The sequence below is a fragment of the Roseobacter insulae genome, from assembly GCF_019375555.1.
In the GTDB taxonomy this organism is placed as follows: Bacteria; Pseudomonadota; Alphaproteobacteria; order Rhodobacterales; family Rhodobacteraceae; genus Roseobacter; species Roseobacter insulae.
Genome location: NZ_JAHXDN010000008.1, coordinates 1 through 57,671 on the forward strand (window position 1 = coordinate 1; position 57,671 = coordinate 57,671).

Genomic DNA, 57,671 nt, shown 5'->3' on the forward strand with positions numbered 1-57,671 from the left:
GAACCGATTGGAGTAAAAGGACACATCAGAAACTGCACTTCAGCGTGAGCTCACAATGACGCAGTCAGCTGGAGCACAATTTTCCTGCTCGCCAGCCTGATCCCGCTGGGACAAGCCGTGCAGACCACCGGCACGGCGGAGTGGATTGCACAGCAGATCCTGACGCTGCTGGATGGTTGGCCCCTCTGGGGCTTGCAGGCGGGTCTGGCGGTGCTTGCCACGGTGTTTACACTGATCATGTCGAATGTCGGGGCTACGGTCTTGCTTGTGCCCCTCGCCGTGTCGATTGCCGTGGCCGCAGGCGGAGATCCGGCGATTTTCGCGCTGACGGTGGCGATCTCAACCTCCAATTCCTTCCTGATCCCGACCCATCAGGTGAATGCCCTGATCATGGGACCGGCCGGCTACAAGGTGACCGACTTCATGAAGAGCGGCGGTATCATGACGCTCCTGTTCCTGATTGTCTCACTGCTGATCATGAATGTTGTCTTCTGAACAGCAAAAGCGGCGCAGGGAAGCGCCGCCTTTTTTGGTGTTGAATTGACCTCAGAGGTTCTGAGCCGAGAGCTCCCGCGCGAGGTGGTCAGCCTGCCGGATGGCAAGCGCCACGATCGTGAGCGTCGGGTTTTCCGCCGCACCGGTCGTGAACTGCGACCCGTCAGAGATGAACAGGTTCTTGATGTCATGGGTCTGCCCCCATTTGTTCACCACCCCGTCGCGCGCAGTCTCCGACATCCGGTTGGTACCGAGGTTATGCGTTGACGGGTAAGGCGGCGTCGGGAAGGTTCGGGTGGCCCCTACCGCGTCATAAACCGCCGCACCCTGCTTGTACGCGTGGTTGCGCATGGCGATATCATTGGGGTGATCGTCAAAGTGGACGTTCACCACCGGCATCCCGAACTGGTCTTGCACATCGTGGTTCAGGGTTACGCGGTTGGTTTCCTGTGGCATGTCCTCGCCCACGATCCACATGCCGGCCATGTTCTCGTACATGTCCAGGGCTGTGGTAAACTCGCGCCCCCAGCCGCCCGGATCGAGGAAGGCCGCCATGAACGGCAAGCCCAGAGCCAGCGTCTCAAGCTCGTAGCCGCCCACAAAGCCGCGCGACGGGTCGTGGCGCGACTCGTCCTGAATGATCCCGGCCATCGTGGTGCCACGCCACATCTTCACCGGCTTGTCGAAGACGCCGTAGACCGACCCGGTCATGTGTCGCATGTAGTTACGCCCCACCTGCCCGGAGCTGTTGGCCAGCCCGTCGGGATACATCGAGGTGGCCGAATTGAGCAGCATGCGCGGGCTTTCAAAGGAGTTGCCCGCAACACAGACCACACGCGCCATCTGCTTGTGTTCTGTCCCATCGGCATCGGCATAGACCACGCCGTTCACCAGACCATCGTCGCCGTGCTCGATGCGCAGCACATGGGCTTTTTCGCGCACCTCAAGGTTGCCGGTCGCTTCGCCCTGCGGAATATCGGTGTAGGCCGCTGACCACTTCGCGCCCCACTTGCAGCCCTGGAAACAGAACCCTGTCTGCTGGCAGGCCTGCCGGTCAGCGGTATCCGCGCTGTTGATGGCCATGCGACCGGTGTGGACCTCTTCATACCCCAGCGCCTTGGCCCCGGCCTCGAAAACCTTGTAGTTGTTGTTGCCAGGCAGCCCCGCATTGCCGTTGGTGCGCGTCACGTTGAGTTTTTTCTCGGCCAGATCGTACCATGGCGCCATCTCCGCCCCGTCGATGGGCCAGTCCAGAAGGTTCGCGCCCTGCACGGCACCATAGGTGGTCCTTGCCTTCCACTCGTGGTCCTGAAACCGCAAGGACGCGCCCGCCCAGTGGGTGGTCGTGCCGCCAACGGCTTTCACGATCCATGCCGGCAGGCCCGAGAAGTCCTTAGCCACCCGCCAGTCGCCGGATGTGGTGCGCGGGTCCAGCCAGGCCAGCTGGCCGAAGCTTTCCCATTCGTCGTTCACGTAGTCCTCGGGCAGGTATCGCCCGCCCGCCTCCAGCGCCACGACGCTCACGCCCTTCTGGGCCAGTTCATTTGCCAGCACACCGCCGCCTGCGCCGGTGCCGATGACCACGACGACCGATGCGTCGTTCAGATCAAAAGGTGCAGCCATAGTTTATTCCTCCCTGCTATGGCTCAAAGCCAGTTGATGTCGTCAAAGCCGCGCTCAAGGTAGCCGCCATGTGAAAAGGACTCGCCCTCGTAGCCAAAGATCGGCCAGACGTCTTTCTGGTTGTAGAGTCCGGTGACAAGGCCGCCGCGGATCTGTTGAAAGAATGCGCTGTCTTCGATGGCGCGCAGCAGGTCGACGCGGTCGCGCTCCCATCCGATGGACAGGTAATCCGCATGGCCTTTGCCTTGTGCCGCGGCATCCAGTGCCGCAATGCCCGCCTCGATACCCGCTGCGGCCTCATCGGTATCATAGCCTTTGACGGCGACGGCATAGTGCATATCCGGCACCTGGTCATGCGGGTAGATATCGCGCGCCATCTGGATCAGCGTCGCCATTGTGTGTGGTTGCAGCGCCTGAAGTTCCATCGCCCAGGCCGCGTCCGAGCCCGCAACGAAACTGGCTCCCAACACGAATGTACTGCCTGCCGCAACGCTGCTTGTCAGCAACTCGCGACGGGTCATTCCCTTCGCTCTTGGTTGGTTGGTCATTGAGTCTCCTCCCTCAACTATGGTGATTGGTGATCGCACGCCGGTGCGCTACAAAAAGCGCCCGCTGCGTTCGAGAACTTCGATCTGGTATCCGTCGGGATCGGCCACGAAAAAGAATTTGCCCACCAGTTTACCGTCAGGCGCAAATTCCACGATCTTGCGCGGAGCCAGCCCGGCGGCTTCAAACCGCGCATGCTCTGCTTCGAGATTGTCGACCGACACGGCCAGATGACCGTAGCCATTGCCCAGATCATACGGCGCCGACTGGCCCTTGTTGATTGTCAGCTCAAGTTCAAAAGCCGTCTCATGGTTGGATAGGTAAACAAGCGTGAAATCGGTGAAATCGAGCCTGTCGGCGATCTCAAGTCCGAATGCCTCGCGGTAGAATGCGACCGACTTCTCCTCGTCGATCACGCGGATCATACTGTGAATTGCCTTGGCCAAACGCATCGCTCCTCCATGTGGTTCTGTGCTTGGTTACAGCAGATCACGCGGAGAGTGGCCGGGGTAGTAGCGGGTTACTACGGCGATTGATTTTGAGGTGACGCGTTACTCTGCCGCGAACTTCACCTCTGCCTCGTCTTTCTTCTTGTCGAGGAACACGAGGCATGCGCAGCGCAGGAGCGACGAGAAATTCGATGGCTCGCCGTGCAGTTCCAACACTTCGCTATGCAGTGTGGAGATGAAGGCGGGCGTCGATAGGTCGCTTGCCTCGGCGATTTCGTCGAGGATGTCCCAAAAGCTGTTCTCGAGCCGAATGCTGGTGCTCTGCCCATTCAGCCGCAATCGCCGCGTTTCCTGCTGATACCGATGCGGATCCTGTCCGGCAAATACCTTGCACATGAATATATCCTCCCCTGTTGCAAACGCGTCTGATCGCAATGAGGCGCAGTTCAGCGCTGGACGCTTGCGCCCCTATTGAACCAAAATATCGCGCATGCGTCCATTTGTTTGGCCAACATGCCCGTTATGTGGCGGCAATGCCCAGGGGGGTTACCGCGTCCGGCACCGCGAGAGACTGGCGATGAGGGTCACCCGACTACCGATGCCGCAAGAAGTGACTGTGAATAGGCATGCTTTGCAGTGTTGTTGCGCAGATCGTCAGACTGCATGATCTCCACGATCTCCCCGTCCTTCATCACCGCCAGCCGGTCGCACATATGGCCGATCACGGGCAGATCGTGAGAAACCATCAGATAGGTCAGCTTGTGTTCTTCGCGCAGATCGGTCAGCAGGTTGAGGATTTCCGCCTGCACGGAGACATCGAGCGCCGACGTGGGCTCGTCCAGCAACAGGATGTCGGGTTCGCCCGCCAGAGCGCGGGCAATCGCCACGCGTTGCCTCTGCCCGCCTGATAGCTGATGCGGGTATCGAAAGCGAAACCGCTTGCCCAGCCCCACATCATGCAGCAGTCGTTCCACACGCGCATCGATGTCCGCCATGCCGTGCAGGTGCAATGTCTCGCTGAGCACCTGATCGACCGTATGGCGGGGGTGCAGCGATGCATAGGGATCCTGAAACACCATCTGCACCGTTTTATAGAACTCCCGGTCCCGCTTTGCGCCCTGCAGCGCTTTGCCTTCCACGGTGATCCCGCCGGACCATGTTGGCGCCAGCCCGGTGATCGCCCGCAGGATGGTGGATTTGCCGGACCCGCTTTCGCCGACAAGGCCAAAGCTTTCACCAATCGCCACGTCGAAACGCGCGGCCTTGACCGCGTCCACCCGATCGCGATCCGTACCGAACCAGACATTCAGGTTGTCGATGCCGAGCGCGGTCATTGTCCGCCCCGCACGCTGGCTGCATCAGCCCAGGTGTCATCGCGTTTCAGGACCTCCAGATGTTTGCGCGGCTGATCAAGCCGGGGCAGCGAATTCAGCAGCCCCCGCGTGTAGGGGTGCTGCGCCTGGTGCAGCTTGTCGGCGTCGCAGACTTCCACGATGCGGCCGGCGTACATGATCAGCACCCGGTCGCAGAATTCGGAGACGAGGTTGAGATCGTGACTGATGAAGATCAGCCCCATGCCGCGCTCCTTGACCAGCCCGTCCATGATGTCGAGCACCTGCCGCTGCACGGAGACATCCAGCGCGCTCGTCGGCTCATCCGCAATCAGGATCTGCGGGTCGGGGATCAGCATCATCGCGATCATGATACGCTGACCCATACCGCCGGACACTTCATGCGGATAGGCGCGCATCACGCGTTCCGGGTCGCGGATCGATACCGCCTCCAGCATCGCGATGGATTTGGCCCGTGCCTGCGCTTTCGAGGTGTTGTTGTGCAGCAGGTAGGCCTCCATGATCTGATCCCCCACGGTCATCACCGGGTTCAGCGAAAACTTCGGATCCTGCATCACCATGGAAATCCGCTGACCGCGTACCTCGCGCATCTGCGGTTCGGTCAGTTCAAGCAGGTTCTGCCCTTCCAGCTTGATGTAATCCGCCTCGACGATACCCGGTTTGCGGATCAGCCGCAGAATGGCGCGGCCGGTCATGGATTTGCCCGACCCGCTTTCGCCGACGATGCCCAGCCGTTCACGGTCAAGTGTGAAGGACACACCACGCACCGCATCGAACACCCCTTGCCGGGTCGGGAATCTGACCCAGAGGTTTTCAACTTCCAGCAAGCTCATTGGCCGCCATCCTTCGGATCGAGCACGTCGCGCAGACCGTCGCCCAGCAGGTTGAATGCCAGCGAGACGGTAAAGATCGCCAGCCCCGGCACCGTGGCGACCCACCAGTGATCGAGGATGAAGCGGCGGCCTTCGGAGATCATCGCGCCCCATTCCGGGCTCGGTGGTTGCGCCCCAAGCCCCAGAAACCCAAGACCGGCGGCTGCCAGGATGATGCCCGCCATGTCGAGGGTCACCCGCACGATCAGCGAGGAAATGCACAAGGGCCAGATATGTTTGGTGATAATGCGCAGCGCCCCCGCCCCTTGCAGCCGAATGGCGGAGATATAGTCGGAGGATCGGATGGTCAGCGTCTCCGCCCGTGCAATCCGCGCATAAGGCGGCCAGGCGGTCAGCGAAATCGCCAGCACCGCGTTTTCGATCCCCGCCCCGAGGGCGGCAACGAAAGCTAGCGCCAGCACAAGGCGCGGAAAGGCAAGGAAGATATCCGTGATCCGCATCAGGATCGTGTCTGTCCACCCGCCGGCATAGCCTGCCACGGTCCCGACGAGCAGTCCGGCAACCGGTGCGATCAGCGCTACCAGGGCGACGATGTAAAGCGTGATGCGCGAGCCGTAGATCAGGCGGCTGAGGATATCGCGGCCCAGACTGTCGGTGCCCAGCAAGTGCCCCTCGGCCCCCATCGGTTGCAGCCTGTTGCCAAGGCTTTGCACGAAAGGGTCGTAGGGAGCAATGAACGGTGCAAAGAGCGCCACAAGCAGCAGGAATATCAGGATGCCGAGGCCAAACATCGCCATGGTGTTGGACCGCAGCGACAGCCAGCCCTGATAGAAGCTTGCCAGCTGTGCATGGCGGCGCGACGTCGGCGCATCCGTCAGCAGCCATGCGCGCCACGTAAGGTCGGGGGCAGTCATGTCACTCATTTCGACCTCGGATCAAAGACGCGGTAAAGAAGGTCCGACAGGATGTTGAGGCAGATGAAGATCAGCCCGACAACCACCGTTCCACCCAGCACGGCATTCATATCGGCGCTCAGCAGCGCTGTCGTGATATAGCTGCCGATCCCGGGCCAGGAGAAGATGATCTCTGTCAGCACCGAACCTTCCAGCAGGTTGGCATAGCTCAGCGCAATCACGGTGATCAGCTGCACGCGGATGTTGCGGAATGCGTGACGCCAGATCACTGCGCGTTCAGACATGCCCTTGACGCGGGCGGTGGTGACGTATTCCGCGGAAAGCTGTTCCAGCATGAACGACCGGGTCATGCGGCTGATATAGGCCAGCGAGTAATACCCCAGCAATGCCGCGGGCAGTACAATGTGAGAAAACGCGTTGCGGAACACCGACCAGTCGCCGGCGATGGCACTGTCCACGAGGATCATGCCGGTGCGCGAGGGCACGATGTCCTGATAAAAGATGTCGAGGCGTCCGGGGCCGCCGACCCAGCCGAGGATGCCATAGAAAACCAGCAGCCCCATGAGGCCAAGCCAGAAGATCGGCATGGAGTATCCCACCAGCGCCACGACCCGGGCAATCTGGTCGATCCACGAGCCACGGCGGACGGCTGCGATCACCCCCAGCGGCACCCCCAGCACGATGCCGATGAACACGCCCAGCGTGGCCAGTTCGAGCGTCGCGGGGAAGACGCGGGCGATGTCTTCGGAAACCGGGCGTGCATTCAGCAGCGACATGCCAAAGTCACCGCGCACGACATCCCAGAGATAATAGAGGAATTGGACCAGCAGCGGTTTGTCGAGACCCAGTTGCTGGTAGACCGCGTCATAGGTCGATTGCGAGGCGCGCTCGCCCACAATGGCCAGTACCGGGTCGATGGGCATCACGCGCCCGATGATAAAGGTCACAAAGAGCAGACCAAGCATGGTGACGGCGACGGAGCCGAGCGTCAGCAGCGCGCCCTTGATCCATGGAACGAGGGGCGCCCGGCGGCGCCCCTCTGTCGTGTCGGTAACGGCCATTACTTGGTGATCGGCCAGTAGGATACAGCTGTGGTCGCGCCGCCAAGGTTGACGTTCGCCACATTGTCACGCTGGGCCGTCTGCTCGATCTTCTGGAACATGACCGCGAAGGGTGCTGTTTCGCGGAACGTGGCCTGAATTTCCGCATACATCTGGCTGCGCTTGTCCCGGTCGTTCTCGACCACGGCGGCGGCTGTTTTCTCGGTCAAGCCACCGGTATCCCAGCTGTTGCGCCATGCGAGCAGACCGGTCGCCTGAGCCGCATCCGAATTGTCCGGGTTATAGGCAAAGGTCCCGGCGTTTGTGTGCGGGTCAGGATAGTCCGGGCCCCAGGCGCCAAGGTAAACGTCCAGTTCCCGCGCCCGGTAACGCGCCAGGATCTGCTTGGCGGTACCCACGGTGATGTTCAGCGTGATGCCTGCCTGCGCAAAGGTGTTTTGCAGCGTCTGCGCGATCTCGATACGCTCCTGCGCTTCACGCACGCCCACTTCAAGCTCCATGCTTTCCACGCCCGCTGCCGCCAGGAGTTCCTTGGCCTTTTCGACGTTGAGCGAGAACGGATTCTCATCCACAGCGCCCAGGAAGGTGCGTGGCAGGAAGTTCTGATGGATCACATACTGACCATTCAGGAAGCTGTTTTGCATGCCCTCGTAGTCGATCAGGTACTTTAGCGCCTGACGGACTTCGGGTTTGGACAGTTCGGGATGCTTCTGGTTCATCGAGACATACATTAGCCGGCCACGCAGCTCATCCGTGATGACCACGCCGTCCGCCCCCCGGGCCCCCGCAATATCTTCGGGGTTGAGGTTGCGGGCCATGTCGATATCGCCGCGTTCCAGCAACAGGCGTTGCGATGCACTTTCCTGCACGTGACGCACGATCACACGCTCCATCGCGGGCGCACCCAGATAAAAATCAGGGTTGGATTGCAGCGTGACACTCTCGTTCGGTTTCCAGCTGACCAGCTTGTAGGCGCCAGAACCGGCCGAATTGGTCTTGAGCCACGTATTGCCCATGTCGCCATCGGCCTCGTTGGCCATGACAGTCTTCATGTCCACGATACCGCCGATGGTCGCCGTCAGGCAGTTCAGCACAAACGAGGTCGCATAGGGCTGATCCGTGGTGATCGTCACGGTATTGCCATCGGCCACGATCGTCTGTTCGACGTTGTCAGCGGTGAAGCCAAACTGCGTCAGAATGAACGACGGGGTCTTGTTCAGGATCACCGCACGGCGCAGCGAGAATTCCACATCCGCCGCCGTGACCGGGTTGCCCGAGTGGAACGTCAGCCCATCGCGGATGGTGAAGGTGATGGTCTTGCCATCGTCGGATACCGTCCAGCTTTCGGCCACTTCGGGCTGATAGCCCGCATCAAGGTCCATGGGATCAAAATTCACCAGCTTCTGATACACATTGCGGCTGACGTCCGAGCCCGCAAACTCAAAGCTCTCCGCGGGGTCCAGCGTGGTGATGTCGTCGATCCGGTTGGCGATCACCAGCATATTGGCCGGTGTTTCGGCACTGCCCATCGGGCCTGACGTAACCGCAAGCGCCAGTCCAAGGGCTGCTCCGGTCATCAATCTGTTAAAAGCGTTCATGATCTATCCTCTTTGCTGTTGATACTTTTCTTGGCAGCTTCGTCCTCATGACCCCCAGGTCGTTTCAAGGACACGCAGCCAGTTTTCGTGGCACAGTTTCTTGATGAGCGTGTCATCATATCCGTGCTCTGCCATTGCCTGTCTGAGTGTCGGAAGCTCGGCGACGGTCGTCAAGTCTTCCGGAACCACTGCTCCATCATAATCGGATCCCAGCCCAACGCGATCTTCCCCGAGAATTTCCAACAGGTGATCGAGGTGTCGCAGCATTTGGTGTATGGGCACATCCGATTGCATCTTGCCATCTGCACGCAGAAAGGCGACGGCAAAATTCAGCCCCACCATGCCATCGCTTTCGGCAATCGCGCGCAACTGGTCGTCGGTCAGATTGCGCGTGTGCGGGCAGATCGCATGAACATTGGAGTGGGTCGCCACCAGCGGCGCATCCGAGTGGCGCGCGACATCCCAGAACCCCGCCTCGTTGAGGTGCGACAGATCGACCATGATGCTCAGCGCATTGCAGCGTTTGACCAGCCGGATACCGTGATCGGTAAGCCCATCACCGGTATCGGGCGTGGCGGGATACCGAAACGGCACGCCATGCCCGAAAATCGTCGGACGGCTCCAGACCGGGCCAATGGATCGAAGACCGGCGGCATATAGCACGTCGAGCATGTGCAGATCGGCATCTATCCCCTCCGCACCCTCGATATGAAAGATCGCCGCAATTTTTTTCTGCGTCAATGCGGTGCGGATGTCGCTAGCGCTCCGGCAGACGGTCAGCGCCCCGATGCGCTCCAATTCGAACAGGATGGCCACCTGCGACGCGACAACCGGCATCGCGTCTTCCCACTCGATCTCCTCCGGCAGGGGCAGGTCGTAGACATCCTTTGTCATTTCCTGGAACTTGAACTCAAGATCCGTGGGCGACGGGACGTAGACGGCAAAAAATCCGCCGCCAAATCCGCCGCGCGTGGCCATTGGCAGATCGATTGCGCCATCCCGCCCTGAAAGGAAGGCACCGGCCTTTGACGGGCCGCCCGCGCGGAAAAGCTTGAGCAGCACATCGTTATGACCGTCAAAGACGAGCGGCGTAGCGTCCGACACCCCAAACCCCCAGAGTTCCCACTGGCAGATGTTAACCAAAAGATTTTTGCATTGGTTAGAGCAAATGCTATGCATTTTACTCATAGAGCTAGTGGCTTTCTAAGGACATGGCATGAGCAGGACAAAGAACTGGCATTCGATCCCGGAATACAACGCCCTGCGCGCCTTGATGCAGGCGGGCACAACCACCGGTGCCGCGCATCATCTTGGGCTGTCGCAATCAGCCGTGAGCCGCTCGATCGCGAATCTTGAAGACCGGCTCGGCGCCGCCCTCTTCGAGCGAGAGGCCGGGCGGTTGCGCCCGACCCAGGAAGCCGTGCGCCTGAACCGCCGCCTCGATCCGCTCTTCGAAGCGCTGGACCGGATCGACGGGCCGGCCGAGCCCGTGCAGGAGACCCTGCGCCTGATCGCCCCGCCGACCTACGCACATCGCTTTCTGGTCTCGCTGATCAACAGCTTTCTGACAATGAACCCGAATTTCTTTGTCAGTTTCGAAGTCAACACCTCCGATGAGGTCACGCGCGGACTGCTGGATGACCGCTTCGATCTCGGCGTCACAGGCGTTGAGCTCAGCCGCGCGGGGGTGAAACTGCTGCCCTACCGCATGTCGCAGGCGGTCTGCGTGATGACCCGGGATCACGCGCTCGCCGACCGTTCGGAACTGCAGCCTAAGGATCTGGACGGGCACAATATGATCGCCCTGACGCATCGCCATGCGCGACGCGGACAACTGGAACGGTTGTTGCATCAAGCCCGAAGCGCGCCGCGGATCGTTGCTGAAGTCTCTACCTCCTTTGCCGCCGCGGATCTCGCCAAGGAAGGGCTGGGGTTGACCGTGATCAATCCCTTTCCGCTCTATCACTACCGCTCGGACGATCTGGCATTCGTGCCTTTCCGCTCGCCCATCAGGTATCAAACGCACTTTGTAACCTCCGATACAAGGCCGGTGCCGCGCATTGCACGCGCCTTCATGCGCCATCTGCGATTGAACACTCCCGCCGATCCCTATTCCCGTCGGGGATAGCCACATCGGATCAATCGCCATCGGCTTTCGGGAGTGTGCATAACTACAACCATGGTTTCATAGCTGATGCGGCTGCCACCGACTGACTGGGTCACTTATGACAACACCAGATGCGCGGGCGACCTTTACCGACGTTTTTTCCAGCCGATGTCGCACTGCGGGGACCCCTGCGGCACAGCCGCATAAGAAGCCTACGGTGCCGCCAACCTGAGAAAGGCCGGTTTCCGCAGCGACATTATCGCCAGCGATGCACCACCACACCAAGGCAACGCGGGGTGCAATGCGCCTGACCCGCAAGCATGGATAGCGCGGCGCCAAATGCCCATCAGCAAGGCTCCGGTCAAGACGCTGTAACCGCGGGACCGTCAGGCGGCAGAGGGTGTAGAGGCGACAAATGACGACACGTCTTTTGCCAGCGCATCCCAATCGGTGAATTCATACTCGTCGACGCCCGGGTCGAAATCCTTGCCGCGCAGGACCACGTGTCGCAAAACCTGCCGTGCATAGTAGTCGTACTGACTGGTGCGCACCGCGCCGGCAACGTAGAGTTCCCTGTCTGGCGTCATCTCGGTACGCATGTTCATCTCCACCACATACTCCCGCGCCTCGGCAAGACCTTCGGGAAAGGCTGCGCTCAGGCTGACGGACAACAGCAGTGTTTCCTTCTCCGCCAGTTCCTTGCGATGCGCGCCGAGAAAAACCTCAAAAGGCTTGGGGTGCCGTCGTTCATGCACCGAGGCCGCCAGAATGACCTTGTCAACGTCGTCGAAAGATACCGAAACGGTCTTGTCCCCGGCATCCACAACGCGGACGTTGCAGTTCTGATCCTTGAGATGGTCCTCGACAAACCGGGCTATTTTGCGGGTCTGGCCCTCTATTGATGCATAGACAATCAGAATGGTCATACCGTGCTCCTTCCCTGAGAGAGCGAGAACAACAAGGCGTCCACCGAATACCTGCGTTAGACCGATGGCCGCGACGCGAGTTCTCGCATTGTCCTACGCTAGCGCGCGCCATCCCGCTGCGCCTTGTCTTAGATCAAGTCGATCATCCTTTGCCGCCTTGCGCAGGATCACATGTTGCGCCGGGACTGTGCGCGAGCAGGATCAGGAAACGCCCGCGTCGTGATGCCCGTGCTTTCGGATATGCCTTGTCCCGCCCGGATTTCACGCACGAACCCAACCCCAGCCACTCAACCCACACTTGCAAATTTCTTCGGTAGCGCGCATAAATCGCCAGTCTCTGGGACGGTGGGGGGTATTGGAATAGTGACTATTGTAATGAAACGGGCGGTTCTGGGGGCGGCGCTGATCGGGGTATCCGTCAGCGCATCACTTGCCGGTGAGACCCTGTTGGTGGTTGCGGACGAATGGCCGCCCTTTTCCGGCGATGACCTCCCCGGCAAGGGGTTGTCGGTGGATGTGACACGCGCGGTACTGACCCGCGCAGGCTATGACGTCGAAACCGCGATACTCCCGTGGGCGCGCGTGGTGAAGGGTGCGGAATCCGGCGCCTATGATGTTGTCACGAGCCTGTTCGAAGACCCGGACATGCAAAAACTCATGACCTATTCTGAGCCGTTTTTCGAAACCTCCGTACATTTCGTTCAGAAATCGGGGAATGACATCGTCTTTGACGGGTTAGAGTCATTGCGCCCCTACCGGATTGCCGTCGGCACTGGGTTTCTCTACGAGCGCAACTTTGACACGGCCGACTTCCTGAAGAAGGTCGAGGTGACAACCACGCTTCAGGGCGTCAAGATGGTTGCGGCAGAGCGGGTCGACCTGACCCTCGACAGCGCGCATGTGGTCAGGCATTCGATCCTGATGGACGATCCCGACCTGCTGGGCCAGATCGAGCTTCTCGACCCCGCTCTCACAACGCAGCGCATCCACATGGCCGTGTCACGATCACGCGAGGACCACGCGCGTATTGCGGCCGATTTCAATGCCGCCCTCGAAGATATGCGCGCCGACGGATCGCTGGCGCAACTCCTTGAAAAGCACAAAGTCGACTAGGCTTTGAATATGACCAAAGCTTGGAACAATCGGCTGGCTCTCAAACTTCTGTTTTGGGTGCTGGTGTGTAACGCCGTCCTGTCGGCGCTGGCGACGACGGCGCAACTCTACGTGAACTTCCAGCGCCAGGACGACGCCCTGCACGATATCACGCGGCAAGTCGAACGGGGCTTTGCGCAAAGCCTCAGCACGGCAATCTGGTCTTTTGATACCGAGCAGATCGATCAGATCCTCAATGGTGTCTTCGCCGAAACTGATATCGCCTATCTGAAACTCGCAGCGGATGGCCTGCAAGTCTGGGAACGCGGGCCGACAGACCCCAATGAACAATTGCAGACCGACACGATTAACCTCATCCATGTGGACCCAACCTTAGGTGAAAGCGTTTTGGGCACGATGGATTTGGGCCTGAGCCGTGCGCGCATCTGGTCCGATCTATACGCTCAGGTGGTTGTGGTGTTCCTGTCGAACCTGGCGAAAACAGGGCTTGCGTCGCTTGCGATCCTTGCGATTTTCCACCGGTTGGTCAGCCGCCATTTGCGCGACATCGCGACATACGTGTCTCAGCCGAACTGGTTGGTGGAAGGTGAAGCCTTACGGCTGAACAGACCGCCCACACAGGCAGCGGATGATCTGGATGCGATTTCAACGGCGCTTAACCAGACGCGGAACCGTCTGGAGGATGTCGACAAGTTTCTCAAAACCGCGTCCGAACGGCTGCGCGTCGTGCTGGACACCACGGTGAACGGTATCGTCGGGCTGGATGAAAAAGGCGTGGTGCAGGTCATCAATCCGGCGGCCAGACATATGCTGGGGGGCATGTCCGAAAAGACGCCGTTTCCGTGGCCTGCACCCATCAAGTTTCTGGACGTGATCGATATGCAGCCACTGGATGCATCAGCCGATCCGATCAACCGCGCCCTGGCCGGGCAGATCCTGACCGGCGAGACACACATGATGACCCGTGCCGGTGAGACCGAGAACCGCTACGTGCGTGTGTCAAGCGCCATCGTGGAGGAAGCCGACAGCGAATTGAGAACGGTCATCGTTTTGGATGATGTGTCCATGCTGGAAAAGAAAAGGCAGCAAATCGAACGCAAAGGCAGGCTCGATGCCCTTGGCCAGCTGACGGGCGGTATCGCCCATGATTTCAACAACCTGCTTGCCACAATTCTATATGCGATGCAGCTGACACGGGCCGATAACATCTCTGAACGGTCTGACCGCGTCCTCGCAACCGCACTTAACGCGGTGGAGCGGGGGCGAGAACTGACCGGGCGGCTGCTGGCCTTTGCCAAACGGCAACCCGGTCTTGCAAGATCGCGCCCGCTGAGCGAAACCTTTTCAGAATTTGAAGCCCTTGCCAGACCGGCCATCGAGGAAACCGTCGGGATCACACTTGTGCCGCCCAATCCGGAATTGCTGGTCTATTGCGATCATGGACAGCTCGACAATGCGCTGCTGAACCTGGTGCTGAACAGCCGCGACGCCATCATGCGCACGGGCAAGGGCAGCAAGATCACAATTAAGGCCCGTGGCATCGACGAGGTGGACGTTGACTTGCTGCTGCGCCGCGAAAACCCTCAGGCCTACATCACCCAAGGCATGCACGGAGAGCATGCGGAAGACTTCGCACGCAAGGATTTCCGGGCCTACCGCTATGTTGAAATCTCCGTGACAGATGACGGGCCGGGCATGACGGAAGAGGTCAAGGGACGCGCAATCGATCCGTTTTTCACGACGAAGGACACGAATTCCGGCACCGGGCTCGGCCTGTCCATGGTGTATGGGTTTATCCAGCACTCGGACGGCGAACTGCGCATTTATTCCGAAGTCGGGTTTGGCACCACCATTCGCCTCATTCTGCCGCGCGGCACGGTTGAGAATGAGCGTGAGGAACCCATGAAACGGTTGCCCCTCCGGAAAGGTGCCGGACAAAGCATTCTGGTGGTTGAAGACGAGCCGAACCTGCTCGCTGTGATGGAAGACCTGCTCAAGGAACTGGGGTTCAGGATTCTTTCGGCCAGCTCCGGTCAGGAAGCATTGGACGTGATTGAAAGCGGCGACAAGGTGGACCTGCTGCTGACGGACATCGTCATGCCCGGCGGCATCGGCGGATTTGAACTGGCTCAACGGGTGCGGGAACTGCGCCCCTCGATACCGATCATCTACATGTCCGGCTACACCGGCTTCACCTCGGCAGAAATGGGAAATGTGGTGGCACCACTTCTGCAAAAACCATGCCCCCCTGTCGAACTGGCAGAGGTGCTGAGTGACGCATTATCAAACAGAGAAAATTCTATCTAGGATTGCATACCCCGAAAATTGATCTTAAACCGTACCGGGCACGGGCGCAGGCTGGCTGTCCGTCACTGAAAGAAACGACGACCTGATGTCGCGAGTATTGCGGAGATACTCTTGCTCGATATTCTGCTAATGGAAGATGACACTGATCTCGCGTCGGTGTTGAGGGATGTACTTGAATCGAGAGGTTTCACCGTTACGATCAGCGCGTCGGCCACCGAAGCATTCGCGGCCATAAAGACAAAGAAATTCGATCTTCTGATCACGGACATCATTGTCCAGAAGAACAGGAAATCCATCCCGGACGGCGGGATATCCCTGATTTCAAAGCTGCGCGGTCCCTTGGGTTGGGAACTGCAGCCCTGGATGAAAACAATGCCGATCATCGCCATTTCGGGAGCAATTCACAATCAGGGCATGTCCAACCTTCTTACCATATCGCGCGACCTTGGCGCCGACCTCACGCTTGCCAAACCCATCGAGATCGACGCGCTTATCCATGCCATCAATCTGCTGACACGCAAAACCATCTGACCGGGTTTGTGGGTGCATCCTTCGCGCGCGCCCGTATCGACAGCAATGGCGGTCCGCCGGTTTCATGACACCTCGGGCCGCGCCTGGCGCTTGTCCACGCTCCAGATGTCCAGCAGCGACGTCGCGGTCTGGTCCCGACTGTCGGCATAGAGCACGATTTTGAGTTGTTCCCGGCCAAAGTGATTGGACAGTGAAATCAGGTCGCCGCTTTCTATTTCCTTGTGCGCCATGCTGTAGGGAAGCCAGCCGACACCCATGCCGTTCACCACCAGTTCCCTGATCCCACTGGAAAACGCTGTCTCGCAGACCGGGTTTTCGCTCAGCGTCAGAGTCCCGAACGGTCGCTGCGCGGTAGTCAGAACGCTGCCGAAGTAGCTGTTCTGAGGATAAACGATCGCCGGTGCGTCCACCGGCAGGGACCCGTCATCCCTGACCGCGTAGCGCAGGCCGCCGCCGACGACCGGGATGAGGTAGTCATTGCCCCAGATCGCGCGCCGGATGGTACTGCCGAAGGGCAACGGGCCCGCGTTATCGGATTCGTAGCACAGCAGGACGCTGGTATCGCCGCGCAGGAACATCGTGACACAATCCCCCAGATTGCCGGGCCGCAGCCTGAATTTGACGGAAGGGAAATGGCGTTTTGCATAAACCGCCATGTCCGGAAAAGTGGAAATGACAGATGCGTGCTGTGCGGACAGGGAGACGGTCGAACTCGCCGGATCGAAATGTGCGATCCTGCTGCGCAGATCCCGGACCCGTCCGATCAAGGCACGGATTTCGGCCTCGTTCGCGCTCAATGCCGCGCTGATGTCGACCGAGTTCGCCCCGCGTTCCAGCACCTTGGTACCCAGCCAGTCCTCAAACCCGCGGATACGCCTCGAAAAGGCCGGTTGCGTGATGTTTCGGCGCGACGCAGCGCGGGTCATGTTACCTTCTTCCAGAAGCACCAAAACATCGTCGAGCCATTGCAGGTCCATGCGATCTCCTCTCAGGCAAACAATATGTATGGGTGCACAAAGAAAAAAGCATTATTTTTCCACGCCAGCATTGGGCAGACTTTGCCTGACTCATGTGAAGGATGCCAATGCGTGACCGAAAACAATCTCATGTCCGAGCAAACGGAAGACCAGACACCTGAGATGACTGCAAGTCTTTGCAAAGATCTCTCGATTACCCTGGCGCAATTTCCAAAGGTGCGCCTTGGACATTTGCCTACTCCGCTGGAGCCGATGGACAGGCTCAGCGAAGAACTGGGCGGGCCACGCCTGTGGGTGAAGCGCGACGATTGCACCGGCCTGTCCTCCGGCGGCAACAAGACCCGTAAGCTGGAATTCCTGATGGCGGATGCACAGGCGCAGGGGGCCGACACCATCATCACGCAGGGCGCAACGCAATCGAACCATGCGCGCCAGACCGCGGCGGCGGCCGCCAAGCTCGGCATGGCCTGCCACATCCTCTTAGAGGATCGTACCGGGTTCAATGACGCAAGTTACAATCTCAACGGCAATGTGTTGATGGACCGCCTGCACGGGGCGACGGTCTCCAAACGCGGCAACGGCGTCGATATGAACGCCGAAATGGCCACCCTTGCGGAGAACCTGAGGCTGGACGGCCGCGTGCCCTACATCGTGCCGGGCGGCGGCTCCAACCCGATCGGCGCCCTTGGGTATGTGAATTGCGCGCGCGAGGTCGCAGAACAGGCGGCCAATGTCGGCTTGAAGATTGACGCCTTTGTCCACGCCACCGGCAGTTCAGGCACGCAGGCAGGGCTCGTCACCGGGCTTACCGCCATTCGCAGTGACATTCACCTTCTGGGTATCGGTGTCCGTGCGCCACGCGAAAAGCAGGAGCAGATGGTCTTTGACCTTGCCCAGCGGACGGCGGATTACCTCGGGACCGGCCTGCAGATTGATCGCACACACGTCCGGGCCAATTGCGACTATGTCGGGCCGGGCTACGGATTGCCCACCGAAGGCATGAAAGAGGCGGTCAAGCTGCTTGCCAGAACCGAAGGGCTTCTGTTCGATCCGGTCTATTCGGGCAAGGGTCTGGATGGACTCATAAATCTCATTCGGCAGGGATACTTTGGCAATATGGAAAACGTCGTATTCCTGCATACTGGCGGCAGTGCCGCGCTGTTCGGCTATCCCGACACCTTTGATCTGCACGGCTACACAGACTGATAAAAAAATCAAAAACACCAACAAGGAGAAACACTTATGTCATTCAAGAAGACCCTCATAACGGCAACGACAGCGGTTGGGCTATTCACCGCGCCGGCCTTTGCCGCGGAAGAAGTCAAAATCGGCGTGCCCTCTTGGACCGGCGCACAGGCCATTGCCCACCTGCTGGCAGCCGTGGTCGAAATGCGCATCGGCGGGACGGCGGAAATGGTGCCCGGCAACAACGCCACGATCTTTCAGGCCATGGATCAGGGAAAGGGCGATATTGACGTACATCCTGACGTCTGGCTGCCCAATCAGGAAAGCTTCACCAAGAAATACGTCGATGGCGCTGGCACAGTGACCCTGTCGTCGAACCCTTACGAAGGCAATCAGGGCTTCTGCGTCTCGCAGGATTTCGCCAAGGCCAACAGCATCACAGACATCGCCGATCTGGGCCGTCCGGACGTGGCTGCCCTGATGGACAGTGACGGCAACGGCAAGGGAGAGATGTGGATCGGGGCACCCGGTTGGGCGTCTGCAAATGTGAACGAGGTCAAGGTACGCGATTACGGTCTGCTTGATTTCGTGGAGCCGATCCGAGCCGAGGAAAGCGTCAAGACGGCGCGGGTAAAGGACTCCATCGCCAAGGGCGAAGGCTACGCGTTCTATTGCTATAAACCCCATGCGATCTGGTATCAGTTCGATGTGGAGATGCTGAGCGAGCCGACCTACGATCCGGCAAAATACGTGATGATTCAGCCCTCCGACGATGCAGACTGGTATGAAAAGTCAAAGGTCGCCTCAAAGGATGCGCTGAAGGAAGTGCAGATCGCATGGTCCAACTCGCTGGCGGACCGGTCACCGGCGATTACGGAGTTCTTCGAGCGGTTTTCCCTGACGGCGGATGACGTCAGCAATTTCGCCTTCGAGATCAGCGGCAAGGGCCGGGATCCGGCGGAAGTTGCCCGCGAGTGGGTCGAAGCGAACCCAGAACGCGTGGACGCCTGGCTCGGTCTCTGAACGGGCGCATTTCCCACGTCTTCACCGGGCCTGACAGCGCTCAGGCCCGGCCAAACCGCAGGTGACTGCGCCGATGAACTCATGGATTTGCCATTATGAGCGATGACACCGTTATCGAAATCAATAACGTCTGGAAGATTTTCGGCGCCCACCCCGAGGCAGCTCTGCGCGCCATTTACGAGGAAGGCCTCGACAAGGCGCAGGTTCTGGCACAGCACAATGCCGTTGTGGGCGTCGCGGATGTCAGCCTGTCAGTCAATCGCGGAGAAATCTTCTGTATCATGGGCTTGTCGGGCAGCGGCAAATCCACGCTGGTGCGGCACTTCAACCGCCTGCTGGAACCCACCGCCGGGCAAATCCTGATCGAGGGCACAGACGTGATGGGGCTGGCGCCGAACGACCTGCAGTCCTTTCGCAACCGCAAGATTGGAATGGTTTTCCAGAATTTCGCCCTGATGCCGCACCGGTCGGTGCTCGACAACGTCGCGATGCCGCTCGAAATCCGGCAAGTCAGCAAGAATGAACGCATGCGACAGGCGGCCGCCATCCTCGATATTGTTGAGCTTGGCGCCTGGGGATCAAAATTCGCACATGAGCTTTCGGGCGGGATGCAGCAACGTGTGGGCCTTGCGCGCGCGCTTGCTGCAAACCCCGATGTTCTGTTGATGGATGAACCCTTCAGTGCGCTGGACCCGCTGATCCGCCGACAGCTACAGGATGAATTTATCCGGCTCTCCCAGATTCTGAAAAAGACCACCATCTTCATCACGCATGACCTGGACGAAGCCGTCCGTATCGGGGACCGCATCGCGATCATGCGGGATGGCCGCCTTGTCCAGACCGGCACGGCGGAGGAGATCGTGATGAACCCGGCGGATGACTACGTCGCTGATTTTGTCGCCGGCATATCACGCCTCAAGGTGGTCAGGGCGCACGCGGTCATGCAGGATATCGACGCCTTCACCCAATCCAGGGGCCCGCTTTCCGCGGACGCGCCGCGCGTGAACGAAAGTGAGACGCTCAGCACGCTCATCAACCTTGCAATCGACCGCGACAGTCCGATCCTCGTGGAGGATCAGGGGCGCGATGTCGGCGTCATCACACGCGCCGACATTCTGCGCACTGTTGTTGAAGGAACGGAAATGTCATGATGGACACTGCCCAAAACCCGCTTGAAGCCACGGATACGGACGTCGCGCGCGCCTATGCGGCAGAGCGCCGGGATAACATCCGCGCCTTTGTGCGCACCGCGCCGGACTACTACATCGCCCAGTTCGACAAAATCGGGGCCAGCGCGAAATTCACCGCGACGTTCAATGCCATGGCCGGTCTCTTTGGTCCGATCTGGTATGGCGCACGCGGATTGTGGTCGTGGGCCCTGCCCTTCCTGATCATAGAAACGCTGGCATTCGTGCAAATCGCCCGCGGGCTGTTCGGCGATCTTGCCGCCGACGCGCGCGAGCGGATCGCCTCCATCGAGGGCACCCTGGAGTTGCGGCAGCAACAGCTGGCCGCCGCCATCGAAAGCGGTTCCGACAAGGTGGATGTCTACCAGCGCACGGTGGATTCCCTTCAGGCGGCGATCGGCGGGATACGCGCCGAAGCCGAGGTGCTGGCCGGACAAGGGATCTGGATCGCCCTCACCGGGGTCGCCCTGCTCGTTCTGGTCAAGGCGGTTCAGGCGACGGTGGCGAACTGGGCGCTTGAGGCGCGCTTTTCGGAATGGCTATCGGATCGGTCCATCCGCTCTGGTTTGCCAGTGGCGCAGATGGCCTTCAGCGCGGTGTTCATGGTGCTGATCGCCTTCGCGGCGATGATGCACTACAGTTTCCCGGGTCGTTTCACGCTGTTGAGCGAATTCCCGACCAACCCCGAGTACCGGTTGAACAGCATCGCATGGGTTGAAGCCTTCTTTGCCTTTTGTGTTGCTAACGGCGAGGCGCTCTTTGACCTGATCACCTATGCAATCAGACTGATCCTTGATGCGCTAGAGCTGATATTCGTCAGCACACCATGGATCGTGATCGCCAGCCTGATCATCCTGCTGACATGGCTGACCGCCGGCATTCGAACCGCAATCTGGTCGGCGGCATTCCTGTCCTATATGGGGCTGCTCGGGTTCTGGGAAAAAGCGATGACAACACTGGCGCTGCTGGGGACGGCGGCCTGCCTCTCGATCCTGATCGGCATCCCGCTTGGCATGTTCTGTGCCCGGCGGCCACGGTTTTACTCCTTCATTCAGCCGATCATGGACTTCATGCAGACGATGCCTGCCTTTGTCTTCATGATCCCTGTCATTGCCTTCTTTGGCACCGGCAAGCCGGCGGCTGTCGTCACCACGATGATCTTTGGCGGCACACCCGTGGTGCGTCTCACGGTGCTGGGGCTGCGGGGGGTGCCGGAAAGCGTTCGCGAAGCAGCGATCTCCTTCGGGGCCAACAAGTGGTATCTGCTCACCCGGGTGGACCTGCCACTGGCCAGCCCCTCGATCCGCGCGGGAATCAATCAGACGATCATGCTGTCACTGGCGATGGTGGTCGTGGCCTCGCTGATCGGTGCAAAAGGGTTGGGAGAGGACGTGCTTGAAGCGCTCCAATACGCCAACGTCGGCCAGGGTATTCTGGCCGGGTTCGCAATCCTGTTCTGCGCGATGATCCTCGACCGGATCGTGCAGGGACAACGCAAGTGACACCGCTGGTTCTGGTCCATGGGTTCATGGGCGGCAGCGCACAATGGGACCTGCAACGTGAATATCTGGAACAGCTCTGCCCAGTTGTTACCGTCGATCTGCCGGGGTTCGGAGAAAACAACCATCTGCCGCCCATTGCTACGATTGAGGGGTTTGCCGATTGGATCATCGCTCATCTGGTCGAAAAAGGCATCACGACGTTTCACCTGATGGGTCATTCCATGGGGGGCATGATCGTGCAGCAGATGGCACATCAGGTGCCGGATCGCATTGAAAAGCTCATCCTCTACGGCACGGGCGCCGTGGGCATGCTGCCCGGCCGGTTTGAAACCATCGCGCAAAGCAAGCAACGCGCAAAGGAAGATGGTGTCGCCAGCACAGCGCGCCGGATTGCCGCGACATGGTTTGTCGAGACGGAGGCCGCTGCTGAATATCCCGCCTGCGCACGGATCGCGGAACAAAGTGCAGCGATGGCATTCGACGCCGGTCTGGATGCGATGCAAGGCTGGTCAGGAACAGACTACCTTGCCGGCAACCCGCTGGAAACACTGGTGCTGTGGGGCGATCAGGATCGCACCTATCTCTGGCGTCAGATCGAGCGTTTGTGGCGCAGTATTCCGAGCACAAGCCTTGCGGTGATCCCGGGCTGTGCCCATGCGGTACACATGGAAAAACCCGACCTTTTCAATCGGATTGTTGCCGACTTTCTGACGTCCTGAACCGCTGTCGAAAGCCGATCTTTCCGATGTGAAAACGTCCAGCCACGCGGATGCGTGTCACTTGCCGGTGATCTGGATTTTCCCGGCGACCTTCGCCCCGCTTTCGGAGGTCATTGTCTGGGCCGAAACATCCGCCTGCACCGACGACGTAGAAGCAAGTTTCAGGTCGTCACACTGCAATTTGCCCTTGTGCTTGCCTTCGATAACAACCGTCTTTGCTGACAATGCTCCGTCGATAGCGCCACCCGTCTGCACGACGACCGATTGCGCGGTGACGTCTCCCATCACTTTGCCTTTGACTTCCACATTTCCTTCACCCGACTTGATGTTGCCTTCAATTATCAGGTCTTCTTCGATGACTGAGCTTGCCAAATTGATTTCCTTTCTGCGTCTGTGAGAAACCGTAGACCGGAACGACCGGATTGAACACCTCTGCAAGCGATCACATCGTTCGGCAAGCAATTATGGGCCTATGGCGCGCCGTCAGCGTACCGGCATGTCGCACGATACCGGTCGATACCTGACACGCGCCATGCAGCGCTTGGTGAAGCGCGGTGGGGTCTCCGCCACTGTCAGATTGCCGCGCAGGTCAGGTGAGCTGTCCGTGGTCAGCGGCGTTACCGGGTTGCCTCGGGTGGATCATCGTAAGCGCTTGTCGCCGGGTTTCCTGCTTCATCCGTCCATTCACGCGCTTTGCCGTTGCGGATAAGCCGCCGGTCGCGTCCGGGATAGGTCACCGTGTCCTGATCGCTTCTGGTGCCGATCACCATGTAACTTGCATCCTGATCGGACAGGTTTTTCAGACAATGCCCGACAGGATCGCCCGCTTTGAAACAGGCCGCATCGCCGGGTGCCAGTTGCGATGCATGGTCCCCTTCATAGAGCGTGATGTCCCCGGTCAGAACATAGATCATCTCATCTTCGTTGCTGTGCCAATGCATAAGAGAAGAGCTTGAGCCGGGCGGCAAGGTCTCGATAAAGGCACCGAACTGCGTGAGCTGACCGGTGTCGCTAATCAACTGGGCAGAGTAGCGCCCGACAAGCGGATGCTCTTTGCCTGCTTCCGTTTTCGCGGTGCCGGATTTAGTGATCGTCATTATGTTCTCCCGATATACGCCACACGCGCACCGGCAACCGGTGGCGATCCGCAGCAAGCTGTTTCCGACGGTCCCATCCATCGGCGTTGTGACCGGCAGCGGAGTTCAGCTCAATGCCCTGCGTGGTTCACGCCGGATATTCCTCCGCCTGTAAACTGACGTCTGAGGCGACCCGGCGCAAGAGGTCCGTAGGCCCGAATGCGGGATCAGCGCGCGGGCATCACCGCCGCCCTTGGCCCTGTTGGATGTCGGATCACTGCCCGACGGGTCGAAATGCAGCGGTTTTTGTCATACTCTGATCCTGAAACCGGGCCGCGCCAGACGCAGGGCGGCGTTCTCTGGCAAAGCCCTTGGTGGCAATCGGGATCGGCAATGCATCTCAAACCCAAGCTGCAGACGCGACAAACACAAAAGCTGTCAATGACCCCGTCGCTGCGTCAGGCCATCGGCCTGCTGTCGCTGAGCAATGGGGACGTGACAAGAAAGCTTTGGCGCGCCGCACGCACAAACCCCTGCATCGGCATACGCCCTCCGCATACCGACAGGGGCATCGAAAATCACGCCGCGCCGGAAAGCCTCGTTGCGCATGTCACACGTCAGATCGGCGCGAGTTTCCGGCAGGCCCGCACCCGGCGCATCGCCATGGCCCTGCTGGATGCTCTGGAACCATGGGGCTGGCTGGGGCAACCGCTGACACAGGTCGCGCAGGTGTCCGGCTCTGAGCTCGCAGAGGTCGAAGCGGTATTGACCCGGATGCAGGGGTTCGAACCAACCGGGATATTTGCCCGGTCGCTGGCAGAATGCCTGAGGCTGCAAGCGGCAGAGAACGGTCAGTTGGACCGGTTGATGATGCAGGTACTGTCCCATCTGGAGCTTGTGGCCAAGGGCGACTGGACACGCCTTGCCGAAGCCTGCGGCGGTACTGAGGCCGCGATTGTGGATCGGGTTGGGGCGCTGCGGGGGCTTGATCCCAAACCCGGCCTCCAGTTTGGCGCAGGCCCGGTCACGCCGCCCGGCGCTGCCGACCTGCTGGTGATGCTGCAAAACGGCATCTGGACAGTCGTTCTGAACCCCGCATCCCTGCCGGAAATCACCACGCTGCCGGGTATCGATGCACAGGCGCGTCGCGAGGCCGACCGCCTGAACACCGCTCTTGAACGTCGCAATGCGACCATCCTCGCCGTCGCAACCGAGCTCGTCAGCCGGCAGGCTGCCTATCTGGATGGTGCTGATGCCCCTGCCCCCCTGACGCAGGTAACGCTCGCGGCATCGGTTGGGCGACATCCCAGCACGGTTGGCCGGGTCATGGGGGTGCTGACCGCACAGACGCCGCGCGGGCATATGCCCTTGCGCGGGCTCATGGGGCGGTCGGTGCGGGGGACAGGCCTTGGCGTCGACGAATTGCAGCACAGGATCGCCCGGCTGATTGCGGAAGAAGATCCTGCAAACCCGCTGAGTGACGCACGGCTTGCCGGTCAGTTGTGTGCCGCCGGTATTACGATCGACAGGCGCACGGTTGCAAAATACCGCGCGTCGCAAGGCGCGCCACCGGCTGCCGCGCGCCGACGGGTGGGTCCAAAAACACCCACCTGAACCAACGCTCTAACCCGCTCGCTTCACGGGACAATTCGCATCGCGCCGCGGCCGACAGACACGCCCGTGGGGCGCATTCCACCCACCCCGCGCGCCGCGTTCTCAGGCAAAATCGATTATTAACAAAGCCTTAACCCTTTCCACACGTTGGCACGAAAATTGCATCTACCACAAGCAGTTGCCGATCCTTCCGCGGAGGGATGGGTGCCACGCATGTGCAAGTGTTTTCGAGGATCCTGCAACGTTATGCCGCCACCGCTGCCTCTTGATGATGCGATAAGCGAAGTCCTGAACGTGCACCTGAGCGCGTTTGTACCCGGTGCCGTGGGGGCACTGCCCAACAACAGCGTGCAGTTGGTGTCTGTTAAAGGGCGCCGGCTGGGCCTGGGCGACCGGCGCGGCGCTGAAACCCGGTTGGGTGTGCCGGTCGCCGCCCTGCGCGGGCTGCATATCGACGGTGTCGCGCGGATCGAACTATGGGATATTTCGCCCAACGCGGTCGACAGCGGCATGGAAACGGTGCAGGCCAATGTCATGGGCGCCAGCGCCAGCCTGCGCAGCGCCGGGTTCCTTCGCCTCGCGGTGTCGGACAGTGGTCCGGCAGAACATGTGCCTTCCCTGAATGCCTGGCGCAAAGCGACCGATCTGCCGTTCCTCTACGAATATCACGGGCGCGACAACGATGATGCGGAGAGCTTCATTGTGCGTATTCCCATCCGCTCCGATCTCGAAGAAACCGGATCACCCACAGGCACCGTGGACACGGTGATCGACGACATGCGCCGCTGGGACGACGATGGCGCGCCGTCACTGATCGTGAGGTCCACTGGCGGGGCGCGCAAGGTACGCGCCAAGGCAATCCTTGGCATCGGGTTTCTGCCCGGTGGCTTTACCGGCGGCGCAGTCACGCTGGAGCGTGGTGTCGCGGGGGCGCCAGGCGCACCGGTCGTGCATGGCACGCTCGATGCTTTTCTGGATGCCGTCGGCGATGGTGACGCACCGCAACTTCAGGCACAGGTCAGCTTCCCCAGCGTAGCGGCCTTTCTGACCGCGCTTGGCCCGCCCGGCGACCCGTTCGATCTGGGTGACTGGGACAGCGATGCCGTCAACGACATCTACATCCCGCATCTGAGACAGTTTCCGCGTCCGATCACGCTGCGATCCGGGCGGGATTTTCTAGCCATTCGTCATGACGCGCCGGCCTTTGCTGCGCCTGCCGTTCTTTACCTCCGCGTGGACGCGGATCACCAGAGAGCTGGCTGACCCTATCGGGACAGACGCCAGCCAGACCAGGAGAATGCCATGGAACAGATATTACCCGGCGTGTCGGTTGCCGTCCGCCCAGAAGGCCTGATCATCCCCGGTGTCGTGTCGATCAGCGCGATCGGAATGGTCGGCACCGCCAGCAAGGGACCGGTCAACGAACCTGTCATCATCGGCTCCACCGCGGAGGCGCGGGAGGTGTTTGGCGAGGCCGATGCCTTCGACCCGGACAACCCCGGCGACGAACTGACCCTGATCCGCGCCATCGATCTGGCCTATGACCACGGCGCGCGCGATGTGATCGCTGTTCGGGCCTCGGTGCCGGAAGGTCAACCCGGTGTGGCTGAACACGCGAGTTTCACCGTGCAGTCCGCCGGCGGCGATTGCTGCACCTTGCTGGCCAAAACCCCCGGAAACTGGGGCAATGATCTGGGTATCAACATCTCGCCGGCGGAGGAAAACGCCGTGATCGCGGATGAAACGCATAACGGTCCCGTACCGATTTCCCTGACCCACACGCAAATCGTGGAGAGTGCGCGCAACCGCATTGCCGTCTTGGCAAGCGGATCGACCGTGGCGGTGGACCGCACGGTTGTCGTTGGTGCGGCGCCTGCTGCAGGCGAGGTGCAGGTGGACCTCGCAACCGGAGACCTCACCTTTCCTGCCGGCGAAGAACCGGGGGGCGCCGACACCGTCATCGCCACCTATGTCGTGCGGTCGGACGACGCGGTGAAAGTAACACTGCGCCACGATCTGAACGAAGAGACCTTCACCGCCGTCAACGGGCAGCATCTCGCGGATCTGCTGGAAGATTCCGATTTTGCCGAACTGGACGGCACCGCCGGTAACCCCAACATTGGCGAGATACCCACCGCTTTTGCCACAACCACGGAATTCCAGCTTTTTGGCGGCGGATCGAACGGCGCTGCCGGTGCCAGCTACAATAACGGCTTTGAAGCGCTTGCCAACGAACCGGCCTTCATCATCGTCGCGGCCGGGCAGGACAATGGCGGCACGATTGGCGCAGACCTGACGGCGCATGTGACGTCCGCCAGTTCCGACACCAACAAGCGTGAGCGCATCGGCGTGATCGGATCACCCTTCGAGGCTGATCTTGACGACATCCTCGGCCATACGCTGAACAGCGACCGCATCGTCTTTGTCGCACCGGGTGTCACGGTGTCCGACGTTGTGACCGGTGAGCCGGTCACGCTTTCCGGTGGGTATGCCGCGGCGGCCGTCGCTGGCATGATTTCCGGGGCGCCGATCAACCGCAGCCTGACCAACAAGGTACTGTCCGTCGCCGGGCTGGAAGAAGAGTACACCCAGGCCGAATTGCGGCGGCTGGTGCAGGCCCGTGTTCTGGCGCTGGAGAAAAAGCTGGGGTTCCGAACCGTCAAGGGGATCACCACCTCGACCAACACCGCCTGGCACCAGATCACCACGCGGCGGATCGTGGATTTCGCGGTGTTCGGCGTCCGCTCTGCGGCCAACCCGTATATCGGCCTGCTCAATAACGAGCGGGTCCGTGCGGCGATGCAGTCGACCATCAACAGCTTCCTCGCCGAAATGGTCATCGACGAACAGCTGGTCAGCTACGAGCTGGAGGTCACCGCCACCCGCGATGACGAAATCCGCGGCATCGCACGGGTCACCATCGTGCTGCGCCCGACGTTCAGCATCGATTTCATCAAAGTCACGATGTTCCTCGAATAGGGAGACGAAAAAATGGCAAACACCAATGTATTCACCGGTGGCGACGCGACGCTGACGCTTGCGCCGCTCGACACGCCGCCGGGCGGCGATGCGGAATCGATCATCTCCCGCTACGAAATCGCGACAGCAGTGGGGCGCGTGACCGGCGTGCGCTTCACGGTCGACACCGATCTGCGCAGCTTTCACGAGATCGGCTTTCGCCATGTCACATCGCTGCACGAAGGAAACATCGACATCTGCGGCGAGGCGGACAGAGCCTATATCAACGGCGCGCTGCTGGGTCTTCTGATGGGGCGGAAATCCTTTCTCGACAACAATCAGCGCACCTTCCAGCCGGAATTCAACATGACCCTGCAACTGAATGACCCAGCGGTCGTCGGGCAGGCAAGGTTGACGCTGAATGGCGTGAAATTCCAAAGCTGGGCCTTTGCGCTTCCCGAAGATGACATCGTGATGGAGAAAGTGAGTTTCCGCGCCAAGAGCGTCGATATCGCCGATTTCGATGATGACAGCGGCGTGTCGGCAGGCCCGGCCTTCGTTGATCAGGAAGGATGAGGGAAACCATGACACTTTCAGGCGAAGAACTGCTGGCTGGCGCGTCGGCGCGGCACCTGCACGACATCCCGCCCGAGCATCTTGGCACAGACGACGGCGCGGCACCGGCTCAGGTCGAACTGCGCCCGCTCACTGTGCGGGACTTGCAGGTGATCGCGCGGGCCTCGAAGGAGGATGAAAACCTGTCTGCCGCGCTGATGATCCAGCAGGCTCTGGTGGCGCCGGAGTTGTCGCTGCGCGACGTCGAACGGCTGCCAGCAGGTCTGGCCCGGCACCTTGTCGATCAGATCAACGCCCTGAGCGGCATTGATCTGCCGCAAAACGCGCTGGAGGAGATGGTGCAGGCGCCGCTGGCAAAGGCCTGTTTCGTGCTGGCACGCGAATTCGGCTGGACCCCGGAGGAGGTGAGCGGAATGACGATCGGTCAAATCCTGCTCTATCTGGAAATGGGCACGCGCGAGGCACAGGCCGGATGACCGGGCCATTGGCATCCGCCGCACCCTCGCGGTTGCGCAAGGCGGCACAGGCGGGTGCCGGTCGCGGTGCGGCGGTGTTTCTGCGCCGACTGCGGGCGCAGACGGTGGTGTTGGAAAACTGGCAGCGCGCGGCCCGCCAGCATGACTGGTTGCACAAGGATACCAGGCTGCGGCTGGGGCCACCTATGGGCAGCGGGTTGCATCATTGGTGCAGCGCGCCGCTGGCGGAAACAGCACAGGAAGCCGCGCCAAGGCCCTTGGGTAAAGCGCCGATCAAACCTGCGACACCCGTGCCACCAAGGCGTCAACCGTCATTTCTGAAACCGTCGCCCAGTAAGGCCACTGCCGTCGCGCCCGGCGCCGGCGCTGACATCAAGACGCTGCCTGCCAAGGTTGGCGGCGGCAGGTTAAGGCTGTGGTCGAAAACAGAGGCGTCCTTTCTGGAAAAGCCTAGTGGGTCACAACCATCAGCAATTGCCCTTGCGCGGAGGCCACGACCGGGACGCAGCCCCTTGCCCGATGCCGGAATTGACTGGAAAGAACCCCTCAGGTCCAAGGCAATGCAAAGGTTATCCGCGCATGGCGTGCCACAGGACAGGCCCCGCGGCTTGTCAGATGTCTGGGAAAGGCCGGTGGCAGGTATTGCCGCGCCAATCGCTCTTCTGCGGCACCTTCTGTCGCCGCCACCCCGCGCCACCGGGCAAAACACCGCTTCACGCCCCGGGACCGCAGCACAGTTTTCCGCCCTCGGCACGGCGCCCATTCAGCACCCCGGCGACCCGATGGCACACCCCCGTGAAAAGGTCCGGCGCAACCCGCAGTTTGCCGACACCCCACCCAACGAAAGGGTCGGTCACCCCGCACCGCAGCCATTACAGGACAGTTCGGCACAGAGGCCAGCGATCCCCCAACTGGTGGACCCGGCACCTCCGGACACGCGCGACCCCCTGCACCGCGACACGCTGGCACCGCCGCCGCATCACACACCCGTACCCCTGCCCCCGCAGCCGGACCTCACCCCGCCGGTTGCCGCGATCATCGCGCCCGCCGACCGGGCGGCCCTGACCCGGGCGCAGGGCGCAGTGGAAGATGAGCCACCGGAGCCCGCGCCCCAGACCACCCGCACCATGCCGCATCCGCCGCGGTTCGACCGCGCCGATCTGGGCGACGCGCTTGCCAAAATTCTGCGCGACGAGGCGCGGCGCCACGGCATAGACGTATGAGGAACCGATATGCGCCCCATGCTTGACGAAATAGCCCTGCCGCAGGTCCAGACGCTCAGGCTGCGTGATGCCAGGGCGCTGGCCGAGCATCGCGCACCGCAGATGCAGGGCAGCTACTTTCAGAACATGGGGCGTCACGCCACCGCGATCCTCGTGGCAGGCGTGGCCAGCGGACCGGACGCACAGCAGGTGCTTGGCACCGTGACCGAGCTGTTTGAGGCCGGCGATCCGATCCCCTTCGTCGCGGACATCGTGGCGGATGCCGAAATTGATCAGGTCATTATAGACGATTTTCGCACCCGCGAAGTATCTGGCAAGCCGGACCGCTATGCCTACGCGCTGGTGCTTAGGGAATTTCAGGAACCGGCAGAGCCCGAGGCCATTGGCCTGCTCGATGACGACATTCTGGACGAGGCCGAAGGGCTGCTGGACGGCATCATCGACGGGCTTGATCTGATGCCCGATTTCGCCACCGGACTGGAGCGTTTCGTGGCGCCGCTCAGCGGGTTGCTGGAACGGTTGCAGCAACTTAACGGCGGCGGCCGCACGTAACCGCCACCACACAAAAGGAGAAGAAGCATGGCAGACAACCTGTTTGAAGACCTCAAGGAAGTTCTGCAGGATTTCAAGGACTTCCTCGACGAAAAAGTGAGTGTGATCCAGCCGGCGATTGCCGCGTTGCGATCCATCATCCCCGATCAGATCGACAGTCTTCTGGACACGCTGATCGACTTGATGGGCAAGCTGAAAACCGAAGTGCAGAACCTCGACGTCAGTGCCATTCCCGGCCTGGCGGAAGCGGCCGAGTTTACCGGGCAGGTGAAAGGTTTCGTGGATGCCGCCAAGGCTCTGCTGCCTGACAATGCGGACGATTTCGATGCGGTGTCCGATATTGCGGATGTCGTGGGCGGGCTTCCCTCCATTGACGAAGTGAAAGGTGAGATTATCGCATTGATTGATGCGATCGTGGGCCACCTCAACTCGCTGAAAGCGTAACGGAGAGGCTCGGAACATGGCGCCACCGATCCGCCCGATGCTCGGAGAGATCGAGCTTCAGCAGGTCCAGCTGATCCAGCTGGACGAGGATCAGGTATTGACCCGCCACGATGTTCCCGCCCTTGAGGGCGACTTCTTTCAGCGGCTGGGACAGGCGGGGGCCGCGATCGAACTGACGGGTGTGCAAAGTGGACCAGAGGCGCGCGAAGGTCTGAACGGGCTTCGGGAAGCCTACCGCGCGGCCGCGCCGCTGACCTTTGCCGCCGATATCGTCAGCGCCACCGATCTCGAAGACGTACTGATCGAGAGGTTCGAGATTGCCGAACAGGCCGGGTTGCCCGATGCCTTCGAGTACCGCCTGCGGCTGCGCGAATACACCGAAGCCCCCGAACCCGAGCCGGAAGTGCCCCCGCCGCCACCGCCACCACCACCCGTGACCGAGGACGAGGGCGTTCTTGTCGTCACCGTCATCAAGGAGGGGGATCCGGGCTTCGATCCCTCGGGCGTGAACGTCACCGTTGCAGGCACAACCCAGGACGGCGAAGAGATCAACGACCGCCCGCTGACCAATCGCGAGGACAACCGCTGGACAGAAGACCCGTTTCCGGCCGGCAGCTTCACCGTTCGGGCCGCTGCGCCCGGTGCCGCCGCCGACGGCGGAGATCTTTCCGGTGTTGCCACCGCTGCGGTCCGGGCGGGAGAGACCACCGAGGTCGAGATCGTCCTGCGCGACACCGCGGCGCTCGCACTGCGGTTCCTGGTGCATTTCCGGTTCGACAGCGCCTTTGTCGAACCCTGCCTGAAACATGTCTTGCGCCAGGTCGCCGGATTTGCCGCCGACAATCCGGATATGCGCCTTGTGACGGTCGGGCACACGGATCTGACGGGATCGAACGCTTACAATCAGTCCCTGTCAGAGCGCCGCGCGCGCAGCGTCTTTGCCATGCTGCGGTTCGGCAATGATCCGCAGGCCGCCATCGACGAATGGAACGAGATCCGCCAGATGCGGACACCGGGCACCACGCTCAGCCTGCGCGACAGTTGGGGTACCCGGGAATACCAGCAGATGCTGCAGGATCGCGGTTTCTACCAGGGTCGGATCGACGGCGATCACGGACCTTTGACAGACACCGCGGTACGCGATTTCCAAACGGCCAACGGCCTGCCGCCCACCGGTGCGATGAACGGCGCGACATGGCCTGTCCTGATCGAAGCCTACCTCTCCGCCGAAAACCTTTCCGTGCCCGATGACCGCTTCCTGCCCAACTGCCCCGGCGAAATCCTGAAGTGGCTGGGCTGCGGTGAACTGGACCCGGTGCGCAATGAAACCTTCGCCTGGCGTCCCAACCGGCGGACCGAACTGCTGTTCACCCGCGCGACGGACCTGCCAGCGGACGTGGCTGAGCCTGATACAGTCAACCTACCGTCACCCGGCAGCGTCGCGGGCGGATGGTGTCTGAACGACAGCGGTACGACAACCCGCTGCTGCTTTGTCGAACCCAACCTCAACAGCGCCCGGCACGAGACCTGCCCGGGCACGTTGCCTCGCGGTGATCCACTGACCCGTCAGGCGGCAGAGCCGAGCCCAAGCTTTGTGGTGCAGGGGTCGATCCGGTTCGAGGACGGCACACCCTACACCGGCGCATTTTTCATCACGGCGCCGGATGGCGAGTATATGGACGGCGAGCGGCCCAGCAGTTCCGGCAGCGGTCGCGCCGGAACCCCGCTGCGTCGTCACCCCGAAGCCGACGGATCCTTCCAGTATCCCGACAAACCGAAAACACCGGGCATTTTCATCCTCGAACTGGATGCCGATGTGGTGGCGCGTCCGGTTGGCGCCCCCCTGAGCGAGGCGAAGGGTCCGGTGGTGTGCATGCGTCTGGCCAGCGGTGCTGATCACTTTGACGTCGTGATCGTGGATCGGTCCGTCGCGGAGGTGGTCCCACGAATCGAGCTGCCCAGACCAGTCGGCGCGCCGCCAACCGGCGGGCCAGGCACGGACCCCGTCGAGAATGTCGTGGTGCTGAAACGGGCCCATACTTCGCCGGCGCGGCGCCCGGTGGTGTTCCTTGCGACCCCGAGTTTTGAAGGCACGGGGACGGTCACCATCGAGCAGGGCGCCGATAAGGTCCGCCTGTTTGACGCGCTTGTGGGCGGCAACGAACTGACCTTCGACGGCACCGACAATGTGTTCTCGGGCACCGATTTCGAGCTTCTGGGCATCCGGCTCTTTGCCGAAGGGGGCCCCACCCCCAGCGCGGCGCTCGACGATGTGGAAATCAAACTGCAACTGACGGTGAACGGCAGTCCCGGGTTCTCGACCACGCGCAGCTTGACCACGGTCAGGCTGACGCTCGATATCACCGAAGACCCGCTGTTCGCGGCGCTCGATCCTCCGGTGCTGCCGGAAGCGGAGAAGATAAACCCGGGCCGCCCGCTGCAGGTGCAAAACATCGGGCGCAACGCGCAACGTATTCTGCTGCTGGTGCGGCGCGCGGAACCGGCGGCCTTCGCCGGTAATCTGGAGCTGAACCGGATCAACCAGCGGGTTGCCCTCTTCGGGTCTGCCGACGAGATACCCGCAGCTGGTCAGACACCCGTGACACTGCCCCACAGCTTCGCCAATACGAGCGTGCCGGAAACGGCACCGCCCGTGCGGGAAATCGGTCTGCGTTTTTTTGCCGAGGGTGCGCAGATCAGCGCCGCCGCGCGTGACACCGGGTTCCAGCTCGGGATCGCCGGGTTGGAGCCTGATGGCGACCGCGTGATCGTCACCACCAGCAGTTTCGAGATCGTCAATCAGGCAACCGCTGCGGCGGCCGCCGTGGATTTCGTGCGTGTGGGCCTGTGGGACAACGCCTTCAACACGACCACGGGCGCCCTGTTGAACGGCGTGGCCGAGGCGGCGAATTTCGTGGGGTCGGACACCCGCCATTTCTTTGCCCGCGCGGTTGATCTGAATGGTGGCGCAGAAATCGACGCCGAATGGGGCACGCGGTTTGGCGACCAGTCCGATGACGATGTGCGCCCCGGTGTGGAAACGATCACCCTGCCGCCGTTGACAGGTGCCGCGAATACCTACGTGTCACGCGCGCTGATGCTTGTTACCGACACGCAGGACCGAAACCAGGCCACCAACAGCGGGCTGGCCGCACCGCATCTCGATGCCGGGGCCCGCACCCTGGGCCAAAGCAATCACCGGCTGCGCCGCATCACCGTCAGCGACGCGCATCCGCTCGATCATGAAACGATGCTTGAATATTCGCCGGGTGGCTTTGGCGGACGGCGCTACACCATGCGGGCCAGCAACCCGGTCTTTGACCGCGCACCCGAGGACCGCAGACGCATTCGAGTCCATCTGATCAACGTGCGTGACGTCGCGGGCGGCACCGGCGCGCTGACCAATGCCCGCCGCACCCATGTGTCCGACACCATGCGGGCGATCTACGCGGTCTGCGGCATCTTTGCCGAGGTCGATGAGACGGTGATCGATCCGCCCGCCTCCTGCACCGGCTGGCCAACCCGCTATACCGATGCGATTGCCGTCGATCCGGCAGTCGAGGGCTTCACGCTGCCGGGCGCGAACCTTGCGGCCTCACCCAGCCAGAATGATCTGATCGATGCCGTGCGCGCGCTTCCGACGTTCGATGCCAATGACATTTACATTGTCTTCGTGGCCCGCATTTACGCGCCGCCGATCCCCGCCCCCGCTACACCGCCCGCCGGGGGGCTGGTGGCAGGCTCCCGCGGACAGTCCTTCCCCGATGCCTGGGTCGCGGCAGGGGCGACAAGCGCGGGCTTTACCTTTGTCGGTGTGCGCGGCGGCGTCACCGACTTCACGGAGGTGCATGAGGTCACCCATGTCACCACCGATCTGCGCAATTCAGTGGGGGGGCATCTCGACCTGCCCGCGGCAAATGTGACCGACCGCTCGAACCTGATGCACAACGGCACGATCGATACCGCTGGCGTCGCAAGCACCAAACGGCTGTGGAACACGAATTTCAACAACCCTGGCATCGCGCCCCCCCTTATCCCGGCGCAAATCGACGCGATCAGGGCATCCCGATACGTGAGGCCATTCTGATGAGTGACATGAGCAACCTTCCTGCCGGCGTGCAGGATTATCTGATCTCCGAAGACGCGCTCCGGCGGGCGCAGTTGCTGCAGGACCATCCTCAACTGGCAGAAGAACTCAAAAGCCCGGAGGTGCGCGAGATCATCCTGGCATGGCTGGCAAGCGATCCGGCACGGCAGGCATCAAACGAAAGCCTGCTGGAAAACTGCATCGAGTTCCTGACCGCGGGGGCCGCGCCCGGGGAGGCGGCGGTTATCCGGCCGTTTTCGCTGCACGGCAACCAGCATGTACGCCTGCGCAGCTACGAGTTCCTCGTCAGCCTGTATTTCCCGGATCGCAACCGCGAGGCGCTGATGTCCGTTCTGCAGCTGATGCTGTCCGATCATAGCGAAACCGTTCGCAGGGAAGCCGCCGGATTCGTCCAGCGTGCCAACCTGTCCGGTGAAATGACGCCATTTCTGCGGGTGTGGCGCGACCGGGCGGAGGAAGACGGGCGTGGCGCCGAGGAAAGCTTTGAACTGATCAACCGACTGTTGACGCCGTGAAGGAGGCTGCAAGCATATGCTCACCCCGACATATAAAGTGACCCTTGGCGACCAGCGGGTCGACATGCGCGCGGAACCCCTGGCCAGCACACTGCTGGATATCGACGTGCGGCGCGATATGGCACCTCTGATCGACCGGTTTGACCTGACGATTGCACGGGTGGGATCGCTTGCGCCCAAGCGCGGCAATGACGCGGAGATCGCCCTGGGTTTTGCCGGTGCCGATACCGCACCCGTGACGGTGATGACGGGCGCGGTCGATCAGATCGACGCCGGGCCTGAGCGCGTGCGTGTTACCGGGTTTGGTGCCGGGCGGCAGCTGTCGCGCGACCGCGACAACCTGACGTTCCGCGACAAGACCGCCGCCGATATCGTGACCGAGCTTGCAGATGCATCCGGCCTTGCCGTTGCACGCAGCCAGACCAGCGAAGTTCTTCCCTATTTCGTCACCGACGCACGTCAAAACCGGTTCCAGCATATGACCGCCCTGGCCCGGCTGACCGGATTTGACCTTTATTGCGACACGGACAACGACCTTGTGTTCGAACCCTTCGGCAGCGGGCAGCGTGTCTTCCCTCTCGATCACGGCGAGGATGTGCTGGAGTATCAGGTCGAGCGGACGGTGTCACGCGCGGCAAACGTCGAAGCATGGGGTGAAAGCCCGGGCGCGTCGGCAGGAGCCGAAAGCTGGTCGTGGCTGGTGAAGGATTTCGAACCCCTGCGGGGCAGCGCCGGGACTGGCGCACCGCTGGCATTGCTGGAGCACAGCGCGCTGCGCACGGCCGAGGCGGCCCAGCGCGCGGCAGATGCCCTGCTGGCAAGATTGCTGAACCAGCGGCTGCGCGGTCAGGTCACGGTACTGGGCAACCCCGATATCCAGCTGGGCGACGCCATTCGCCTGCAGGGCATGCCCGACGCAGATCTCAACGCGACCTTTCAGGTGCGTGGCCTGCGTCACCGGATCAGCAAGGCAACCGGGTTCGTCACCGTGGTCCGCTTTCAATCCATCGGGGGGGCACCATGACCGACACGGTTTCAACAATTCAGGCCATCGTCCGACGCGAACTCGACGCCCTGCGGGTGACCGAAATCGGGGTTGTGACGGAAGTGCACCCCCATGCCGACGCCGGTGACAGCGACAATTACAGTTGCGATGTGCGGCTGAAGAACAGCGGGCTGGAGTTGACCCGCGTGCCCGTGGCCACCGGTCACATCGGCACCGTCGCGATCCCCAACCTGGGCGATCTGGTGTTGCTGGCTTTTGACCGGGGCAACATCAACCAGCCGATCATTACCGGACGGCTTTACAATGACGAGGACCGCCCGCCGATCAACACCAGTGACGAGGTGATTTTCCGCCTGCCTTTGGAGGCGGGCGACACCGAAACGATCAAGGCGGCGATCCGCAATCATCAGTCGGCATCGCCACCGCGCGAACTGATCATCGAGATGGCGCCCAAGATCACGCTTCGGATCACCGATGGCACGGTACGCGCGACCGCCGGTCCGTCGGAGTTGTTCATCGATCAGACAGGCGCGTCGGGGGGCACCGTCACCGTTGTCACCGGCGGCACAAAGATCACACTCGATCAGGACGGCGATGCCACCGTCGAGGCGGTGGGGGCGCTGACGATGAAGGCGCAGCGCGATGTGACCATCGAAGGGCTCAACGTTACCATAAAGGGCCAGATAAACACGACGGTCGAGGCCGGGGTGAACGCAAGCCTGAAAGGCGCCATCACTTCGGTCGAAGCCAATGGGTCCGCGACGCTGCGCGGTGCGGTCGTCGCCATTCAGGGCGTTACCAATTTCAGCCCGTAAGGAGGTGCGAACATGCCAGGATCCCCGGTTTCAATCGGTGCGGCGGTCATCGTGACCCCCGGTGCGGCCGGTCCGCCGGACAGCGGTGTGATCGTGGGGATTTTTCCGCCCTTCATCACGGCGGGCGGCATGCCGCTGGCGACCACCGGGTCCTTGTGTTCGATGATCAACTCGGTGACCGGCATACCCTATCCGCTGGTTATCGGGCCGATCGCCAGCAGCGGTGTGCGTATCGCGGGCAAGGCCCTGGTGCGCATGCTCGACCTGATCCCGTCACCTCCGGGGGTGCTGACCATTCTTGGCCCGCCGGCGGCACCCTACATCGTCGACGGGTGGCCGCCATGAAGACAGGAGGCACCCGATGAGCACCTTCGAAGACAGATTGGGCACTGACCTGATCCTGCTGAGAAACCGCCGCGCCCAGACGGATCGCGACCGCGGTCGCGATCTGGTGACTGCGGAACGGCCCGGCAGCGGCGGCATTGATCTGTCAACCGTGCACGGCGTCGAAAACATCTCCCAGGCCCTGTTGATACGGTTCCTGACCAACGAAGGCGAACTGGCCGAGCTGGGTCACCCGACCTACGGCTCACGGCTCTACCTGCTTATTGGTGAACCCAATACCGAGGCCAACCGGAACCTTGCCAAGCTCTACGCGCTGCGCACGGTGCAGAGCGAACCGAGGGTCGAGCGGGTGCTGAGCGCGGAGGTACGTCAGGGGCGCGCCGATCCCGCACGCGTCGACATCGACTTGCGACTTAAGATTCTGGGCGAGGATTCACCTCTCAACCTTGTCGTTCCGTTCTTTTTCAACACGGGGGTAGCGCCATGAATCCCGATACCGTTCACCTGATCCAGCGCAGTTTCGGCGAGGTCACGGATGACATCCTGACCAGCCTTGTCGGCGGGGTCGTCAACGAACCCGTCATCTTTGATCTGAAGTCCGATCTTTACCCCCTCGCCCAACCGGCCGCGGGTGTGCGCGGCCTGACCGGGCAGAAGGCGGACAACACCAATGCGGTCCCCGGCAATCACGCCTTCGAGCAGGGCATTGATTTCGCGTACGATCCCGACCTGGCCGCGATTCTCTGGCTCGACGGGGGTGCGCGACCCATCGACGGCAGTACCTTCTTTATCGATTACGTGCCCGCGGATGCCAGCTCTCCCATCACCGATATCAACGTGGGCGGCGTGGCCCGTACCCTCTCAGAGGCGGTCAGCCGCGAAATCGCCACGCTGTACCAGCAGCTGAACCGCGCCTACCGTTTCGGGTTCATCGACACGGCGGAAGGCACGGCGCTGGATCTGGTGGTGTCGATACTGGGGGTGCGGCGCAAGGCTGGTGATTTCGCGGTCGGGCTGGTCACCTTTTTTCGCGATCCGGCGGTCAACGGAGACGTGACCATCGCATCGGGCACAAAGCTAACGGCGAAGAATGGCGCGGTCGTGTTCGAAACCACCCAGCAACGCACGCTGCAACGTGGTCAGGCGCGTATCGACGTGCCGGTGCGCGCCGGTGTCGATTTCGCAGGTGAGGACGGTCAGGTCGAAGCCGGGGCGATCGACACTCTGGTCCGGGCACTGGCCGGCGTCGGTAAGGTCACCAACAATGAACCGACGATCCTTGGCGCCTCAGAGGAAACTGACGCGGAATTGCGGGCGCGGGCCAAGGCAGAGCTCTACAAGCTCGGCAACGCCACCCTGCCCGCGCTCGAAGCGGCCGCGGTCGACAACTTTGCCAAGGTCACCGAATTCTGGGACCCCAACGGGCCGGTGGCGCGGCGCACACCGCCGGGCGTCGTCACCCTGCTGGTCGAAAGTGAGCCGGAGCGGTTTGCCAGCGTCAAGGCCGCGGTCAATGATCAGCGGGCAGCGGGCATCGCGGCAACGCTTGTGGCGCGCTACGTGTTCGTCACCCCGCGGATCATTGCCGGGATCAAGCCGGGGCTGACCAGTGCAGGCAAGCAAAAGCTTGTTGACGAGATCATCGCGGCAGTGGCGGAATTTGTTGAACCGCTCACAAGTGGCGACCCGCTGAAGGGTGGCGACCTGATCAAGGCGGTCGAAGCGGTTGGCGATGTCCAGTCAGTCAATCTGGTCGACCTCCACACCTTCCGCACGGATGCGAGCCCGGCTGCGCCGAAAGACGTGATCGAAGCGCTGATCGGGTTTCTGGGGGCGAACCCGGCGCAGGAGGAAACCGCCCTGCGGGCCGAGCTCGATGCATTGCTGTTCGCACTGGACCCCGGTGCGCCGACCGGCAATCGCATCCCTGATCGCAGCCTGATCGTCACCGCTGACGGGACCGGCCCGGCGAGCGATGCCGACATCGAGGCCGGCAACTTCCAGGTCTTGGCAAAGCTTGACGGCGACCCGGCGTGGATCGTTGCCGACCTTACCGCGGTGGATATCGCACTGCAGGAGGCAGCGGGCTGATGGCAACCAAAACCCAGCGCATACTTGACCTGCTGCCCGGTACCTTCACCGCGCAGCCAGCCAATTCGCCTTTGGCGACACTGGCGCGGACCTATGGTCAGGAATTGCAGGGGGCGGAAAATGCGCTGGCGGCCATCATGCGCGCGCATTGGTGTGATCAGGCGGACCTCGGCGTCGCCGACTTCAGCGACCTGCCGAAATTCGCCGCGCTTTACGGCCTGGCACCGCATCCCGATGACGGGGTGGAGGAGTTCCGGCGGCGTCTGAAGCTGTGGGTACGTCTGATCCTCGATGGACCGGCGACAGTGCGCGGGCTGTTGCGCGCCACCTCCATCCTGACAGGTCTGGAAGTTGACGACAGTGACGCCGCCTTCGATGCGTGGTGGCGACGTGATGACGACAGGCTGACGACCACGCATGTCAGCCGTCGCGATGCAGGGCCCGCGATCTTCGGGGGCGACCGGTCCGTGGCCATCGGTGCCGATGCCACGCCTGCTCAGATTTCCGGCACCGTTGCGCTGCCGCAGGACGTCGATCTAAGTGAAGGTGCCATCCTGCGTGTTGCCTTCGACAAGGAACCCATGGTGGAAATCGATCTGGCCGCCGCGCCGCCTGCGGACAACCCGGACGCAATTTCCGAGCGGATCAACACGACACTGGGTGATCCGGTGGCAAGCCTTTCTGGCGGGCGGCTCATCCTGACCTCGACAACCAGCGGCAAGAAAAGCGCCCTTCATCTGGGTGAAGGACCCGGGGATGCCGCCGCCGTGCTGCTTGGGCGGCTTCCGTTGCGCTACCTCGGCACCGAGGCCCGGTCTGCACGGTTTGCCGGCGACGCTGATCTGTCGGCAGGTATTGATTTATCGCAGCATCGCTTCCTGAGGCTCCGGATAGACGGCACACATCTGGCTGAAATTGACTGCGCAGGGGCAGACCCTGCCACCACTACGCCAGATGAGATCGTGGACGCGATCAACGCCGCTCTGGGGGCGTCGGTTGCCAGTCACGACGGTCAGGTGGTGGTCGTGCAATCTCCCACCACCGGCATCGGCTCCAGCATCGCTTTCCAGCAACCCGCCGCGCAGGATGCCACGGCCCGCATCTTCGGCACCGTCCCGACAATCGTGATCGGCGCGCAGGCGGCACCGGGCACCGTGATAGGCACAACCGATCTCTCCGCCGGGGTTGACCTGAGCACCGGCAGCCGTCTTGTCGTCAGCGTCGATGACGGCCCGGCCTCGGAGGTCGACTGCGCAGGCCCAGACCCGACAAACACCCAGCTTCCCGAAATCGTGGCCGCCATTAATGAGGCTCTGCGCGCCGACATCGCGCGTCACAATGGCCGGAACCTGATACTCACCGGTCTGGACACCGGCGCAAGCGGTGCGCTGGAAATCGGACAGGCGGCACAGGGTGATGCGGCGCTGACGCTGCTCGGGCTGCCACCCCGGCGGGCGCAGGGGCGCGGGGCGCAACGTGCCCAGCTGCGCGGGACTGTGGACCTGTCGGACGGGATCAGCCTCGCGGCCCGGCCCCTGGTGCAACTGGCCATCGATCATCATCAGCCGGTCACGTTCGATCTGTCGGATGCGGCAAACACCGGACCGCTCGATGCGGCGGCCATCGCGGCGGCGATCAACGGGCTGGAGGATGCGCCGTCGGCCCGGGCCGATGATGGTTACCTGGTGTTGGAAAGCGCGCAGCCCGGTGGCACCGGGCGGATTGAGCTGCTGCCCCTTCAAAAGCCGCGCGCGCGGCGGTTTGTCAGCCGTGTGCCGATCCTCGAAGACGCCGCATACGCAGTGCTCGGGTTTCTGTCCGCCGAAGCCGAAAGCGCGGCGCCGACGAAGGCCCGGATCACCGGCGCGAAAAGCCTGACCCGCGGGGTCGATCTGGGTGCGGGCCGTTACCTGCGCGTCAGCATCGACGGGGCCGCCCCGGTCGAGGTCGATTGCGTCGGCATCCGCCCGCGCACCACCACGGCGGACGAGGTGCTCGGCGCGCTGAATGCGGCTCTGGGTGATGGGGTTGCCGCGCTGAGCAGCGATAACCGCCTCAGCCTAATGTCGCCCACCAGCGGGACCGGCAGCCGCGTTACCTTATCGCCCCCAAGGTTCACCGACGCCCTCGCGCCGCTTCTCGGGGTTGATCCTGTCACCGTGTTCGGCAGTGACGCGCGACAGGTGAGTTTCACGGGCACCGCCGATCTGTCTGCGGGCGTCGATCTGAGCGCCGCATCGCACCTGCGGCTGGCAATTGACGGCGGCGCGGCGCTCGAAATCGACTGCGCCGGACCTGATCCTGCCACAACATCGCTTGGGCAGATCGCCATCGCCATCAACATCGCCCTGGGCGTGAACGTCGCCAGCCACGACGGGGTGCACCTGTTGCTGACATCACCGACGAAAGGCACCGACAGCCAACTTGCCATCCTGACCCCGACGGAGAATGACGCAACCGCCACCCTTCTGGGCATTGAGCCGGAACGTCGCTATCAGGGTGCAGCGGCCGAGGCCGCGATGATCAGGGGGCTTGCGGATCTGGCGGGCGGCATTGATCTGACGCGGGCGCGCTTTCTGCGTCTGGGAGTGGACACGACCGGCCCCCTTGAGATCGACTGCGCCGCGACGGCCCCGGACCCTGCGAATGCCACCGCCGACGAGGTTGTCACCGCGATCAACGCGGCCGTCGATGGGCCCGTGGCCAGCGCGGTTGACGGGCATCTCGTTCTCAAGGCCCCTACGCCCGGACCGTCCAGTCGGTTGGTGCTGGAGCAAACGACGGCTGGCAATGCGGCACAGACATTATTCGGAGAGGGTCCTGTCGATGCGCAGGGCGAAGCCGCTTCCCGGGCGACCCTGACGGGCAAGGTTGATCTGCGCGCCGGGGTCGATCTCGGGGAACGCTCGGTCCTGCGGCTCTCCGTGAACGATGCGCTGCCCACTGACATCGACATTGCCGGCGAGGCACCCGAGGCGACGTCGCCGGACGAAATTGTCGAGGCGATCAACGCGCGGTTTGCCGACATGGCGGAGATCACTGCAGACGGTCAGCTACAGCTGGCAGCCCCCGATGGCGCCACCCTGTCACTGCTGCCGCCGCGCCACTTCGAGCTGGTGGAATACCCGCCCGAAGAAACGTCGCTCTTCGCGCCGGACCTCGTCCATGCCGACGCCATCTTTGTGGAGAATACCGGTGCCGTGGAAACGGTGCATGACGTGACGCTCGCAGCGGATGCGGGCGTGGAATCACCCGGGCTGGTCAATCTCGAAACCGGATGGGAGCTGCGGCTGCGGGACGCACTGCCGCCCGGCGCGCGGGGCGACATCAGCGTCCGCAGTGGAAGACTGAGGGCATCCATCACGAGGCCCGAAGACCAGCCCGCCCGCGCGGGGCGGGTTCTTGGGCTGCCTTTGCTGCCGCATCTCGATCACCCCCGGGACGAGAGCCGCATGATGGCGACCGGTGCAGATGGACGCCGCCATCTGGTCATCACCGGACATGTGGATCATGACACCATCAGACTGTCCGAACTATCGCGCCGCGACAGCGCGCCCAAGGTCCGGATGGGGCCTGCGACAACCCTGCCCGCCCCGTTGCCGTCAGACCTCGCCTTCGGAAGGCTGGTGACGGAGGGCACAGAACTGGCGCTGGCCGATCTGGACGGCATCAGAATTGCGCGTGTCGAACCCGTCACGTCGCAGCCGGTGCAGGCGCTTGTCGATCATCCCGTTGCGATTGTCGGTCAGCGTGTCGGCGCAGGGTCCGGCAGCCGCATTCTTGCCGAGGCGATCCACGCGCTTTACGATCTGCAGATCATCGCGACAGATGACCCCTCGGTCACCGAAGACTTCGGCGCTGTGGTGCTTGTCACCTCCGGGCTGCCGGAGCATCTGTCTGTTCTGCATCGGATCAATTCCGGCCCCGATCCGTCGACACTTGTGCGCGCAGAGGTTCTGGACCAGTCGGAGGCCGCGCATCTGCCGCGCGGCAACGGCAGGCGCCTTTATGTCGATTGTCTTGCGGCCCGGTTTGACGCGGCGGAGTTCGACAAGGCGCATTTCGCGGGTGGCAGGTGCCTTGAGCAGGGCATCTTCGACGTCAGCCGTTTTGCCGAAAGCCCGCGCGCGGCCTCGACCGCGGTATTTGCCCCCGCCTCCGGTGGCGGCGTGGCCGATGTCGGGTTCAACTGGCAAAGCCATGCCGCCGCATCCGCCCAGATCAACCTGCCGCTGGAGATGCCTGCACGCTACGGCGCCCGGTTCGACATGGACCGCTTCGGCCTGACCGAGGACGCCCCCGAGACCATCAGCGGCCTTGTCACCGAACCCGCCGGGGATGAGGATCACTTCACCAAGCGGCTGGACCCGGAAAAAGCGATCGAGGACCGCGACTCGCGCCTGCTTGTTGCCGCTCCAACCGATGCCGTGCCGATCGGGTTTGACGCCGCCATTCTGCCGTTTTCGCGCCCGAAATTCCTGAAGGGCGGTCGCGCCGGACAGCCCGCGCGGCTCTTTCTCAGTGACCCCGGCGTGCCCGGCTTCATTGAAGTGTCCGCCAGCGAGGCCGGTGCCCACGGCAACCGGATCTCCGTCGTGATCTGCGACAGCGGGCCGGGCCGTTTCGATTTGCTGGTCGCCTTCGACGGCGCCCGCTTCGAAAACGCCCGCCAGCGCGTGAATGGCCCGGCGCTGACAGGCATCCCGGACGATGATCTGGCCAAACCGGGACCACGCGGCGTGCAGCATCTCAAGGCCGCTGGGGTCCGCCTGTCAGTGACCCGCGACGGCACCCCGCCCGAAGATCCAAATTGTTAAGGAGAATGAATATGTTAGACGAAGAAGAACCCTTTACCACGTTCGAACCCGGGCAGCTGATCACCGCCGAGTCGATGAATGCGATGCAGTCGAAGATGCGCGCTGAAATTGCCAAGAAGATCGCCGAGGCGCTGGCTGCCCTCACTGAAATCGACAAGGCCAAGGACAGCGACGCCCTTGAGGGGTCAAGCGCCGAGGACCTTCTGGCAAAATTTCTGGAGCAAGCCATGCAACAATTCCCCACACACACCGGTTACCGCAAACTGTTCAAGGTGCTCGAATTCGACGAGCGCAACCTGATCGACCACCAGCTTAAGCTCTGCCCGCTGGTAGACCTCTACGAGCTGAAGAGCTTTGAGGTGATATGCGCGCATGATGACGACAAGCATCGCGAAGAAGTACGTTTCTTCCTCTATCACACCAGCGAAAAGAAACTGCGGCATGACGATGTGACGGTTGAAATCGAAGCGACGGGTGAAACACCGTTTCGCATTCCGCTCGCCGAGTTGCTGGATTACCTCGACGTCGAGTACACGGACGACTCCAGTCTGGGTGATCTGGAAACCGAACTCTGGACAGCGATGTTCGCGGCCCCGAACGACTCCTTCGATCCGGCCGATTACTGCCATTCTCCCTGGTACGAACGCTGTTGCCGCGAGGAACGGACGGTCGGCAGCCTGAAAGCCAAGGGCGACTGGGATGAACTGTGGCTGAAAATGCGCCCCTGCAAAACCGTGAACCCGCCAGCGGATCGCGACGAGGCCGAGTCCGTTCGCCTGCCACGCGGCATTCTGGTCGAGCATCATGATTTCGATCAGCTGAGCCTGACCCTGAAGGAACCGATATTCGGACCGAACGGCGATGAGGCGCGCCCCATGTGCGTCATGGTGCTGCTGAAGGTCTGACAGGGGCACCGGCCCGGCACGCAGAGGAGTGACAGCGATGCAAGTGGTGGACAGATTTCCGGCCAGCGGATTCCTCAACGGACCCCGCACACTTGTCCTGCGCAGCCTGCCGCCGGGCGCGCGGCTGAAATCATTCCGGCTGCTGATTACGCCGATTGCCGACGAGAGCGGCGCTGTCGGCCCGGGGCTGGAGGCCCTCACTTTCCCGGCGGGGAGTGGCCCGCAGTCTGATGTGGCGATCGATCCCGCGGAACCCGCCCGGCCCACTGGTGTGACGCGCACCAGCGGCACCGGCGCCCTGCCCTGGACAGAGGTGGCGTTCAATGGATTCCGGGCACTGCAAAACGTCGGTGGGATCGGGCTGGCGGGGGCCGCGTTGCAGGTGGATGTTGGGGGGCTCTTTGTCGCTGTTGACGCCAACGGCACCATTCCCCAGCAATCAGGAGATTTCCCCCTGCCCGGTGACACTGCGGATCTTCCCGGCCTGTCGGTACAGCGGATGCGTCTGGTCGCACCCGACGCGGTGCCGCCGCTGCCCTTGGTCACCGACATCACCCTGCGGGCGGTGGCGAGCAACCTCACGGTCGCCTTGGGTGAGCAACCGGCTGTCTGGGCGCGACCGGGCGATGTGACAACGGCTGTCGAAACCACTGAACTGGTCGAGTTTGCTCAGGCTGCGCTGGCCGTCGCTCCGGTTGAACACGGCTTTGCGGTGCTGCCGGTGACCGTCAAAACCGATACCACAGCGCGCCTGGGGATCGAAATAAGGGCGGAATACGACGAAACGAGCACGAGCCTGCCTGCAGGCTTGCCCGAGATGACGCTGGATTACTCTCACGACGGCATTGCCGACGCGGGTGACGGCCTGCTGAAAGTCAAGGTGCCCGACGGCATGGAACTTGACCCGGACAAGACACGGGTGGAGATCGCAGGCACCTTTGAAAACAGTCAGATCAGCTTCGGCGCCTTGGCCGATCGCTCCCCGCAGGGGGCGCTTGACGTACCCGCGGGGCACGCGGTGGCCACCCCGCTCGCGATGATCGAAGAAACGGTGGCCGATGCTGTAGATGTGCTGTTGTCCACGTCCGACCGGAATGCCGGGGTCGAGATCGACCTGCGCGAGGATTTCGACGGCAAACCGGGGGACGTATCGCTTCTGGCCACCCGGGCAACCGGATCGCTTGATGTCTCACGTCATGGCACGCCCCGCTGGCTCAATGCTGCACTTGGGCAGGCCGTCACGCTGCCTGCGGCGAATACGCAGACAGGCAAACCCCGCTTTTGGATCGTCGTTCAAAGCGTCGCCGGCTCCGTCACCTGGCATCTCAACCCCGAGCGCGACGGCACCGCCGAGGCGCAGACCAGCGACAACGGCGGCCTGTCGTGGCGTCCGGCACGGGCGACGGACGTGCCCGGGGCGCTGGCACCACAGGTTCGCCTTCGCCGGGCATCACCGGTTTTCAACGTGCCCGTCCGGGCAGAGATCGACCGTGGCAGCGCGGCGGAAATCCTGGAACTGGACGCGTTCCAACCGCTGGGCAGAGTCGAGTTCTCGCTCGATTCAGAGCGGTTTACCACTGCGGTCAACGCCGCGCTTGATCGCCGCCTGGCCGATGCCTGCCCCCGTGGTGAGCACCTGATCAATGGCGGGTTTGCCGATCGTGAAGAGGCCGAGGTTTATCGTCCCGCCGGGTGGACGGCGAGCGGCGACAGTGTGGGGCGTCGGGTGTTCGGCGTGCGCCTTGCGCCGGAGTTGGACCCCGATGACGTAACAATCCTGCCGGTGACACTGGTGCGCGTCGGCACCAACGAGGACCCGGCTGAATCGCTTTCACAGGTGTTGACCGTGTCGCCGGGATGCCCTTACCGGCTGACCTTCCGCGGTTTCGGTCTGGCACCGGGCGGCCGGATCGAGGTGATCTGGCGCAGTGCCGACTGCGGGGTTGCCGGGGTGGATGTGCTGGAGCCGCCCCCTGCGTCAGTCATTGCCGATCCGGTTGTGTTCAGCGCGGCGGTTTCCGGGGGTCCGATCCTCGCGGCGATACCCGCAGCGACCCTCGACACGACGGCACCCGCCGGGGCGCAGCAAGCCGAAGTCAGGCTTGTGGCCAGCCCGGACGACTCGTTCTTTGTCGACGTCGTTTCTTTGACCGCGGGCACCCGGTCGCTAGCCAATCCTGACATGAGGGAGGCAGCGGCGCCCGAAGACGGCACACGTGCGATCAAGGGATGGGAGACGGCACCGCAAGACGCCTTTGCGGACGCGGCATTTTCTTTTGGGGCCGGACTTGGCGGGGTGACCTTGTCCAACAGGGACACCCGGGGCAGAACGCTGGTTCTGCGCCAAGGTATTACCGTCATACCCGGCACAAGGGTGGCCGCCGGTCTGGAAACCACCGCGCCAGCCGATGGCCCCGACCCTGTGTTCAGCATTGTGTGGCATGGGTCGGAGCGCGCACCGCTGACAACAGCCGTGTCAAGGGACGGTGCCGAGATCACCCGGCTTGCCGGCACCGTTCCCGATACGGTCCGGCAGGCGGAGGTGCAGATCGCCCTTGCCCAGAACGCAACGCTGACGGTTGTGGCCGTCGCGGTGGAGGCCGCGCCACCTGCCGAGGTGCCGGTTGCCTTCCTGTCGGAAGCGCCCGGGCGCCTGACGGTGCGTGATTTCACCGTTGGCTTCCGTCCACGACCCGTGCCGCAGACCCCGGTGGCACCGGGCACGCCCTGCGCCGTAACCCCGCCGGACGCCGCCCCCGGCGATGTCTGTGAACCCGACCCCTGTTGCGGCAAATCCGGGGCTGCCGAACCGGCCACTGCCACTGCCGTTACCACGGTCTCTGCCCTTCCGCCGACGGCGACGATTGCAAGCCTGCGCCCGGCAACCACGCCTGCACTTTCGGTCATGGGCACGTTGCCCGCGGCAAGCGCCAGCGCCCGCCTTGCGGCCGTTGCGACACGGATGTCGCTGGCGGGCACGCGCCCCCGCCGGGTGCTGCGCGTGGCCGAAACCGCAGTCACCCTGCGGGCCGCCCTGCCGGTTGGTGACATCAACGGGGTGGGCGAGGTGCGCACCACGCAGCTCGCAACGGTGGATATCAGAACTGTCGGTGATCTCGCCCGTATCGTACCGGAAGACCTTGTCCGGCGTCTGGGCTATACAGACGCGCTGGCACAGGATCTCGTAGCCAAGGCCAAGGCGCTCATGGAAGATCAGACACCCTCCTGAGCGGGCATGTCATCGGCATTCTCCTGAAAGGCCGAAGTGTCGATCTTGTGTTTCTTGAGCAGTTTTCCCAGCGCGCGACGTTCCTTTCCGGCATGGCGCGCAGCCCGCGTCACATTGCCCTGCGCCGCGCGCATCAATGACAACAGGTAGCCCTTCTCGAAGGTGTCGATCGCCTTGCGCTTGGCCGCACCGAATGCCTGCGGCTGCGCATCCGCACCGCAGTCCGGTCCAGCGTCCGGCGTCAGCGTGACACTCTGGCCCGTGGCGGTCACCACCGCTCTGTGAACCGTGTTTTCCAGTTCGCGCACATTTCCGGGCCAGCCATAGGTTGACAGATGTATCCGCGACTCCGGCGTCAGGGTCAGCGGGCCGGTATCGTAAGAGCCCGCGAATTTGGTGAGAAAATGTTCCGCCAGCAGCTCTGAATCGGCTCCCCGCAGGCGCAGCGGCGGCAAACTCAGCGACAGGACGTTCAACCGGTAAAGTAGATCGGAGCGGAACTCGCCGTGACGCGCCAGCAGGTGCAGGTCCTCGTTGCCCGCCGCAATCACCCGCAGATCGGCTTTCCGGCTTCGATTGCCCCCGACACGCCGGTATTCCAGGCTTTCAAGGAAGCGCAGCAGTGCCGCCTGAGCCTTGGCGCTCAGCGCCTCGACTTCATCCAGAAACAACGTGCCGGATTCAGCCTGTGCCACCAAACCGCTGCGGGCTTCGCGGGCATCGGTGAAGGCCCCGCGCGCGTGACCAAACAACTCCGCTTCGATCAGGCTGTCCGGCAGGGCGCCGCAGCAGACCGGCACGAAGGGGCCGGATTTGCGGCGTGACAATCTGTGGATGGCACGCGCTGCCAGTTCCTTGCCGGTGCCCGTTTCACCGTGGATCAGCACGGCCGCATCGCATTCGGCAAACCGCGCCAGCGTCAGCAGGCTGTCCAGAAACACCGACGAACGCCCCACCAACCCAAGGGCGCGCACCGGCGCACTACGCTTCTGGCGCAACACATCCTGAACACTGACGTCGCCGGACGGGGCAACGCAGCTCCTCTCCAGCCGAAGCTTCAGCTCGGACCGGCCACAGGGCCATGTCACAAAATCGCGGCTGTTGCGGATCACCGGTTCAGCCCAGCGGAACGCGGTTTTTTCCAGCGCCAGCAGATGGGCCGGCTCAACCGCGCCGTTTCTCAGGCGGTGCATGGCATTGGGTGACCACCCGCTGTCCCCCAGATAGATGAGGCTGGGCTGACCATGGGCAGCCTTCGGCATCTGCGTCGGCGGGACAAGGTTCAGCCGGTAATCCAGCTCGCCCAGAACCCGAACAAGCGCGTCAAACGTGTCGCCGCTTTCCTGCGAGACCAATGTCAGGACGTGAGCCGCGTTCGAAGTCATAACTCGCCGCCTTTCTCCTGATATCACACCTGTGCCACCTTGACGTCATCAGGCTTCGGGCCACTCGCACGCAGGCTCAGGATGCGTCGCGTAACGTCGAACCAGAAGCCCGCCCCCAGGCTGACCGCCAGAGCGGTGATCAGCCATCCGGCAACCGATTGAATGGCAACCGCGGGGTCGGCAAAGCGGTCTGTCAGGCTTTCCGTTTCCGTCCAGCCCAGCGGCAACTGGCCAAACTGATCCATCAGCGGCCCAAGATCACCCGCGACCTGCATCGCGGGGACCGGTGTATTTTCAGCAACCTCGACAAGCGTCTCGCGCAGCGTTGCATCGGCCCAGAGCTGATGCATGAAGCTCAGCGCATCCGCATCCACGACCACCACCAATACCGCGGCCAGGATCAGGCTGATGGCTTGCGCGCGGCGCTTGTACCATCCCGACGCACGATCCATCGACTCGTCGAACCAAAGCGACAGCCGCTGCTCCACCGAGGCGATGCGGCGCTGGATAGACCGGTCGGTGTTACCAATCTGCCCGATCATCAGGGCAAGCGCGTCTTTCAGCGGACCCTTGGGCATGTCGCGCACGATGTCCGGTGCCCGCCCCAAAAGCTCATCTTCCGAAATCGGCGCAGCTGGCCCGTTTGCATTCCGGCGCCGCAGGGTGTCGAGCAGCGCGGTCACAAACGAGTGGTTCGGCATGTAGGAAGGACCATTTCCGACCAAACCCGTCAGCCAACTGCGCGCATTGCCCCGGTAGAGCCGCTTGATCGCGGGATGGTCCAGAACGTCGTCGGCCAGTGCCTTGCCGCCGTCCTCCAGAAGGTTGCGCACGGCGCGTATCAGATTGCCTGCGCGCATACCGAAGAGACCGGCAATCATTTCCTGGATTGTCGTGACAATTAAACTCAGCGTCAGAAAAAGGAGGGCAAGCCCCAAAAACGTCTCAAGTACTACGGAACCGAACACAGTATTGACCCCAATATTTCAAAATACGCAGAATGGTCAGAAAGCACGACTGTACAGAATGCAGTTTGGGTAATCGGACGCCAAAATTGCATCCCAACAGACAATAAGTTAACAGATTCTACCCTCGGTAGCAAATTATGCGGCGACGCGCCGCTTGTCGTCCGGGATTGTTTTGTCAAAACCGGGGGTTCACGCTCGCGCCACATATCCGGGTGGCGGCGGTGGTGGAGGCCCTTGGCGCATCGTCTCACGCCGCCGCGCAGTGTCGGGGCGACGGTCCGTGATGGATAGCGCACTTGCATGACTTCCGGGGGGTCGGTCCTTACCCTGAAGCCGGATCAGATGTAGCGGCCTTGCGGGTATGTGGAGATCACCAACCTTGGTAAAAAACAAGGGGCGCGCCCGGCATTTCAGTATTCCGACCGATAACGGATCTGTTAGAAACTTGTGCTTGACCTTCCCGTAGGTGGAACGCTTATTGGCCGATTGCAACGCACCAGAGGCGTCACCCAAACTGGAAAGACAGAAACTATGAAGTCATTGAACCTGCTCACCTTAATAGCCATTGTGCTGGCCGGCGCTGCATTTGCGCATACCGGCGTGAAGAACGCCGCGGTCAAAGCCCGGATGGATGCAATGAGCGGGATTGCCGACGGGATGAAAGTTCTTGGCCAGATGGCGAAGGGAGAAACGGGCTTTGACCAATCCGCGGCGCAGGCGGCTGCGACTGCAATCGCCAGACATGCGGCTGCCACACCGGAGTTGTTCGAAGCGCGCGAGGATGACCCGAAATCCGAGGCCAAGCAGGCGATCTGGAGCAACTTCGATGATTTCACCAGCAAGTCGCGCGACTTGGAAGAGATGGCCCTTGGATTGGCAACCAGCATTACCGGCCCTGCCGATTTGGGGCCAGCAATGGCATCGCTGGCGGCCAACTGCAAAGCTTGTCACAAAGCATATCGCGAATAGGAATTGCATTTCATGACAGTCAAACGCCGAACGTTTCTGATGGGGGCCGGTGCCGCGCTGGCGCTGCCGCGTACGACCCTGGCCAGCCCGAATGTCCTGCGCGCCGAGCCGGTCAGTGCCCAGATCCTGCCGGAAGGGGATGGCGCAACCGCAATGCTGGGTTTTAACGGATCGACACCCGGACCGGAGCTGCGTGTGCGCCAGGGCGAGACGCTGGCCGTGCGGTTCGACAACCAAACCGACGAAGGGTCGTCAGTGCATTGGCACGGCATTCGTCTGCAAAACGCCATGGATGGCGTGCCGGGCCTGACGCAGCCGCTGGTTCAGCCCGGCGACAGCTTTGACTACCGGTTTCAGGCACCTGATGCCGGAACCTTCTGGTACCACTCTCACAACCGCTCTTGGGAACAGGTGGCCAAAGGGCTCTATGGCCCTTTGATTGTTGAGGAGGTCAACCCGCCTCAGGTCGATCACGATATTACGGTGATGCTGGACGATTGGCGGATCGAAGAAACGGGCACGCTGGTGGGGGGGTTCGGCAATCAGCACGATTTCGCACATGCCGGACGCCTGGGGAATTATGCGAAAATTCTTCCGTCGCGCAGCACTGTCGCACTGGGCGATCGCATTCGGCTGCGCCTGATCAACACCGCAACAGCCCGGGTGTTTCCCATTCGGATTGACGGGCTCGCGGCAAAAGTTGTGGCGCTGGACGGCATGCCACTGGCCACGCCGCGCGCCCTGGAGGACTTTCAGCTTGCTCCGGCGCAGCGCGTGGACATCATCGGTCGCGTCACCGGGCAGGTGGATTTCCTGTTTGTCCTGCGCGATGACATCTATGAAATGGGGCACTTGGCGATCGTGGGCGAAAACACAACACCCCTCAGCGCTTCTGTCGATGCATTGATGCAACCTGACGTAAAGCGGCCCAAGGAGATTCCGGACAGGTCTTTGACGCTGAAAATGGAAGGCGGCGCAATGGGCGGGCGTCATGCAGGAGGCGACATATGGTCCTTCAACGGCGTCTCGGGATTGTCCGATGCGCTCCTTGCCAGCATCACACGTGGCGAGACCGCGGTGATTGATCTGATCAATGACACCCGCTTTGCGCACGGCATTCACCTGCATGGTCACCATTTTTACGAATTGGCCGATGATGGTACCCAAGGAGACCTGAGAGACACAACCTTGGTTGATCGAGGCGAGGTGCGCAAGATCGCCGTGGTTTTCGACAACCCCGGAAAATGGCTGCTGCATTGTCACATGCTGGGGCACCAGGCCTCCGGTATGAAAACCTGGATTGACGTGTCTTGAGACCGGTCATGGCGCTGATCGCGATGATTGCTGCGACCACCGCACAGGCGGATCACGAGTTGAATGACCGCGATCTGGACACCGGCAAGGCGCTTTACGGCGAGAATTGCGCATCCTGCCACGGGGCCGATCTGGAAGGGCAGCCCGATTGGCAAACCCCGGATCAAGACAGCGTGCTGCGGGCCCCGCCGCATGACGAAACCGGTCACACGTGGCACCACGACAATCTGCTCCTGTTTCAATACACCAAGCTGGGCGGACAATGCGCCTTGGCCGCGCGCGGCGTCACCGGCTTCCAAAGCGGGATGCCCGGCTTTGGCGAAACACTGACTGACGACGACATATGGAACATCCTGTCTTACATCCGCTCAACCTGGCCGGAGCCAATTCAGGACATCCAGACCACGCGGAACCCGCCCCACGACTAGTCCCATCGCCCGGTACAGTGCGTTGGGGCTATCAGGAGCACTCAAACTGGTCCAACAAAGGTCGCTCGGCAGACGCCGTGACAATGAGTTTCATAGTCTGCTCGCCTGAACGTCCCGCACTTTGAAGGTGACCGGGCGATGCAAAGCCTGCCAAGCTTGACGGGACATCACGGCACGTGGAAATTCTGCCGGTAGTCAGAAGGCGATACGTTCAGCAAGCGAAGAAATGACCGGCGCATGCGATCTTCGTCGTTAAAGCCGCATTGAACTGCGATTTGCTTGATGCTGCGGTTCGTGACCTCCAACAGCTGCTGCGCCTTTTCAATGCGGATCGCCTCGACTGCCTTCGCCGGCGTGATACCCATGACCCTTGTGTAGACCCGGGCAAAGTTGCGCGCGCTCATATTCGCCCTGTCGGCAAGTGCTTCGACCGATAGCTGCGCATGCAAGTGGTCCGCGATCCACGCATGCAGAGCTTCGAACTGCCCTGCCCCATCGCGCAGCTGACGGCCCAACGCCGGGCTGAACTGGGACTGCCCACCGGAGCGGACCATTTGGGCGACCATCGACCGGGCGACCTGGAAACTTGAGGCACGCCCCAAATCCTCCGATACGATCGCCAGGGCCATGTCGATCCCCGCCGTGATCCCGGCCGATGTCCAGATATTGTCATCCTTGATGAAGATGGGATCCCCTTCGACCTTAACGTTCGGAAACGCATCGGCCAGCATCGCGCAATCGTCCCAATGGGTGACAGCCCTGCGGCCATCCAGCAATCCGGTCACGGCCAACACCAAAGCCCCCGAACAGACCGAACAGACACGCTGCGCTCGGGCCGCCAGTTTTGCGATGGTCCCGACAAGCCTTGTGTCGCGCATACCGGGAATAGCGCCGTCCCCGCCCACCACGATCAGCGTATGGATCTGACGGTCGCTGACGTGTGCCGCAGGCAGGCTTGGTATCGACACCACGGTATTCGTTTCGGTGAGATCTCCATCGACGGAAACCACTGCACATTCATAGCCGTTCTTCCCCGTCGCGGGATCGGGTGCATGGGAAAACACCTGCAACGGGCCAACCAGATCCAGCAGAACGATATCTGGATACACGACAAAAACGACCAACCGTGGTTTTCGGACATCTGCGTTCGATTTGGCAGCTTTCGAGGTCATATTGTCATTCCTGCCACGCCATCGACCGTTAGTCTATGGGCAGATGAATCGGAGGATGCCCAATGCTTGCCCTGAAGCCGAACTGCGAATGCTGTGACAAAGACCTGCCGCCATCGGCCTCTGACGCCCGAATATGTACGTATGAGTGCACCTTCTGCGCGCAATGCGTGGAGACGAAGCTTGGGAACAGGTGCCCCAATTGCGGCGGCAATTTCGTGCCGAGACCCATTCGACCTGCGGCGCAGCTGACCAAACACCCGGCAGCCACCGAGCGTTTCATCAAAAGACATGCCGCATGTGCACAGATAGAGACCTGATGGTCAGAGGGTGACATGACAGACTTGCCAAAGATCTTGAACTGGCGGCGGATAAACCGGCGGATCACTACCTCCGGCCAGCCGACAGAAGAGCAGCTCGCCGATATCAGAAAGCTGGGGACAACCCATATCATCAACCTGGGTCCGCACCACAACAAGGGGGCGCTCGACGACGAGGCGGGCACGGTGGCGTCGCTCGGCATGACGTATATCTATATTCCGGTCGAATTCGAAAACCCGACGGATCGCAATTTCGAAGACTTCAGGTCTGCCATCGAAGCGCTGCCCGATCTGAAAGTGCATGTACATTGCATCTACAATGCGCGCGTCAGTGCTTTCTTCTTCCGCTATGCCAAGGAGGGGTTTGGCATGTCCGAAGCGGAGGCCTTCAGCAACATGGAGAGCATCTGGCGACCCGGCGACGACTGGGCCTCCTTCATCGGAAACCCGGAGGCGAGGGGCAAGCCAAATCGCTACGCGGGTGACGATTACTGACAGTCGCGGGAGGGCCTTTGCCGTGTTGGTCAGCCCCATCCCCGGCAGCGCCCGAACGGGCACGCCGCCCGATGTTTCAAGCAGTTAGTTGATTTCCGGTTCGGGCACCGGTGCGCCAAACTCCGTTCCGAGAAAGTCGAAATCACATCCTTTGTCGGCCTGTTCGATATGCTGTGCGAACATCCAGCCATAGCCCCGGCCATACTTAGGAGGTGGCGCAACCCAGTCCGCGCGCCTTTGGGAAAGCTCTTCGTCAGAGACGCGCATGTTCAGCGACCGGTTGGGCACGTGCAGCTCGATGATGTCTCCGGTCCTGAGCAGCGCCAGCGGGCCGCCGATGAACGCCTCTGGGGCAACATGCAGGATGCAGGCGCCGAAAGATGTCCCCGACATGCGCGCATCCGACAGCCGCACCATATCTCGATGACCTTGTTTCAGAAGTGCTTTCGGCATCGGAATCATACCCCATTCCGGCATGCCGGGCCCGCCCTTGGGTCCGGCATTACGCAGCACCAGAACGCTGTCAGGGGTCATCGGGAAATCTTCGTCGTCAATGATTTCCTTCAATTCACCATAGCTGTCTGCGACGATGGCTGGCCCTTTATGTGTCAGGAATTTCGCATCCATGGCGGCGGGCTTTATGACAGCCCCATCCGGCGCCAGATTGCCGCGCAGAACCGCCAGTGATCCTTCCGTGTAGACAGGATCAGTGAGTGGACGGATGACGTCAGCGTTGTAATTCCTGGCCCCCGCAAGGCTTTCGCCGAGTGTTTGTCCACTGACCGTCATGACAGAAAGGTCGAGCTTGTCGCCAAGTTCTTGCATCAACGCGGGCAATCCACCCGCGTAGTAGAAATCCTCCATCAAATAGTCGGTGCCAGACGGTCGGATGTTCGCAATCACGGGTATGGTGCGTCCAATGGCATCGATGTCGTCAAGCCCCAGGGGTATACCTGCCCGGCGCGCCATGGCGATAAGGTGGATAATGGCATTTGTTGAGCAGCCGGTGGCCATAGCCACGGTCACGGCGTTTCGTGTCGATTGTGGTGTGATGATCTTGTCCGGCGTCAGGTCTTCCCAAACCATGTCGATTATCCGGCGCCCACAAGCCGCCGCCATGCGCTTGTGAGCTGCGTCAGGTGCAGGGATCGACGACGCACCCGGCAGCGTAACGCCAAAGGCTTCAGCAATTGACATCATCGTGGAAGCGGTGCCCATGGTCATGCACGTCCCGTAAGATCGGGCGATCCCGCCTTGTACGCCTTCCCATTCGGCCCTGGTGATGTTGCCCGCGCGCCGTTCGTCCCAGTATTTCCAGACGTCTGTCCCCGACCCCAGTTTCTGCCCCGCGTAATTGCCCCGGATCATCGCGCCGGCCGGCAGGAATATAAACGGCAGCCCCATTGAAATCGCCCCCATCACCAG

The 57,671-nt window shown here is 61.9% G+C and carries 50 protein-coding genes and 1 pseudogene (1 of these 51 running past the window's edge); 33 read left to right on the top strand and 18 right to left on the bottom strand.

Annotated elements, in window-relative coordinates:
• Window positions 1-60: 60 nt before the first annotated feature.
• A pseudogene (locus KX928_RS21675) lies at window positions 61-495 on the top strand (SLC13 family permease); the annotation flags it as partial.
• A gap of 51 nt (window positions 496-546) precedes the next feature.
• Here the strand turns inward: KX928_RS21675 and KX928_RS21680 are convergent.
• From KX928_RS21680 to KX928_RS21725, 10 genes are all read right to left on the bottom strand, one after another.
• Window positions 547-2,118, bottom strand: coding sequence for a GMC family oxidoreductase (locus KX928_RS21680; protein WP_219506935.1), 1,572 nt, complete (start codon window positions 2,116-2,118; stop codon window positions 547-549).
• A gap of 23 nt (window positions 2,119-2,141) precedes the next feature.
• Window positions 2,142-2,666, bottom strand: a complete 525-nt coding sequence (locus KX928_RS21685; RefSeq protein WP_219506937.1) for a Twin-arginine translocation pathway signal — start codon at window positions 2,664-2,666, stop codon at window positions 2,142-2,144.
• A gap of 48 nt (window positions 2,667-2,714) precedes the next feature.
• A complete protein-coding gene (locus KX928_RS21690) occupies window positions 2,715-3,110 on the bottom strand; it encodes a VOC family protein (protein WP_219507213.1) in 396 nt (131 codons plus the stop codon).
• Window positions 3,111-3,215: 105 nt separating this feature from the next.
• Window positions 3,216-3,509, bottom strand: coding sequence for a ribbon-helix-helix domain-containing protein (locus tag KX928_RS21695; RefSeq protein WP_219506938.1), 294 nt, complete (start codon window positions 3,507-3,509; stop codon window positions 3,216-3,218).
• Window positions 3,510-3,697: 188 nt separating this feature from the next.
• Window positions 3,698-4,447, bottom strand: coding sequence for an ABC transporter ATP-binding protein (locus KX928_RS21700; protein WP_219506939.1), 750 nt, complete (start codon window positions 4,445-4,447; stop codon window positions 3,698-3,700).
• Complete coding sequence (locus KX928_RS21705) at window positions 4,444-5,298, bottom strand: ABC transporter ATP-binding protein (RefSeq protein ID WP_219506940.1); 855 nt, start codon at window positions 5,296-5,298, stop codon at window positions 4,444-4,446. Before KX928_RS21705 ends, KX928_RS21700 begins: the two co-directional genes overlap by 4 nt.
• Entirely contained in the window at window positions 5,295-6,221 is a 927-nt protein-coding gene (locus tag KX928_RS21710; protein ID WP_373274816.1) for an ABC transporter permease, read from the bottom strand. Before KX928_RS21710 ends, KX928_RS21705 begins: the two co-directional genes overlap by 4 nt.
• Window positions 6,218-7,273: an ABC transporter permease gene (locus KX928_RS21715; protein WP_219506942.1), complete on the bottom strand. Its 1,056-nt coding sequence runs from the start codon at window positions 7,271-7,273 to the stop codon at window positions 6,218-6,220. The genes KX928_RS21710 and KX928_RS21715 overlap by 4 nt, the downstream gene beginning before the upstream one ends.
• Window positions 7,273-8,871, bottom strand: coding sequence for an ABC transporter substrate-binding protein (locus tag KX928_RS21720; protein WP_219506944.1), 1,599 nt, complete (start codon window positions 8,869-8,871; stop codon window positions 7,273-7,275). Before KX928_RS21720 ends, KX928_RS21715 begins: the two co-directional genes overlap by 1 nt.
• A 45-nt stretch (window positions 8,872-8,916) precedes the next feature.
• Window positions 8,917-9,975, bottom strand: coding sequence for a dipeptidase (locus KX928_RS21725; protein ID WP_308342425.1), 1,059 nt, complete (start codon window positions 9,973-9,975; stop codon window positions 8,917-8,919).
• Window positions 9,976-10,087: 112 nt separating this feature from the next.
• Here KX928_RS21725 and KX928_RS21730 point away from each other — a divergent pair, with 112 nt between their 5' ends.
• Entirely contained in the window at window positions 10,088-10,999 is a 912-nt protein-coding gene (locus KX928_RS21730) for a LysR family transcriptional regulator (RefSeq protein ID WP_219506946.1), read from the top strand.
• A gap of 365 nt (window positions 11,000-11,364) precedes the next feature.
• On the opposite strand, the gene KX928_RS21735 is transcribed toward KX928_RS21730, so the two are convergent.
• Complete coding sequence (locus tag KX928_RS21735) at window positions 11,365-11,904, bottom strand: flavodoxin domain-containing protein (protein WP_219506948.1); 540 nt, start codon at window positions 11,902-11,904, stop codon at window positions 11,365-11,367.
• A 375-nt stretch (window positions 11,905-12,279) separates the two neighbouring features.
• Here KX928_RS21735 and KX928_RS21740 point away from each other — a divergent pair, with 375 nt between their 5' ends.
• The 3 genes from KX928_RS21740 (at window position 12,280) to KX928_RS21750 (ending at window position 15,855) form a co-directional block, all read left to right on the top strand.
• Complete coding sequence (locus KX928_RS21740) at window positions 12,280-13,017, top strand: substrate-binding periplasmic protein (protein ID WP_219506950.1); 738 nt, start codon at window positions 12,280-12,282, stop codon at window positions 13,015-13,017.
• Window positions 13,018-13,026: 9 nt separating this feature from the next.
• Window positions 13,027-15,324 carry a response regulator gene (locus tag KX928_RS21745; protein WP_219506955.1) on the top strand — a complete coding sequence of 766 codons (2,298 nt, stop codon included), beginning with the start codon at window positions 13,027-13,029 and terminating at the stop codon, window positions 15,322-15,324.
• Window positions 15,325-15,435: 111 nt separating this feature from the next.
• On the top strand, window positions 15,436-15,855 hold the full coding sequence (locus tag KX928_RS21750) for a response regulator (RefSeq protein ID WP_219506956.1): 420 nt from the start codon (window positions 15,436-15,438) through the stop codon (window positions 15,853-15,855).
• Window positions 15,856-15,917: 62 nt separating this feature from the next.
• Here the strand turns inward: KX928_RS21750 and KX928_RS21755 are convergent, their stop codons facing one another.
• Window positions 15,918-16,832: a LysR family transcriptional regulator gene (locus tag KX928_RS21755; protein ID WP_219506957.1), complete on the bottom strand. Its 915-nt coding sequence runs from the start codon at window positions 16,830-16,832 to the stop codon at window positions 15,918-15,920.
• Window positions 16,833-17,024: 192 nt separating this feature from the next.
• Between KX928_RS21755 and cuyA the strand changes: the two genes are divergently transcribed.
• From cuyA to KX928_RS21780, 5 genes are all read left to right on the top strand, one after another.
• Entirely contained in the window at window positions 17,025-18,038 is a 1,014-nt protein-coding gene (gene cuyA, locus KX928_RS21760; protein ID WP_505561834.1) for a D-cysteate sulfo-lyase, read from the top strand.
• 36 nt (window positions 18,039-18,074) lie between these two features.
• On the top strand, window positions 18,075-19,040 hold the full coding sequence (locus KX928_RS21765; RefSeq protein WP_219506959.1) for an ABC transporter substrate-binding protein: 966 nt from the start codon (window positions 18,075-18,077) through the stop codon (window positions 19,038-19,040).
• A gap of 95 nt (window positions 19,041-19,135) precedes the next feature.
• Window positions 19,136-20,191, top strand: coding sequence for a quaternary amine ABC transporter ATP-binding protein (locus KX928_RS21770; protein WP_219506961.1), 1,056 nt, complete (start codon window positions 19,136-19,138; stop codon window positions 20,189-20,191).
• Window positions 20,188-21,729, top strand: a complete 1,542-nt coding sequence (locus KX928_RS21775; protein WP_219506963.1) for an ABC transporter permease — start codon at window positions 20,188-20,190, stop codon at window positions 21,727-21,729. The genes KX928_RS21770 and KX928_RS21775 overlap by 4 nt, the downstream gene beginning before the upstream one ends.
• Complete coding sequence (locus KX928_RS21780; RefSeq protein ID WP_219506964.1) at window positions 21,726-22,448, top strand: alpha/beta fold hydrolase; 723 nt, start codon at window positions 21,726-21,728, stop codon at window positions 22,446-22,448. Before KX928_RS21775 ends, KX928_RS21780 begins: the two co-directional genes overlap by 4 nt.
• A gap of 57 nt (window positions 22,449-22,505) precedes the next feature.
• On the opposite strand, the gene KX928_RS21785 is transcribed toward KX928_RS21780, so the two are convergent.
• Both KX928_RS21785 and KX928_RS21790 read right to left on the bottom strand, forming a co-directional pair.
• Window positions 22,506-22,820 (bottom strand): bactofilin family protein, encoded by a 315-nt coding sequence (locus tag KX928_RS21785; RefSeq protein WP_219506972.1) that lies wholly within the window; start codon window positions 22,818-22,820, stop codon window positions 22,506-22,508.
• Window positions 22,821-23,065: 245 nt separating this feature from the next.
• Window positions 23,066-23,545, bottom strand: coding sequence for a cupin domain-containing protein (locus tag KX928_RS21790; RefSeq protein ID WP_219506975.1), 480 nt, complete (start codon window positions 23,543-23,545; stop codon window positions 23,066-23,068).
• 198 nt (window positions 23,546-23,743) lie between these two features.
• Here KX928_RS21790 and KX928_RS21795 point away from each other — a divergent pair, with 198 nt between their 5' ends.
• From KX928_RS21795 to KX928_RS21880, 18 genes are all read left to right on the top strand, one after another.
• Entirely contained in the window at window positions 23,744-25,138 is a 1,395-nt protein-coding gene (locus KX928_RS21795) for an RNA polymerase factor sigma-54 (protein WP_219506976.1), read from the top strand.
• A gap of 246 nt (window positions 25,139-25,384) precedes the next feature.
• A complete protein-coding gene (locus KX928_RS21800) occupies window positions 25,385-26,401 on the top strand; it encodes a hypothetical protein (RefSeq protein WP_219506978.1) in 1,017 nt (338 codons plus the stop codon).
• Window positions 26,402-26,440: 39 nt separating this feature from the next.
• On the top strand, window positions 26,441-28,117 hold the full coding sequence (locus KX928_RS21805) for a phage tail sheath subtilisin-like domain-containing protein (RefSeq protein ID WP_219506980.1): 1,677 nt from the start codon (window positions 26,441-26,443) through the stop codon (window positions 28,115-28,117).
• A gap of 12 nt (window positions 28,118-28,129) precedes the next feature.
• Complete coding sequence (locus tag KX928_RS21810; RefSeq protein ID WP_219506981.1) at window positions 28,130-28,672, top strand: hypothetical protein; 543 nt, start codon at window positions 28,130-28,132, stop codon at window positions 28,670-28,672.
• An 8-nt stretch (window positions 28,673-28,680) separates the two neighbouring features.
• Window positions 28,681-29,148, top strand: a complete 468-nt coding sequence (locus KX928_RS21815) for a hypothetical protein (RefSeq protein ID WP_219506982.1) — start codon at window positions 28,681-28,683, stop codon at window positions 29,146-29,148.
• Window positions 29,145-30,371, top strand: a complete 1,227-nt coding sequence (locus KX928_RS21820; RefSeq protein WP_219506983.1) for a hypothetical protein — start codon at window positions 29,145-29,147, stop codon at window positions 30,369-30,371. Before KX928_RS21815 ends, KX928_RS21820 begins: the two co-directional genes overlap by 4 nt.
• 9 nt (window positions 30,372-30,380) lie before the next feature.
• Window positions 30,381-30,923: a hypothetical protein gene (locus KX928_RS21825; protein ID WP_219506984.1), complete on the top strand. Its 543-nt coding sequence runs from the start codon at window positions 30,381-30,383 to the stop codon at window positions 30,921-30,923.
• Between the two features lie 27 nt (window positions 30,924-30,950).
• Complete coding sequence (locus KX928_RS21830) at window positions 30,951-31,367, top strand: hypothetical protein (RefSeq protein WP_219506985.1); 417 nt, start codon at window positions 30,951-30,953, stop codon at window positions 31,365-31,367.
• A 16-nt stretch (window positions 31,368-31,383) separates the two neighbouring features.
• A complete protein-coding gene (locus KX928_RS21835; RefSeq protein ID WP_219506986.1) occupies window positions 31,384-35,454 on the top strand; it encodes a peptidoglycan-binding protein in 4,071 nt (1,356 codons plus the stop codon).
• A complete protein-coding gene (locus KX928_RS21840; RefSeq protein ID WP_219506988.1) occupies window positions 35,454-35,990 on the top strand; it encodes a hypothetical protein in 537 nt (178 codons plus the stop codon). The genes KX928_RS21835 and KX928_RS21840 overlap by 1 nt, the downstream gene beginning before the upstream one ends.
• A 16-nt stretch (window positions 35,991-36,006) precedes the next feature.
• A complete protein-coding gene (locus tag KX928_RS21845; RefSeq protein WP_219506989.1) occupies window positions 36,007-37,014 on the top strand; it encodes a hypothetical protein in 1,008 nt (335 codons plus the stop codon).
• Complete coding sequence (locus tag KX928_RS21850; RefSeq protein ID WP_219506994.1) at window positions 37,011-37,811, top strand: phage baseplate assembly protein V; 801 nt, start codon at window positions 37,011-37,013, stop codon at window positions 37,809-37,811. Before KX928_RS21845 ends, KX928_RS21850 begins: the two co-directional genes overlap by 4 nt.
• A gap of 12 nt (window positions 37,812-37,823) precedes the next feature.
• Window positions 37,824-38,156 (top strand): hypothetical protein, encoded by a 333-nt coding sequence (locus tag KX928_RS21855; protein ID WP_219506997.1) that lies wholly within the window; start codon window positions 37,824-37,826, stop codon window positions 38,154-38,156.
• A gap of 16 nt (window positions 38,157-38,172) precedes the next feature.
• On the top strand, window positions 38,173-38,643 hold the full coding sequence (locus KX928_RS21860) for a GPW/gp25 family protein (RefSeq protein ID WP_219507005.1): 471 nt from the start codon (window positions 38,173-38,175) through the stop codon (window positions 38,641-38,643).
• Window positions 38,640-40,247: a baseplate J/gp47 family protein gene (locus tag KX928_RS21865; RefSeq protein WP_219507007.1), complete on the top strand. Its 1,608-nt coding sequence runs from the start codon at window positions 38,640-38,642 to the stop codon at window positions 40,245-40,247. Before KX928_RS21860 ends, KX928_RS21865 begins: the two co-directional genes overlap by 4 nt.
• Entirely contained in the window at window positions 40,247-45,064 is a 4,818-nt protein-coding gene (locus tag KX928_RS21870) for a hypothetical protein (protein WP_219507009.1), read from the top strand. The genes KX928_RS21865 and KX928_RS21870 overlap by 1 nt, the downstream gene beginning before the upstream one ends.
• 11 nt (window positions 45,065-45,075) lie before the next feature.
• A complete protein-coding gene (locus KX928_RS21875) occupies window positions 45,076-45,969 on the top strand; it encodes a hypothetical protein (protein ID WP_219507011.1) in 894 nt (297 codons plus the stop codon).
• A 37-nt stretch (window positions 45,970-46,006) separates the two neighbouring features.
• Complete coding sequence (locus tag KX928_RS21880; RefSeq protein WP_219507013.1) at window positions 46,007-49,198, top strand: hypothetical protein; 3,192 nt, start codon at window positions 46,007-46,009, stop codon at window positions 49,196-49,198.
• On the opposite strand, the gene KX928_RS21885 is transcribed toward KX928_RS21880, so the two are convergent.
• Together KX928_RS21885 and KX928_RS21890 are read right to left on the bottom strand one after the other, a co-directional pair.
• A complete protein-coding gene (locus tag KX928_RS21885) occupies window positions 49,183-50,583 on the bottom strand; it encodes a sigma 54-interacting transcriptional regulator (protein ID WP_219507023.1) in 1,401 nt (466 codons plus the stop codon). The two genes, KX928_RS21880 and KX928_RS21885, sit on opposite strands and share 16 nt — an antisense overlap.
• Before the next feature lie 23 nt (window positions 50,584-50,606).
• Complete coding sequence (locus KX928_RS21890; RefSeq protein ID WP_219507025.1) at window positions 50,607-51,551, bottom strand: hypothetical protein; 945 nt, start codon at window positions 51,549-51,551, stop codon at window positions 50,607-50,609.
• A 531-nt stretch (window positions 51,552-52,082) separates the two neighbouring features.
• On the opposite strand from KX928_RS21890, the gene KX928_RS21895 reads away from it, so the two are divergent.
• Genes KX928_RS21895 through KX928_RS21905 form a run of 3 tightly spaced genes read left to right on the top strand, consistent with a single transcriptional unit; the run spans window position 52,083 to window position 54,262 of the window.
• Window positions 52,083-52,520, top strand: coding sequence for a c-type cytochrome (locus KX928_RS21895; protein ID WP_219507027.1), 438 nt, complete (start codon window positions 52,083-52,085; stop codon window positions 52,518-52,520).
• A 12-nt stretch (window positions 52,521-52,532) separates the two neighbouring features.
• Window positions 52,533-53,834 (top strand): multicopper oxidase family protein, encoded by a 1,302-nt coding sequence (locus KX928_RS21900; protein ID WP_219507029.1) that lies wholly within the window; start codon window positions 52,533-52,535, stop codon window positions 53,832-53,834.
• A gap of 8 nt (window positions 53,835-53,842) precedes the next feature.
• Complete coding sequence (locus KX928_RS21905) at window positions 53,843-54,262, top strand: c-type cytochrome (protein WP_219507031.1); 420 nt, start codon at window positions 53,843-53,845, stop codon at window positions 54,260-54,262.
• Between the two features lie 167 nt (window positions 54,263-54,429).
• Here KX928_RS21905 and KX928_RS21910 read toward each other — a convergent pair whose 3' ends face one another.
• Complete coding sequence (locus KX928_RS21910; protein WP_219507034.1) at window positions 54,430-55,434, bottom strand: GlxA family transcriptional regulator; 1,005 nt, start codon at window positions 55,432-55,434, stop codon at window positions 54,430-54,432.
• 62 nt (window positions 55,435-55,496) lie between these two features.
• On the opposite strand from KX928_RS21910, the gene KX928_RS21915 reads away from it, so the two are divergent.
• A complete protein-coding gene (locus tag KX928_RS21915; protein WP_219507036.1) occupies window positions 55,497-55,751 on the top strand; it encodes a DUF1272 domain-containing protein in 255 nt (84 codons plus the stop codon).
• 15 nt (window positions 55,752-55,766) lie between these two features.
• On the top strand, window positions 55,767-56,246 hold the full coding sequence (locus tag KX928_RS21920) for a protein tyrosine phosphatase family protein (protein ID WP_219507038.1): 480 nt from the start codon (window positions 55,767-55,769) through the stop codon (window positions 56,244-56,246).
• 84 nt (window positions 56,247-56,330) lie between these two features.
• Here the strand turns inward: KX928_RS21920 and araD are convergent, their stop codons facing one another.
• Window positions 56,331-57,671 carry the 3' portion of an L-arabinonate dehydratase gene (araD, locus tag KX928_RS21925; protein WP_219507040.1) on the bottom strand. The gene runs 390 nt beyond the window's last position, so 1,341 of the gene's 1,731 nt are visible here — the last part of the coding sequence; the start codon falls outside the window, past its right edge; it ends in the stop codon at window positions 56,331-56,333.

What these genes read in the sequence shown, in the direction of transcription:
- KX928_RS21840 (WP_219506988.1), top strand. Translation starts at nt 35,454, where the DNA reads ATGAGTGACATGAGCAACCTTCCTGCCGGCGTGCAGGATTATCTGATC.
- KX928_RS21895 (WP_219507027.1), top strand. Translation starts at nt 52,083, where the DNA reads ATGAAGTCATTGAACCTGCTCACCTTAATAGCCATTGTGCTGGCCGGC.
- KX928_RS21705 (WP_219506940.1), bottom strand. Translation starts at nt 5,298, where the DNA reads ATGAGCTTGCTGGAAGTTGAAAACCTCTGGGTCAGATTCCCGACCCGG.
- KX928_RS21770 (WP_219506961.1), top strand. Translation starts at nt 19,136, where the DNA reads ATGAGCGATGACACCGTTATCGAAATCAATAACGTCTGGAAGATTTTC.
- KX928_RS21680 (WP_219506935.1), bottom strand. Translation starts at nt 2,118, where the DNA reads ATGGCTGCACCTTTTGATCTGAACGACGCATCGGTCGTCGTGGTCATC.
- KX928_RS21755 (WP_219506957.1), bottom strand. Translation starts at nt 16,832, where the DNA reads ATGGACCTGCAATGGCTCGACGATGTTTTGGTGCTTCTGGAAGAAGGT.
- KX928_RS21870 (WP_219507009.1), top strand. Translation starts at nt 40,247, where the DNA reads ATGGCAACCAAAACCCAGCGCATACTTGACCTGCTGCCCGGTACCTTC.
- KX928_RS21830 (WP_219506985.1), top strand. Translation starts at nt 30,951, where the DNA reads ATGGCAGACAACCTGTTTGAAGACCTCAAGGAAGTTCTGCAGGATTTC.
- KX928_RS21815 (WP_219506982.1), top strand. Translation starts at nt 28,681, where the DNA reads ATGACACTTTCAGGCGAAGAACTGCTGGCTGGCGCGTCGGCGCGGCAC.
- KX928_RS21745 (WP_219506955.1), top strand. Translation starts at nt 13,027, where the DNA reads ATGACCAAAGCTTGGAACAATCGGCTGGCTCTCAAACTTCTGTTTTGG.
- KX928_RS21820 (WP_219506983.1), top strand. Translation starts at nt 29,145, where the DNA reads ATGACCGGGCCATTGGCATCCGCCGCACCCTCGCGGTTGCGCAAGGCG.
- KX928_RS21850 (WP_219506994.1), top strand. Translation starts at nt 37,011, where the DNA reads ATGACCGACACGGTTTCAACAATTCAGGCCATCGTCCGACGCGAACTC.
- KX928_RS21920 (WP_219507038.1), top strand. Translation starts at nt 55,767, where the DNA reads ATGACAGACTTGCCAAAGATCTTGAACTGGCGGCGGATAAACCGGCGG.
- KX928_RS21845 (WP_219506989.1), top strand. Translation starts at nt 36,007, where the DNA reads ATGCTCACCCCGACATATAAAGTGACCCTTGGCGACCAGCGGGTCGAC.
- KX928_RS21900 (WP_219507029.1), top strand. Translation starts at nt 52,533, where the DNA reads ATGACAGTCAAACGCCGAACGTTTCTGATGGGGGCCGGTGCCGCGCTG.
- KX928_RS21740 (WP_219506950.1), top strand. Translation starts at nt 12,280, where the DNA reads ATGAAACGGGCGGTTCTGGGGGCGGCGCTGATCGGGGTATCCGTCAGC.
- KX928_RS21795 (WP_219506976.1), top strand. Translation starts at nt 23,744, where the DNA reads ATGCGGGATCAGCGCGCGGGCATCACCGCCGCCCTTGGCCCTGTTGGA.
- KX928_RS21915 (WP_219507036.1), top strand. Translation starts at nt 55,497, where the DNA reads ATGCTTGCCCTGAAGCCGAACTGCGAATGCTGTGACAAAGACCTGCCG.
- KX928_RS21835 (WP_219506986.1), top strand. Translation starts at nt 31,384, where the DNA reads ATGGCGCCACCGATCCGCCCGATGCTCGGAGAGATCGAGCTTCAGCAG.
- KX928_RS21715 (WP_219506942.1), bottom strand. Translation starts at nt 7,273, where the DNA reads ATGGCCGTTACCGACACGACAGAGGGGCGCCGCCGGGCGCCCCTCGTT.
- KX928_RS21860 (WP_219507005.1), top strand. Translation starts at nt 38,173, where the DNA reads ATGAGCACCTTCGAAGACAGATTGGGCACTGACCTGATCCTGCTGAGA.
- KX928_RS21720 (WP_219506944.1), bottom strand. Translation starts at nt 8,871, where the DNA reads ATGAACGCTTTTAACAGATTGATGACCGGAGCAGCCCTTGGACTGGCG.
- KX928_RS21880 (WP_219507013.1), top strand. Translation starts at nt 46,007, where the DNA reads ATGCAAGTGGTGGACAGATTTCCGGCCAGCGGATTCCTCAACGGACCC.
- KX928_RS21910 (WP_219507034.1), bottom strand. Translation starts at nt 55,434, where the DNA reads ATGACCTCGAAAGCTGCCAAATCGAACGCAGATGTCCGAAAACCACGG.
- KX928_RS21800 (WP_219506978.1), top strand. Translation starts at nt 25,385, where the DNA reads ATGCCGCCACCGCTGCCTCTTGATGATGCGATAAGCGAAGTCCTGAAC.
- KX928_RS21775 (WP_219506963.1), top strand. Translation starts at nt 20,188, where the DNA reads ATGATGGACACTGCCCAAAACCCGCTTGAAGCCACGGATACGGACGTC.
- KX928_RS21855 (WP_219506997.1), top strand. Translation starts at nt 37,824, where the DNA reads ATGCCAGGATCCCCGGTTTCAATCGGTGCGGCGGTCATCGTGACCCCC.
- KX928_RS21710 (WP_373274816.1), bottom strand. Translation starts at nt 6,221, where the DNA reads ATGAGTGACATGACTGCCCCCGACCTTACGTGGCGCGCATGGCTGCTG.
- KX928_RS21735 (WP_219506948.1), bottom strand. Translation starts at nt 11,904, where the DNA reads ATGACCATTCTGATTGTCTATGCATCAATAGAGGGCCAGACCCGCAAA.
- KX928_RS21695 (WP_219506938.1), bottom strand. Translation starts at nt 3,509, where the DNA reads ATGTGCAAGGTATTTGCCGGACAGGATCCGCATCGGTATCAGCAGGAA.
- KX928_RS21700 (WP_219506939.1), bottom strand. Translation starts at nt 4,447, where the DNA reads ATGACCGCGCTCGGCATCGACAACCTGAATGTCTGGTTCGGTACGGAT.
- KX928_RS21685 (WP_219506937.1), bottom strand. Translation starts at nt 2,666, where the DNA reads ATGACCAACCAACCAAGAGCGAAGGGAATGACCCGTCGCGAGTTGCTG.
- KX928_RS21810 (WP_219506981.1), top strand. Translation starts at nt 28,130, where the DNA reads ATGGCAAACACCAATGTATTCACCGGTGGCGACGCGACGCTGACGCTT.
- KX928_RS21765 (WP_219506959.1), top strand. Translation starts at nt 18,075, where the DNA reads ATGTCATTCAAGAAGACCCTCATAACGGCAACGACAGCGGTTGGGCTA.
- KX928_RS21865 (WP_219507007.1), top strand. Translation starts at nt 38,640, where the DNA reads ATGAATCCCGATACCGTTCACCTGATCCAGCGCAGTTTCGGCGAGGTC.
- KX928_RS21790 (WP_219506975.1), bottom strand. Translation starts at nt 23,545, where the DNA reads ATGACGATCACTAAATCCGGCACCGCGAAAACGGAAGCAGGCAAAGAG.
- KX928_RS21905 (WP_219507031.1), top strand. Translation starts at nt 53,843, where the DNA reads ATGGCGCTGATCGCGATGATTGCTGCGACCACCGCACAGGCGGATCAC.
- KX928_RS21730 (WP_219506946.1), top strand. Translation starts at nt 10,088, where the DNA reads ATGAGCAGGACAAAGAACTGGCATTCGATCCCGGAATACAACGCCCTG.
- KX928_RS21805 (WP_219506980.1), top strand. Translation starts at nt 26,441, where the DNA reads ATGGAACAGATATTACCCGGCGTGTCGGTTGCCGTCCGCCCAGAAGGC.
- KX928_RS21875 (WP_219507011.1), top strand. Translation starts at nt 45,076, where the DNA reads ATGTTAGACGAAGAAGAACCCTTTACCACGTTCGAACCCGGGCAGCTG.
- KX928_RS21825 (WP_219506984.1), top strand. Translation starts at nt 30,381, where the DNA reads ATGCGCCCCATGCTTGACGAAATAGCCCTGCCGCAGGTCCAGACGCTC.
- KX928_RS21885 (WP_219507023.1), bottom strand. Translation starts at nt 50,583, where the DNA reads ATGACTTCGAACGCGGCTCACGTCCTGACATTGGTCTCGCAGGAAAGC.